Origin of the sequence: Stutzerimonas stutzeri (genome assembly GCF_019090095.1) — a bacterium.
In the GTDB taxonomy this organism is placed as follows: Bacteria; Pseudomonadota; Gammaproteobacteria; order Pseudomonadales; family Pseudomonadaceae; genus Stutzerimonas; species Stutzerimonas stutzeri_AN.
The window spans coordinates 57,672-115,342 of the sequence record NZ_JAGQFP010000001.1 but is presented as its reverse complement, the minus strand read 5'-3'; the positions used below and the strand labels follow the sequence as shown (position 1 = coordinate 115,342).

At 64.6% G+C, this 57,671-nt stretch carries 32 protein-coding genes and 1 pseudogene (2 of these 33 cut by a window edge); 13 read left to right on the top strand and 20 right to left on the bottom strand.

Going from position 1 to position 57,671, the window contains the following annotated elements:
* Both KVO92_RS00390 and KVO92_RS00385 read left to right on the top strand, forming a co-directional pair.
* On the top strand, positions 1 to 754 hold the 3' portion of the coding sequence (locus KVO92_RS00390) for an alpha/beta hydrolase family protein (RefSeq protein WP_217473700.1). The gene continues 212 nt to the left of window position 1, outside the view; the window shows 754 of its 966 coding nt (coding positions 213-966); the start codon falls outside the window, past its left edge; the stop codon is at positions 752 to 754.
* Positions 755 to 817: 63 nt separating this feature from the next.
* The gene (locus tag KVO92_RS00385) at positions 818 to 1,606 is read left to right on the top strand and encodes a hypothetical protein (RefSeq protein WP_217473698.1); all 789 of its coding nucleotides are present in this window, start codon (positions 818 to 820) and stop codon (positions 1,604 to 1,606) included.
* A 27-nt stretch (positions 1,607 to 1,633) separates the two neighbouring features.
* On the opposite strand, the gene prmB is transcribed toward KVO92_RS00385, so the two are convergent.
* Positions 1,634 to 2,557, bottom strand: coding sequence for a 50S ribosomal protein L3 N(5)-glutamine methyltransferase (prmB, locus tag KVO92_RS00380; protein WP_217473696.1), 924 nt, complete (start codon positions 2,555 to 2,557; stop codon positions 1,634 to 1,636).
* Positions 2,558 to 2,746: 189 nt separating this feature from the next.
* On the opposite strand from prmB, the gene KVO92_RS00375 reads away from it, so the two are divergent.
* From KVO92_RS00375 to folE, 4 genes are all read left to right on the top strand, one after another.
* Positions 2,747 to 3,340 (top strand): cysteine hydrolase family protein, encoded by a 594-nt coding sequence (locus KVO92_RS00375; protein WP_217473695.1) that lies wholly within the window; start codon positions 2,747 to 2,749, stop codon positions 3,338 to 3,340.
* 88 nt (positions 3,341 to 3,428) lie between these two features.
* Positions 3,429 to 3,746, top strand: a complete 318-nt coding sequence (locus tag KVO92_RS00370) for a hypothetical protein (protein WP_217473694.1) — start codon at positions 3,429 to 3,431, stop codon at positions 3,744 to 3,746.
* An 82-nt stretch (positions 3,747 to 3,828) separates the two neighbouring features.
* Positions 3,829 to 4,386, top strand: coding sequence for a Smr/MutS family protein (locus KVO92_RS00365; protein WP_217473693.1), 558 nt, complete (start codon positions 3,829 to 3,831; stop codon positions 4,384 to 4,386).
* Positions 4,387 to 4,499: 113 nt separating this feature from the next.
* Positions 4,500 to 5,045 carry a GTP cyclohydrolase I FolE gene (gene folE / locus KVO92_RS00360; RefSeq protein WP_021209878.1) on the top strand — a complete coding sequence of 182 codons (546 nt, stop codon included), beginning with the start codon at positions 4,500 to 4,502 and terminating at the stop codon, positions 5,043 to 5,045.
* Between the two features lie 73 nt (positions 5,046 to 5,118).
* On the opposite strand, the gene KVO92_RS00355 is transcribed toward folE, so the two are convergent.
* A complete protein-coding gene (locus KVO92_RS00355; protein ID WP_217473692.1) occupies positions 5,119 to 5,724 on the bottom strand; it encodes a glutathione S-transferase family protein in 606 nt (201 codons plus the stop codon).
* 36 nt (positions 5,725 to 5,760) lie between these two features.
* On the bottom strand, positions 5,761 to 6,927 hold the full coding sequence (locus KVO92_RS00350) for a PLP-dependent aminotransferase family protein (protein ID WP_217473691.1): 1,167 nt from the start codon (positions 6,925 to 6,927) through the stop codon (positions 5,761 to 5,763).
* 80 nt (positions 6,928 to 7,007) lie between these two features.
* Between KVO92_RS00350 and KVO92_RS00345 the strand changes: the two genes are divergently transcribed.
* A complete protein-coding gene (locus KVO92_RS00345) occupies positions 7,008 to 7,481 on the top strand; it encodes a MarR family winged helix-turn-helix transcriptional regulator (RefSeq protein WP_217475379.1) in 474 nt (157 codons plus the stop codon).
* Between the two features lie 313 nt (positions 7,482 to 7,794).
* Here KVO92_RS00345 and rpsA read toward each other — a convergent pair whose 3' ends face one another.
* The 10 genes and pseudogenes from rpsA to ccoN all read right to left on the bottom strand — a co-directional run bounded on the left by rpsA (position 7,795) and on the right by ccoN (position 22,217).
* Positions 7,795 to 9,480: a 30S ribosomal protein S1 gene (gene rpsA / locus KVO92_RS00340; protein WP_217473689.1), complete on the bottom strand. Its 1,686-nt coding sequence runs from the start codon at positions 9,478 to 9,480 to the stop codon at positions 7,795 to 7,797.
* A gap of 173 nt (positions 9,481 to 9,653) precedes the next feature.
* On the bottom strand, positions 9,654 to 10,340 hold the full coding sequence (gene cmk, locus KVO92_RS00335; protein ID WP_217473688.1) for a (d)CMP kinase: 687 nt from the start codon (positions 10,338 to 10,340) through the stop codon (positions 9,654 to 9,656).
* Positions 10,337 to 12,568 carry a bifunctional prephenate dehydrogenase/3-phosphoshikimate 1-carboxyvinyltransferase gene (locus KVO92_RS00330; RefSeq protein WP_217475378.1) on the bottom strand — a complete coding sequence of 744 codons (2,232 nt, stop codon included), beginning with the start codon at positions 12,566 to 12,568 and terminating at the stop codon, positions 10,337 to 10,339. Before KVO92_RS00330 ends, cmk begins: the two co-directional genes overlap by 4 nt.
* Before the next feature lie 11 nt (positions 12,569 to 12,579).
* Positions 12,580 to 13,689, bottom strand: a complete 1,110-nt coding sequence (gene hisC / locus KVO92_RS00325; protein ID WP_217473687.1) for a histidinol-phosphate transaminase — start codon at positions 13,687 to 13,689, stop codon at positions 12,580 to 12,582.
* A gap of 104 nt (positions 13,690 to 13,793) precedes the next feature.
* Complete coding sequence (pheA, locus tag KVO92_RS00320) at positions 13,794 to 14,891, bottom strand: prephenate dehydratase (RefSeq protein WP_217473686.1); 1,098 nt, start codon at positions 14,889 to 14,891, stop codon at positions 13,794 to 13,796.
* On the bottom strand, positions 14,891 to 15,976 hold the full coding sequence (gene serC / locus KVO92_RS00315; protein ID WP_217473685.1) for a 3-phosphoserine/phosphohydroxythreonine transaminase: 1,086 nt from the start codon (positions 15,974 to 15,976) through the stop codon (positions 14,891 to 14,893). The genes pheA and serC overlap by 1 nt, the downstream gene beginning before the upstream one ends.
* Positions 15,977 to 16,113: 137 nt before the next feature.
* A complete protein-coding gene (gyrA, locus tag KVO92_RS00310; protein ID WP_217473683.1) occupies positions 16,114 to 18,918 on the bottom strand; it encodes a DNA gyrase subunit A in 2,805 nt (934 codons plus the stop codon).
* Positions 18,919 to 19,119: 201 nt separating this feature from the next.
* Positions 19,120 to 20,196, bottom strand: a complete 1,077-nt coding sequence (gene mtnA, locus KVO92_RS00305; protein ID WP_217473682.1) for an S-methyl-5-thioribose-1-phosphate isomerase — start codon at positions 20,194 to 20,196, stop codon at positions 19,120 to 19,122.
* Between the two features lie 216 nt (positions 20,197 to 20,412).
* Positions 20,413 to 20,673: pseudogene (locus KVO92_RS00300) on the bottom strand (peroxidase); the annotation flags it as partial.
* A 107-nt stretch (positions 20,674 to 20,780) separates the two neighbouring features.
* Positions 20,781 to 22,217 (bottom strand): cytochrome-c oxidase, cbb3-type subunit I, encoded by a 1,437-nt coding sequence (gene ccoN, locus KVO92_RS00295; protein WP_217473680.1) that lies wholly within the window; start codon positions 22,215 to 22,217, stop codon positions 20,781 to 20,783.
* Between the two features lie 326 nt (positions 22,218 to 22,543).
* Between ccoN and imuA the strand changes: the two genes are divergently transcribed.
* The 4 genes from imuA to KVO92_RS00275 all read left to right on the top strand — a co-directional run bounded on the left by imuA (position 22,544) and on the right by KVO92_RS00275 (position 29,034).
* A complete protein-coding gene (gene imuA, locus KVO92_RS00290; RefSeq protein ID WP_217473679.1) occupies positions 22,544 to 23,161 on the top strand; it encodes a translesion DNA synthesis-associated protein ImuA in 618 nt (205 codons plus the stop codon).
* 7 nt (positions 23,162 to 23,168) lie between these two features.
* Positions 23,169 to 24,581, top strand: a complete 1,413-nt coding sequence (locus KVO92_RS00285; protein ID WP_217473678.1) for a Y-family DNA polymerase — start codon at positions 23,169 to 23,171, stop codon at positions 24,579 to 24,581.
* A complete protein-coding gene (locus tag KVO92_RS00280) occupies positions 24,578 to 27,655 on the top strand; it encodes an error-prone DNA polymerase (protein ID WP_217473677.1) in 3,078 nt (1,025 codons plus the stop codon). Before KVO92_RS00285 ends, KVO92_RS00280 begins: the two co-directional genes overlap by 4 nt.
* Positions 27,656 to 27,813: 158 nt before the next feature.
* The gene (locus KVO92_RS00275; protein ID WP_217473676.1) at positions 27,814 to 29,034 is read left to right on the top strand and encodes an MFS transporter; all 1,221 of its coding nucleotides are present in this window, start codon (positions 27,814 to 27,816) and stop codon (positions 29,032 to 29,034) included.
* A 33-nt stretch (positions 29,035 to 29,067) separates the two neighbouring features.
* Here the strand turns inward: KVO92_RS00275 and KVO92_RS00270 are convergent, their stop codons facing one another.
* The 7 genes from KVO92_RS00270 to KVO92_RS00240 all read right to left on the bottom strand — a co-directional run bounded on the left by KVO92_RS00270 (position 29,068) and on the right by KVO92_RS00240 (position 56,489).
* Positions 29,068 to 31,218 carry an FAD-dependent oxidoreductase gene (locus KVO92_RS00270; protein WP_217473674.1) on the bottom strand — a complete coding sequence of 717 codons (2,151 nt, stop codon included), beginning with the start codon at positions 31,216 to 31,218 and terminating at the stop codon, positions 29,068 to 29,070.
* A 349-nt stretch (positions 31,219 to 31,567) separates the two neighbouring features.
* Complete coding sequence (locus KVO92_RS00265) at positions 31,568 to 32,497, bottom strand: alpha/beta hydrolase (RefSeq protein ID WP_217473673.1); 930 nt, start codon at positions 32,495 to 32,497, stop codon at positions 31,568 to 31,570.
* A 73-nt stretch (positions 32,498 to 32,570) separates the two neighbouring features.
* Entirely contained in the window at positions 32,571 to 41,687 is a 9,117-nt protein-coding gene (locus tag KVO92_RS00260) for a non-ribosomal peptide synthetase (RefSeq protein ID WP_217473671.1), read from the bottom strand.
* Positions 41,687 to 54,484, bottom strand: a complete 12,798-nt coding sequence (locus KVO92_RS00255) for a non-ribosomal peptide synthase/polyketide synthase (protein ID WP_217473669.1) — start codon at positions 54,482 to 54,484, stop codon at positions 41,687 to 41,689. Before KVO92_RS00255 ends, KVO92_RS00260 begins: the two co-directional genes overlap by 1 nt.
* Before the next feature lie 62 nt (positions 54,485 to 54,546).
* Positions 54,547 to 55,524 (bottom strand): TauD/TfdA family dioxygenase, encoded by a 978-nt coding sequence (locus KVO92_RS00250; protein ID WP_423836217.1) that lies wholly within the window; start codon positions 55,522 to 55,524, stop codon positions 54,547 to 54,549.
* 12 nt (positions 55,525 to 55,536) lie between these two features.
* Entirely contained in the window at positions 55,537 to 56,274 is a 738-nt protein-coding gene (locus tag KVO92_RS00245; RefSeq protein WP_423836216.1) for a thioesterase II family protein, read from the bottom strand.
* Positions 56,271 to 56,489 (bottom strand): MbtH family protein, encoded by a 219-nt coding sequence (locus KVO92_RS00240; RefSeq protein ID WP_217473666.1) that lies wholly within the window; start codon positions 56,487 to 56,489, stop codon positions 56,271 to 56,273. The genes KVO92_RS00245 and KVO92_RS00240 overlap by 4 nt, the downstream gene beginning before the upstream one ends.
* Positions 56,490 to 56,844: 355 nt before the next feature.
* Between KVO92_RS00240 and KVO92_RS00235 the strand changes: the two genes are divergently transcribed.
* Positions 56,845 to 57,381 carry an RNA polymerase factor sigma-70 gene (locus tag KVO92_RS00235; RefSeq protein ID WP_217473665.1) on the top strand — a complete coding sequence of 179 codons (537 nt, stop codon included), beginning with the start codon at positions 56,845 to 56,847 and terminating at the stop codon, positions 57,379 to 57,381.
* A 250-nt stretch (positions 57,382 to 57,631) separates the two neighbouring features.
* Positions 57,632 to 57,671, top strand: partial view of an ATP-binding cassette domain-containing protein gene (locus KVO92_RS00230; RefSeq protein WP_217473664.1) — the 5' end (the start) only. Its footprint extends 728 nt past the window's final position; the window shows 40 of its 768 coding nt (coding positions 1-40); its start codon is at positions 57,632 to 57,634; its stop codon lies beyond the right edge, outside the window.

Genomic DNA, 57,671 nt, shown 5'->3' with positions numbered 1-57,671 from the left:
TAATGACAGTCTCAAGCGGTTGGCGCAGGCGCTTGCCAAGCTCGGGGTCGCCAGCCTGCGGTACGACAAGCGCGGGATCGGTCAAAGCCGCGCCGCAGCGCCAGATGAACGCCAGCTGAGCGTGGACGGCTATGTCACCGACGCCATCGCCTGGGCGCACCTGTTGCAAGCGGACCCGCGCTTTTCCCGGGTGGTATTGGTCGGCCACAGCGAGGGCGCACTGATTGCCAGCCTGGCCGCGCCGAGCGTGGCGCCAGCCGCCTTGATCAGCATCGCCGGCAGCGGGCGTCCCATCGACCTGTTGCTGCGCGAGCAACTCCAGGGCCGTCTGCCGCCGCCCTTGCTGGCGACCGCGTATTACCTGATCGATGAGCTCAAGGCAGGCAGAACGCATGACGAGGTACCGGAACCATTACAGGTGTTGTTTCGCCCGAGCGTACAACCCTATCTGATTTCACTGTTCGATCAGGACCCGGCGAGCGCCTTCGCCAAGACCCGCTCACCGGCCTTGATCATCCAGGGCACACACGACATCCAGGTCGAGCGCGAGGATGCGCAGGCGCTGCAGCGCGCCAGAGCGGATGCGGAGCTGGCCTTGATTCCGGGAATGAATCACGTACTGCGCATCGTGGCGATGAACCGCGACGCGCAGACCGCCTCCTACAACCAGCCCGAGCTGCCGATCGCCCATGCGCTGACGGAGCGGATCAGCCAGTTTCTGCACCGATACGGCATATTGCCACCCTCCAGCTAGCCGCTCGTCGGCCGATACGCTCCTTGCCTACCACCGCCCAACCGGCAGGCCTTGGACGCCAGCATGACCGACAGCCCCGTATCACCTAACGAAAACGAGCCTCAAACGCCCGCCCCTGTGCAGGCGGACCCTTGGGCGACCCTCGCTCCGGATCGATTTCGCTTGCTGCGTCTAGCCCCGCTGGCAACCGATAGAGATACCGGCCCGCGACCGTTACGCTTTGTCGAGCTGGCTCAGGTCGAACGACACACGCCCCAGCGGAGCCTGCTACGACTGTTCATCCGGCTCCCGGGTCAGGTAGTGAGCAAGAAACACAACACATTGGAGATCTGGGCTGACCACCGTGCCAAAGAGCTGCGTTTCGGCCCGGACAGCGGTTTGCATATCGAGCCCGTCAACCGGGGTCTTGGGCGCTTTCTACTGGCGCAAGGCGCGCTCTGGGCACAGAAGCGCTGGGCACACTATCTGGTCGAAGGGGGCGCACTGCCAGCCAAGGACATAACCGGCGAAGAAATGCGCTTGCGGCGCGATCACTGCCTGCTGAGCCAAGGCTTCGATGTGCTGTATCCGGAGCCGCAGCAACTCAAGGCAACCTATAGCGCCGCCCGGGTCAGCGCGTTGCGCGCCGACTGGAATATCGAAAAAGTACAGATCATCGAACTCAAGGACGCCGCCGCGATGCTCGAGCAGGCAGATCGCAATCTGCTCGAACAGGAAAACAGCATCCGTGACATCCAGGAGCGCTTGAGCCGGCTGCGACGTGAAGATGGCATGCTCAGGTTCACCATCGCCTGCCTGATCGCCTTCGCCCTGTTCCAGGCGGGCCTGCTCATCTGGATCGCGACGCGTTGACGGGTCCAGCCCCGCTCCGGCATTAACTCAGGATCGGTTCAGCCGCTCACGGAACAGTGGCTGATGCTCACGGCATTGGTTAGCGGCGAGCAGGAACACCCCGTGCCCACCCTCGCTGAACTCCAGCCAGGTGAAGTCGACTTCGGGATACAGTGCCTCCACGTGTACCTGACTATTACCGACCTCGACGATCAGTACGCCGGTTTCGCTGAGATGATCGGCCGCCTCGGCCAGCATACGCCGCACCAGGTCCAGGCCGTCCTCGCCACACGCCAGCCCCAGGGCCGGCTCATGGTGGTATTCGTCCGGCATGTCAGCGAAATCCTCGGCATCCACGTAGGGCGGGTTGGATACGATCAGGTCGAAGCGTTGCTTCGGCAGCCCATCGAAGCCATCGCTTTGCACCGTATAGACCCGCTCTTCCAGGCCGTGCAGCTCAATGTTGCGATTAGCCACTTCGAGCGCTTCGAAGGACAGATCCGCCAGCACCACCTCCGCCTCGAGGAATTCATAGGCGCAGGCGATCCCGATACACCCGGACCCCGTGCACAGATCGAGAATTCGGCCAGGAGGCTGTGCCAGCCAGGGCTCGAAACGACGCTCGATCAACTGACCGATCGGCGAACGCGGTATCAACACGCGCTCATCGACGATGAACGGCAGTCCGCAAAACCAGGATTGCCCCAGCAGATAGGCAGTGGGGACACGCTGCTCGATGCGTCGACGCAACAGCTGTTGCAAGTGCTCGCATTCATCGTCTTCGAGCCGGCAGTCCAGATAGGCGTCGGCCATTTCCCAGGGCAAGTGCAACGCGCCGAGCACCAGTTGCCGCGCCTCGTCCCAGGCGTTGTCGGTGCCGTGTCCGAAGAACAGCTGCTCGGCTTGGAAGCGGCTGACGGCCCAGCGAATGTAGTCACGCAAGGTGCGCAGGCGGGAAGGCGAAGCGGTCACGGCAGCATCTCCTGTTAAAAGCGCGGCAGTTTAGCCGATGGAGTTCCGACTTTCTCAGCGAAAACGCCTGGCGGTAATGGCTTATTGCCCCATGAGCGCAATTCAGATCGCGAATTCATTACCTTGGGCAGTTCACATATCAGTCATCTGGCGCCACAATCATGCCCCCGTCAAAACAAGGAGTCCGTCATGTCCAAGCCACAGACCATGCTTCAGCTCAGTGGCCGCAGTTATGCACCGGCGACTTTGGCTAACGCGACCCTTGTGGTCATTGACGTTCAGGAAGAGTATCGGACAGGCACCCTTGCACTCCCGAACCTGAACTCGGCGCTCGAGGAAATCAGCAAGGTATTGGCCGCCGCCCGTGCAGCTGGCGCGCCCGTTGTCCACGTGCACCACCTCGGGATCCCAGGAGGGTTGTTCGACCCGCAAGGCCTACGCGGGCAAATCATGCCCGAAGCGGCACCGCTCGCCGGCGAAACCGTGATCGGCAAGACGCTGCCCAATGCATTCGCCGGTACCGAGCTGCACGAGCTGTTGCAGCAGCATGGCCGCCTTGATCTGATCGTTTGTGGTTTCATGACGCATTCCAGCGTGAGTACTACGGTCCGTGCGGCAAAGGACTATGGATATCGCTGCACCCTGGTGGACAAGGCTTGTGCTACCCGCGACCTGCCGATGGGGAATGGTGCAATCGAGGCAGCACAGGTGCATCGCATGGAAATGACCATTTTGGCGGACAATTTCGCCGTCTGCGTGGAAGATGCCGCAGCGCTGGCGTAAGCGCTCGTAGCAGTAGAGCGTTACCTGATACTGAATGAACCTGACCGGACGAACCCCGGTCTCAGCCTGTTCTGACGAGGTAACCGCCATGAAACGAACCGATGGATTCGACGCGCGTCGCCTTCGCCCTCGTCAGACACGAAGCTGGGGGTCGCGACTGGCCTCGGCGCTTGGCCTGCTGCTGATCCTCGCCGGTATTCTGTTGACCGGCTCTGGCGCTGCCGCACTCTTCAGCCACCAGGATTTCGTCGTCAGTATGGCGCTCGATCGTGAAGCGGCCATCACCCTGTTGGTGCTGGGCCTGATTCTGCTGGCGCTGGGCATGTTCATCAGAAGTCGCGTCAAGCGCCGCTTACGTGAGCCGGCCGGGTTGAGCATGTCGCCCCGCCTGAAGGGAAGACGCTGAGTGCAGCGTCGCGCCTCTCACTACGCCAAGAAGCGCCAGCGCAAAGCTTTGGGGTAAAATCGCCGTCTAATGCGGAGGCCCCATGCAAGACGATGATTTTTCGCTGTTCAAAGCAGCCGTGCGCGGCGTCAAACCGATCGAGCACGACCGCGCCGAGACGGGCAAACCCCGCAGCAACAAAGCGCAGATAGCGACGCGGCGAGCCAATGCCGTGATCCGCAACGGCGAAACCCGTATCGATGGTTTGTCCGATCAATTCGTCATCGACGTCGCCGCCGAAGATGAGCTGTACTGGGTACGCGACGGCGTCCAGGACAGCCAGATGCGCAAGTTGAAAGCCGGCCAGATATCCTTCGAAGGCAGCCTGGATCTCCATGGGCTGAGTGTCGAGAAGGCTCGCGAATTGCTCTGGGACTTTATCGCCGAAGCCTGCAAGTTCGAGATTCGCTGCGTACGCGTCACCCATGGTAAGGCAGCACGAATCGATGGCAAGCGGCCGCTGATCAAAAGCCATGTCAACACCTGGTTACGCCAGCACCCCCAGGTGCTCGGCTTCACGTCGTGCCTCCCGAAGCACGGCGGCACCGGCGCTGCTTATGTAATGCTCAAACGAACCATGCTCGAAGGCCGCGACGAGTGAACACATCAGGAGCGACCCGTTCCGCTGATTGTTGTCCCGTGCCGCTTGCAGCCCAGCGGCCGAGCCCCTAACCTTCGCATTCGCGCTATTTCGCAAGCCTGACAGGTAGTCACATGTCCCTGGAAACTCATTACACCGCGATCCTTGGCCAGCTGGGCGAGGACGTCAACCGCGAGGGGCTGCTCGATACGCCCAAGCGCGCGGCCAAAGCCATGCAGTACCTGTGCAAGGGCTATCAGCAGACGCTCGAGGAAGTCACCAACGGCGCGCTATTCAGCTCCGACAACAGCGAAATGGTGCTGGTGAAAAACATCGAGCTGTATTCGCTGTGCGAGCATCACATGCTTCCTTTCATTGGCAAGGCGCACGTCGCCTACCTGCCCAATGGCAAGGTACTGGGGCTATCGAAGGTCGCGCGCATCGTCGAGATGTACGCCCGTCGGCTGCAGATCCAGGAGAACCTCACGCGTGAAATCGCCGAGGCGATTCAGACGGTCACAGGTGCCTGGGGGGTCGCAGTTGTCATCGAAGCCCAGCACATGTGCATGATGATGCGCGGTGTGGAAAAGCAGAACTCCTCCATGGTCACCTCGGTCATGCTGGGGCAGTTCCGCGAAAACGCCGCCACCCGCAGCGAGTTTCTCGGACTGGTCAAGTGATCGAACGGCCGGGGAAGCAGCCCGACGGGTGCTCCCGGCCTCGCTTTGGCCCGCGCGTCACGTCACGCCTGCCTTAGTCGAACATCCCCACATGCCTTGGATGGCTGGCGACACGCAGCAGCCAGGCGCCGATCGCGGGGTAGTCGTTCAATCGAAAGCCACCCTCTTCCGCCACGTGCGTGTAGGCATATAGCGCCACATCTGCAATCGAATACTGATCGCCGACCAGGTAGGGCGTGCGCAACAGTTGCTGCTCCATGACATCCAGCGCGTGATAGCCGTCCAGTTGCTTGGCCGCGTACTCATCCAGGCGATCATCTGGCAAGCCAAGGTAAACCTTGATGAATCGCGCCACGGCTATGAATGGCTCATGGCTGTATTGCTCGAAGAACTGCCACTGCAGTACCTGAGTGCGTAGACGCGGTTCCGATGGCAGGAACGGCGAACCCTCTGCGAGAAAATTGAGGATCGCGTTCGACTCCCACAGACAGGTACCGTCCTCCAACTCGAGAACCGGAATCTTGCCGTTGGGATTCTTTTTGAGAAACGCCTCCTCGCGGCTCTCGCCACGAAGGATATCCACCGGTATCCACTCGTAATCCCGCCCGAGCAGATGCAGCATCAGCTTTATTTTGTAGCAGTTGCCAGAACGGTAATCACCGTAGACCTTGTACGCCATCTCCTCCCCCCTGGGCGCGCTAGCGCCAGTCGCCGTCTACGCCGCTTCGACTACAATGGCGTCACGAACCACGTTAGCCAACCGACGCACACCTTCGTCCAGGCGATCCGGTGCAACATGACTGAAATTGAGCCTTAGATAGCCAGGGTTTCGCTCCGGATCGACAAAAAACGGCTCGCCCGGCATAAAGGCGACGTTTTGCGCCAACGCTGGCTGAAGCAAGGTTCGCGTATCCACTGGCTGTTTCAACCGCAACCAGAAGAACAGCCCTCCCTGCGGAATCTGCCAATCAGCCAGCTCCCCAAAGTGCTCCTGCAAGGCCACCTGCATCGCATCCCGGCGCACACGATAGAACCGGCGCAGCTCGCTCAGGTGTGCGCGGTATTGCTCGCTACCCAACCACTGCAGCGCCTGCCACTGACCGATGCGGTTGGTATGCAGGTCGGCCGACTGCTTGAGCCGCAGCAGATAAGGGTACAAATCAGGCGTCGCGATCAGATAACCGACCCGCAGCCCCGGCAACAACGTCTTGGATACAGTACCGGTGTAGATCCAGCTGGCCTTGCTCATTCGGCTGACGATAGGCTTGGCGCTGCTTTCATCGAAGACCAGATCGCGATAAGGCTCGTCTTCGATCAAGGTCACATCGAACTCATCGAGCAGCGCCGCCACTGCATCGCGCTTCGCCTCGCTATAACGTGTGCCAGACGGGTTCTGGAAAGTAGGAATCAGGTACGCGAAGGCCGGCTTGTGCTGCTCCAGCTGCAGACGCAAGGCCGTAAGCGACGGTCCATCCGCTTCCTGGGGCACGGCGAGGCACTCGGCACCGAACAGCTGAAACGCCTGCAGCGCAGCCAGGTAGGTAGGCGCCTCGAGTAGCACCTCGGTCCCGCGATCGATAAACAACTTGGAAGCCAGATCGAGGGTTTGCTGGGACCCGCTGACGATCAGCACCTGGCTGGCCGAGCAATCGACTCCGAGCGCACGGGCTTCGGCTGCGATGGCTTCGCGCAGCGCCGGCTCCCCCTCGCTCATGCCGTATTGCCCCATGCTGGCGGGCATTTCGGCCCACTCGATCCTTGGCAACATCGACTCGGCTGGCAGCCCGCCTGCGAAGGACATCACCTCGGGCTTCTGCGCAGCGGCGAGGATTTCACGGATCAGTGAGCTTTTGAGGCGGTCGACGCGTTCGGAGAAGGCCATTGGGACACCGGGTGCAATGTAGAGAAAAATGGGTCAAACTTGTTGACCGAAATTACGCCCTCACCCGTGAATACGTCAATATGCATGACCTAAAAAAAAGCACAGTGCAGCGGCAGATCATGGAAAACTTTTTCCACGGCTATCAAGCGTTCACAGCCAAGCCGGACGAAATGCTGGCCCGCCGGGGCCTGTCACGCGTGCACCACCGTATCTTGTTCTTTATCGCCAGCTATCCCGACTTGAGCGTCAAGGAACTGCTCAACCATCTCGGCGTCAGCAAGCAAGCCCTGAATACGCCCCTGCGGCAGCTTATCGAGATGCACCTGGTGGAAAGCCGGACAGCCGAAGACGACAAGCGCAAGCGCATGCTGCGCTTCACGCCCGAAGGCGCCAAGCTGGAGCAGGCACTGCGGCGCGAGCAGGTTCGCCTGCTCGAACGGGCATTCAAGCAGGCCGGCGAGGATGCGGTGGCCGGCTGGCTGGCGGTCAACCATACACTTGCTGAAAGCACGACCCGGGCAACAGCCGAGCAAAACAAACCAGCAGACGATTGAGCGACCGCTCTGCGCCATGCACTGGCGAGCCCCGGGCGACCGGGACGGCAGTTCGAAGCAGCAGCCAATCCAACAGCCGCAACCATGCCGTAGGACGCACAGCCGAAGCGATCATCAGCGCATCGCAAGCCGAAACGGTACGGATAACGAGCAAGAACAGGAGTTGTCATCGAGGAGGGATGCGCGGCGGCAGCCTGGCTGCTTCCCGCGCAGCGTTCGTCGACTGGCGAACAGAGCGTTCGAACCCTACTCAGGACGGGACAGACAATAAAAAAGGGCGACCGAAGTCGCCCTTTTTTCTGGATTGCAGAACTTAGTTCTGGTTTTCCATTTGCGCGCGGATCAGATCACCGATGGTGGTCGGACCAGCAGATGGTTCTACGTCCTGCTTGGTACGCAGTTCCTTCATCGCGTCCTTCTCGTCCTCAACGTCTTTCGACTTGATGGACAGGTTGATGACGCGGCTCTTACGGTCGATGCTGATGATCTTGGCTTCGACTTCTTCACCTTCCTTCAGGACGTTGCGCGCGTCTTCAACGCGGTCACGGCTGATTTCGGAGGCTTTCAGCGTAGCTTCGATGTCGTTGCCCAGATCGATGATGGCGCCCTTGGCGTCAACTTCTTTCACGGTGCCACGAACGATGCTGCCCTTGTCATTGACGGCCGCGTAGTTGGAGAACGGATCGTCTTCCAGCTGCTTGATACCCAGGGAGATGCGCTCGCGCTCCGGATCGACCGACAGGATGACGGTGTCAAGCTCGTCGCCCTTCTTGAAACGACGCACGGCTTCTTCGCCCGGCTCGTTCCAGGAGATGTCGGACAGGTGAACCAGGCCGTCGATGCCGCCGTCCAGACCAATGAAGATACCGAAATCGGTGATCGACTTGATGGTGCCGGAGATGCGGTCGCCCTTGTTGAACTGGCCAGAGAAGTCTTCCCATGGGTTGGACTTGCACTGCTTGATGCCCAGGGAGATACGACGACGCTCTTCGTCGATGTCCAGAACCATGACTTCCACTTCGTCGCCGACCTGTACGACCTTCGACGGGTGAATGTTCTTGTTGGTCCAGTCCATTTCGGAAACGTGTACCAGACCCTCGACGCCTTCTTCCAGCTCGGCGAAGCAGCCGTAGTCGGTGAGGTTGGTGACACGGGCCATGACGCGGGTGTTTTCCGGGTAACGGGCCTTGATGGCAACCCATGGGTCTTCACCCAGCTGCTTCAGACCCAGGGAAACGCGGTTACGCTCGCGGTCGAACTTCAGAACCTTGACATCGATCTCGTCGCCAACATTGACGATTTCCGACGGATGCTTGATGCGCTTCCAAGCCATGTCGGTGATGTGCAGCAGGCCGTCCACGCCGCCCAGGTCGACGAATGCGCCGTAGTCGGTGAGGTTCTTGACGATACCCTTGACCTGCTGGCCTTCCTGCAGCGATTCCAGCAGCGCTTCGCGCTCGGCGCTGTTCTCAGCTTCCAGGACGCTACGACGGGAAACGACAACGTTGTTGCGCTTCTGGTCGAGCTTGATGACCTTGAACTCGAGTTCCTTGCCTTCCAGGTGAGTGGTATCACGCACTGGACGGACATCAACCAGGGAACCAGGCAGGAACGCACGGATGCCGTTAACGTCGACTGTGAAGCCGCCCTTAACCTTACCGTTGATAACGCCCTTGACCACTTCCTCAGCTGCGAAAGCCGCTTCCAGAACAATCCAGCACTCTGCACGCTTGGCTTTTTCGCGGGACAGCTTGGTTTCACCGAAGCCATCTTCAACCGCGTCCAGCGCAACGTGAACTTCGTCACCCACGCTGATGGTCAGCTCGCCCTGCTCGTTGTAGAACTGCTCGACCGGGATGACGCCCTCGGACTTCAGACCGGCATGAACAGTGACCCAGTCACCGTCGATGTCGACCACGATGCCGGTGATGATCGCACCCGGCTGCATGTCGAGGGTTTTCAGGCTTTCTTCAAAAAGTTCTGCAAAGCTTTCGCTCATGTTTATTCCTGCTGTTTTCGGGCGAGGATCCGCCCAATCTCCACATCCCAGATAGAAGTGGGTTCATTCATATAAAAAAAGGCCTGTGGGACTAGATCTGGTCTCCCACATGCCTCCTTGTTAACAGCTCTCGATATCGAGGAACCGTCAGCCCGCCTCTCGGCGGTCGCTCTTCAGGTGAAATCGCGCTTGGCGACTTCACTCAGAATCTGTCCTAGCACCTGCTCGATCGACAGATCGGTGGAATCGAGCTGAACCGCATCGTCTGCCGGCTTCAACGGAGCCACTTCACGCTGGGTATCACGCTCATCGCGCGCCCGTATCTCATCGAGAAGACTCGCGAGATTAACATCATCGCCCTTCCCCTTCAACTGCAGGTAACGTCGGCGCGCCCTTTCTTCGGCGCTGGCAGTCAGGAATATCTTCAGGGGCGCATCGGGAAACACTACCGTTCCCATGTCACGGCCATCGGCCACGAGACCAGGCGATTCGCGAAAGGCTTTTTGCCGTTGCAGCAGTGCGTCCCGCACGGCCGACAGCGCGGCCACCTGGGAAGCGCCAGCGCCGACCTGCTCGTTGCGAATCGCACTGGTGACATCTTCCCCTTCGAGCACGATGCGCATGCCTTGCCCATCTTCCGCGGCGCCGAACTGCACATCGAGATGCGCGGCCAACAACTTCAGCGCCTCCTCATTGGTCAGATCGACGCCATGGTTGCGAGCTGCAAAGGCCAGCAGCCGGTACAGCGCACCGGAATCGAGAAAATTCCATCCCAATTTCGCCGCCAGCAGCGCCGCAACCGTACCCTTGCCGGAGCCACTCGGACCGTCAATGGTGATGACGGGGACATCGCTGATCATGAGTTATCCTCCACACCCACTCGCATTCCGGCGCGCTCGGCCAGCGCAAGGAAGTTCGGGAACGAGGTCGCCACGTTGGCGCAATCATGGATGCGGATCGGGGCGCTGGCACGAAGCGCAGCAACGCTGAAAGACATCGCGATCCGATGGTCGCCATGTGCCCACACCTCACCACCCCCGATGGCCTTGCCGCCCTCGATGATAATCCCATCCGGTGTCGGCGTGGCATTCACGCCCAGTGTCTGGAGACCATCGGCCATTACCTGGATCCGATCGGACTCCTTGACCCGCAGCTCCTCGGCACCTCGCAAGGTCGTACGCCCTTCGGCACAAGCGGCGGCCACGAACAGCACAGGAAATTCGTCGATCGCCAACGGCACCAGGTCTTCCGGGATATCGATCCCCCGGAGCGACGCTGCACGTACACGAATATCGGCGACCGGCTCGCCACCGACCTCACGCTGATTGCTCAACTCGATGTTGGCACCCATCAATTTCAGGATATCGATGACACCGGTGCGCGTCGGATTTACGCCGACATGTTCAAGCGTGATGTCCGAACCCGGCGCGATGCTGGCGGCCACCATGAAGAACGCCGAAGAGGAAATGTCGGCAGGCACTTCGATCTGCGTGGAACGCAGCCTGTGGCCCGATTCGACAGTCGCCGTGTTGCCCTCGACCTGCACCGGATAACCGAAACCCTGCAGCATCCGCTCGGTATGGTCGCGCGTCGGAGCCGGCTCGGTGACCGATGTCTTCTCGGCCGCGTACAAACCTGCCAACAACAGGCAAGACTTGACCTGGGCGCTGGCCATCGGCATTTCGTAATGCATGCCCGACAGCTTCTGACCGCCACGAATGGTCAACGGTGGGCGGCCTTCGGCTGCCGTCTCGATCACGGCGCCCATCACGCGCAGGGGTTTGGCGACACGGTTCATGGGCCGCTTGGACAGCGACGGATCGCCGGTCAGCGTGGTATCGAATGGCTGCGCGGCCAACAGGCCTGCCAACAACCGCATCGAGGTACCCGAGTTGCCGAGATAGATGGGACCTGGCGGGGGCTTGAGGCCATGCAGGCCGACGCCGTGGACAGTGACGCGCCCCTGATTCGGTCCTTCGATGACCACGCCCATGTCGCGGAAAGCCTGGATGGTTGCCAGGGCATCCTCGCCTTCGAGAAACCCCTCCACTTCGGTAGTGCCTTCGGCGAGCGAGCCGAGCATGATCGAACGGTGGGAAATGGACTTGTCGCCGGGTACACGAAGCTGGCCGCTGAGGCTGCCGCCCGGGTTGGCGAGGAAGATAAGGTCTTTGGAATGCATAACGTCCACATAGGCTCTGCGAGCCAGTATTTTGCTGAAATGTTCGCGGGCAGCCTTGGCGCGCGTGAACACGCCCAACAGGGTATGCCCGTCTCCTTCATCGACCGCGGCGCGAAGCGCGTCGAGGTCGGCACGAAAATCGTCCAGGGTCTGCAGCACCGCCTCGCGATTGGCGAGAAAGATGTCATGCCACATCACCGGATCGCTGCCCGCTATGCGGGTGAAATCGCGAAATCCGCCCGCCGCATAACGGAAAATCTCGAGATTCTCGTTGCGTTTGGCCAGCGAGTCCACCAAACCGAACGCCAGCAGGTGCGGCAGATGACTGGTAGCGGCGAGGACCGAATCATGATGCTGAACATCCATGTGCTCGACATCGGCCCCCAGTGCGCGCCACAACCGATCCACCAGCGACAACGCCGCGGGGTCGGTGTCTTCCAGCGGCGTCAGGATGACCTTGTGCCGGCGAAAAAGCGTGCTTTGGGCAGCCGTCACGCCGCTCTGTTCCGAGCCGGCTATCGGATGACCAGGCACGAAACGCGGCGGCATCGCACCGAACAGTTCGCGGCTGCGGCGCACCACATTGCCCTTCGCACTGCCGACATCCGTCAACACGGCTTCGCCAAGGTCAAGTACGGCTAGCTCAGCCAGTAATCGCTCCATCGCCAGAATCGGCACGGCGAGTTGGATCACGCCGGCGTCCCGGCACGCCTCCTCGAGCGTGTCAGCGCAGCGATCCACGACACCAAGCTCGACGGCCAGCTCGCGAGAACGCGGATCCAGGTCGAATCCGACCACCTCGCCGCACGCGCCGACCTCCCGCAAGCCCTTGGCGAAAGACCCGCCAATCAGGCCCAGACCGATGACCGCCAGTCGTTGCACCAGCGGCCCGTCAGGAAGCGGCATCACGTTTCGGCTCAATGTCCGAGCGCCTTGCGCAGGGCATCCAGAAAGCGGGCATTCTCCGCTTGCGTGCCGATCGAAACCCGTAGAAAGGTCGGCATGCCATAGCCGGCCACCGGACGGACGATCACACCGTCGCGTAGCAACGCCTGGTTGACCGGTGCTGCATCACGTCCCATATCCACCGCAATGAAGTTGCCTTTCGACGGAATCCACTCCAGTCCCAACTGCCTGAAGCCCGCTTCGAGCTGAAGCATACCGGCCGCGTTGCAGGCCCGGCTCTCGCACAGGAAACGGTGATCGTCGAGCGCAGCACAGGCCGCCGCGAGCGCAAGGCTGTTGACGTTGAACGGCTGACGCACGCGGTTGAGCACATCGGCGATCTGCGCCGAACTGACCGCATAGCCGACACGCAACGCCGCCAACCCATACGCCTTGGAGAACGTCCGGGACACCAGCAGATTGGGATGCGCCGCCAGAAACGCCATGCCATCGGGCAGTTCGCTACCCTCGGCATATTCGATGTAAGCCTCGTCGAGCACGACCAGAACCTTTTCCGGGACGCTACTCAGAAAGCTGTTGAGCGCATCGGCGCCAAACCAGGTGCCGGTGGGATTATTCGGATTGGCGAGAAACACGACGCGGGTATTCTCGTCGATCGCCGCCAGCATCGCGTTGAGATCGTGCCCCCAGCGCAGGGCCGGGACCGCCTTGGCTTGAGCGCCCACCGCCTGAGTCGCAATGGGATATACCGCGAAGGCATGTTCGCTGAATACCGCGTTCAGGCCGGGCGCGAGGTAGGCGCGCGCGACCAGCTCGAGGATGTCGTTGGAACCGTTGCCGAGCGTTACCTGGTCGATAGCCACGTCATATCGCTCGGCCAGCTTCTGCTTGAGCACGAAACCGTTGCCATCGGGGTAGCGCGTCAGCTCGTCGAGTTGCGCCCTGATGGCCTCGACAGCTTTAGGGCTCGGACCCAGGGGATTTTCATTGCTCGCCAGTTTGACGATCGTTGCGGGATCGAGATCCAGCTCACGTGCCAGTTCATCCACCGGTTTGCCCGGCACGTAAGGCGACAGCTTTTGCACACCTGGCTGAGCCAGGGCGAGGAAATCACAGGACATGTTCAGCTCCGCTGGAGCCGAAAGCCTGAGCCTGAACCTGAAACCTGAAGCACTCGGCGTTGCTCATGGCTTGCAGTTTCCAGCTTCCGGCTTCCAGCTGCTTCTTAAAGTACCGCTTTCGGATAGGACCCCAGCACCTTCAGCGCGACCGCTTCGCGGCCGATCTTCTCCAGCACGTCCTTGATCAACGGATCCTGATGATGACCGATGCAGTCGATGAAGAACACGTAGGTCCATTTACCGCTGCGCGAGGGGCGGGTCTCGATCCGCGTGAGGTCGATGCCATTGGAATGGAACGGCATCAGCAACTCGTGCAGGGCGCCTGGCTTGTTGCGCATGGAAACGATGATCGAGGTCTTGTCGTCGCCGGTGGGCGGTACCTCCTGGTTGCCGATGATCAGGAAGCGCGTGGAGTTGTCCGGGCGGTCCTCGATCTTCTCGGCAATCTTGCTCAGGCCGTAAAGCTGAGCGGCCATGTCGCCGGCGATGGCTGCCGAATTCCACTCGCTCTTGACGCGCTTGGCCGCATCGGCGTTGCTGGAAACCGCGACGCGCTCGACGCTCGGGTAGTGGGCATCCAGCCATTTGCGGCACTGCGCCAGCGACTGCGCATGGGAATAGATGCGCGTGATGCGATCAGTCTTGGTCGTCTCCCCCACCAGCAGGTGATGGTGAATGCGCAGTTCCACTTCACCGCAGATGACGATGTCATGCTCGAGAAAGCTGTCGAGCGTGTGATTGACCGCGCCCTCGGTGGAGTTCTCCACCGGCACCACGCCGAAGTTGACCGCACCGGCCACCACCTCACGAAAGACCTCATCGATCGCGGCCATCGGCTTGCTGATCACGGAATGGCCGAAGTGCTTGAGAGCTGCCGCTTGAGAGAAAGTCCCCTCAGGCCCGAGATAGGCCACACGCAGCGGTTGCTCCAGAGCCAGGCAGGACGACATGATTTCGCGGAACAGACGGGCCATCTCTTCATTGTCCAGCGGCCCTTTGTTCAGCTCCATGATGTGCTTGAGCACCCAGGCTTCGCGTTCGGGGCGGTAGAAAACCGCCTCTTCGCCCTCGGCCAGCGAAGCCGTCTTGACCCGCGCCACATCCTGGGCACAACGCGCGCGCTCACTGATCAGCTCGAGGATTTTCTCGTCGAGGCTATCGATGCGTACACGCAGCGCCTTGAGCCTGTCGGCATCACTCATCAGCCGTGCTCCTTCTCGAACTCGCGCATATAGGCAACCAGGGCCTCGACTGCATCCAGCCCCACCGCGTTATAGATGGAGGCACGCATGCCACCGACCGACCGATGGCCTTTCAAGTTGAGCAGGCCGCGCGCGTCAGCTCCAGCCAGGAACGCCTTGTCCAGCTGCTCGTCGGCGAGGCGGAACGGCACGTTCATCCACGAGCGCGCATTGCTGGCGATCGGGTTGGAGTAGAAGTCGCTGGAATCGATCACACCGTAGAGCAGGTCTTTCTTGGCGCGGTTGATACGCTCCATCGCCTCGACGCCGCCCTGCTCCTTCAGCCACTCGAAGACCAGTCCGGAGAGGTACCAGGAGAAGGTGGCAGGGGTGTTGTACATGGAGCCGTTGTCAGCTGCGATCTTATAGTTGAGCATCGTCGGGCAGCTTGAGCGGGCGCGCCCCAGCAGGTCTTCACGAACGATCACGACGACAAGCCCAGAGGGGCCGATGTTCTTCTGCGCACCCGCGTAGATCAGGCCGAACCGCGACACGTCCAACGGGCGCGAAAGGATGTCCGACGACATGTCGACGACCAGCGGCGTGTCGCCGAGCTCGGGAATCCAGTCGAACTGCAGCCCGCCGATGGTTTCGTTGCTGGCGTAGTGCACATAGGCCGCATCAGCGCGCAGGTTCCACTCGTTCTGCCCTGGGATGGCGAAGTAATCGTAGGGTTTGGCGCTGGCGGCCACGTTGATATGCCCGAAGCGCTTGGCTTCTTCGATGCTCTTGCGCGACCAGATACCGGTGTCGATGTAATCGGCCACACCGTCTTCGGGCAGCAGATTCAACGGAATTTCGGCGAATTGCTGGCTAGCGCCGCCCTGGAGGAACAGCACCTTGTAGTTCGACGGAATGCTCAGCAGGTCACGCAGGTCCTGCTCGGCCTTCTCGGCGATCGCCGTGTACTCGTCGCTGCGGTGACTCATTTCCATCACCGACAGACCACGGCCTTGCCAGTCGAGGAGTTCGGCCTGGGCGCGCTGCAGCACGGCCTCAGGGAGCGCGGCGGGACCTGCGCAGAAGTTAAAGGCGCGTTTGCTCATCTTCGTACTCTCAAAAACGGTCGATACCTTGCTCGCTCCGCCCGTCGCCGAGGCGCTCAGGTCCAGCGCTTGCAATCCTTACCACAGCGGCTTCCGATCGAACCGACGTGCGAGACCAGGTCTCGCACGTCACCGGATCAATCGTCGTCGGTGGGCACCACGTCCGGCGGCACATCGCCGCCTCCGCCGAGCAGCTCATCTTCACTGGGCTCTGTGCTGACCACAGGCATTTCCTTGTCCAGCGCCTCGTCATCGAGGACGGCCTCGATATCGTCCAGCACGTCCTCCTCGGAGGGCTCCTGGACTCGTTCCAGGCCAACCAGATGCTCGTTCTTGCCCAGTTTTATCAGCGTCACGCCTTGGGTGTTACGGCCCAGCGAGGACACTTCGTCAACGCGGGTACGAACCAGCGTGCCCTGATCGGAAATCAGCATGATCTCCTCGCCCTGCTGCACCTGAACGGCGCCGACCAGTGGGCCGTTTCGCTCGTTGGTCACCATGGCGATCACGCCCTGGCCGCCACGCCCGCGACGCGGGAACTCGTCGATCACGGTGCGCTTGCCGTAGCCATTGAGGCTGGCGGTGAGAATCTGCGCATCGGGCTCGGGAATCAGCATGGAGATCAGGCGTTGGCCTTCCGGCAGGCGCATGCCGCGAACGCCACGGGCGGTACGGCCCATGGTGCGAACATGCTTCTCCTTGAAGCGGATCACCTTGCCGCCATCGGAGAACAGCATGACCTCACGCGCACCGTCGGTGACTGCCGCAGCGATCAGGGTGTCGCCCTCTTCCAGACCGAGCGCAATCAGACCGACACTGCGCGGACGGCTGAACTGGGAAAGCGGGGTTTTCTTCACGGTGCCCTTGGCGGTCGCCATGAAGATGTAGGTACCGGTCGGCTCGTCTACCGACTCGTCGGACTCGTCGCCCTCGAGCGGCTCTTCCGCCTCTTCGGCCTCACTGATGATTTCGGCATCTTCGACATCGTCATCGCCGTTGAGCTGCTGCTGACGCGCGGCCTCGATATCGACCTGCAGCATCGCGGTGATGTGCTCACCTTCGGACAACGGCAGCAGGTTGACCAGCGGCCGCCCGCGCGAGGTACGCGATGCCTCGGGAATCTCGTAGGTCTTGAGCCAGTACACCTTGCCTTTGCTGGAGAACAACAGCAGCGTGGTGTGGCTGTTGGCGACCAGAAGGTGCTCGACGTAATCCTCTTCCTTGACGCCGGTAGCCGCCTTGCCACGGCCACCGCGACGCTGCGCCTGATAGGCGGCCAGCGGTTGGGACTTGGCATAGCCACCATGGGAAATAGTGACGACGCGCTCTTCTTCGGTGATCAGGTCGGCCAGCGTCAGATCCAGACGCGCCTCGAGGATCTCGGTACGGCGCGCATCGCCGAAGTCGCGCTTGACGCCTTCGAGCTCCTCACGGATGACCTCCATCAGGCGCACCGGATCGGTGAGGATACGGATCAGCTCACCGATCTGGGTCAGGATCTCCTGGTACTCGCTGAGCAGCTTCTCGTGTTCGAGGCCGGTCAGGCGATGCAGACGCAGGTCAAGAATGGCCTGAGCCTGTTCCGGCGACAGGTAGTACTTGCCGTCGCGCAGGCCATACTGCGGATCCAGGCCTTCAGGACGGCAGGAATCGGCACCGGCGCGCTCGACCATCGACTCGACGGCGCTGGACTCCCAGGCTTCGGCAATCAGCGCTTCTTTGGCTTCGGCCGGGGTTGGCGACGCCTTGATCAGCGCGATAACCGGATCGATGTTCGACAGTGCAACCGCCTGCCCTTCGAGGATATGCCCACGCTCGCGCGCCTTGCGCAGCTCGTAGACGGTCCGACGGGTCACGACTTCACGACGATGGCGAACGAAGGCTTCCAGCAGCTCTTTCAGGTTGAGCGTACGTGGCTGGCCATCGATGAGCGCGACCACGTTTATGCCAAACACGCTTTGCAGCTGGGTCTGGGCATACAGATTATTGAGGATGACCTCCGGCACTTCACCGCGGCGCAGCTCGATGACCACGCGCATGCCGTCCTTGTCCGACTCATCGCGCAGCTCGGTGATGCCTTCCAGCTTCTTCTCTTTTACCAGTTCGGCGATCTTCTCGATCAGCCGCGCCTTGTTCAGCTGATACGGCAGTTCGGTAATGACGATCTGCTGACGACCACCGACCTTGTCGATGTCTTCGATGACCGAGCGCGCCCGCATATAGATGCGGCCGCGACCAGTGCGGTAGGCCTCGACGATACCCGCACGGCCATTGATGATGCCCGCCGTGGGGAAGTCGGGGCCCGGAATGAACTGCATGAGCTCATCGATGCTGATATCCGGATTTTCGATCAGCGCCAGGCAGCCATCGATCACTTCGCCCAGGTTGTGCGGCGGGATATTGGTCGCCATGCCCACGGCGATACCGCTGGAACCGTTGACCAGCAGGTTCGGAATCTTGGTCGGCATGACTGCCGGAATCTGCTCGGTACCATCGTAGTTGGGCACCCAATCGACGGTTTCCTTGTCCAGATCGGCCAGCAGCTCGTGCGCCAGCTTGGCCATCCGCACTTCGGTGTATCGCATGGCCGCGGCGTTGTCGCCGTCCACCGAGCCGAAGTTGCCCTGGCCGTCGACCAGCATGTAGCGCAATGAGAATGGCTGCGCCATTCGTACGATGGTGTCGTAAACCGCCGAATCACCGTGAGGGTGGTATTTACCGATCACGTCACCGACCACACGGGCGGATTTCTTGTACGGCTTGTTCCAGTCGTTACCCAGCTCGCTCATGGCATAGAGCACACGGCGATGCACAGGCTTCAATCCGTCGCGCGCATCCGGCAGCGCTCGCCCGACGATTACGCTCATGGCGTAGTCGAGGTAGGACTGCTTGAGTTCGTCTTCGATATTGACCGGGAGGATTTCTTTGGCCAGTTCGCCCATGGAAGCCTGGTTCCTTATAGTCAGCAGGGTCCTGCGATTAAGCGCGGAATAGTATCACAAGGAGGCAAGCCGCTGGAGGCTGCAGGCTTAACGAACAACGCGCCGCGAGCCCGAGCCGCTCGGTGGCTCGCAGAAAGGGCACAAGGCTTGACCGCGACTCAATGCCGCCTGGCCTCCAGCGCCCTCCACGCGCCCATTTCGTCAATGAAGGCGCTTGCGGCTCATCAAGGCGGCGAGTTTGGCGGTGTTCGGCCGTTCCACCACACCTTTCTCGGTCACGATGGCATCGATGAGATCCGCTGGGGTCACATCGAACACCGGATTGAACGCATCGACCTGCGCCGCAAACCGCTGACCGTTGACTTCCAGCAACTCGCTACCGGCCCGTTCTTCGATGGGGATGTCCTCGCCGGTTTCCAGCTCCATGTCGATGGTCGAGCTCGGCGCTACGACCATGAATCGTACGCCGTGGTGCATGGCCAGGACGGCCAGCTGGTAGGTGCCGATCTTGTTGGCGACGTCGCCATTGGCGGTAATCCGGTCGGCCCCCACGATGACCCAGGTAATGCCACGGCTCTTCATCAGATGCGCCGCGGCCGAGTCGGCATTGAGCGTGACCGGCACGCCCTCGCCTGCCAGCTCCCACGCCGTCAAGCGTGAGCCCTGCAACCAGGGACGGGTCTCATCGGCGTAAACGCACTCGACGAGCCCTTCCAGGTGCGCCGCGCGGATCACGCCCAGAGCGGTGCCGAAGCCGCCGGTCGCCAAAGCGCCGGTATTGCAATGCGTGAGCAGGTTCTGCGGGCTGCCCTGATGCTTGCGAATCAGGTCGACACCGAACTGCGCCATGGTCAGGTTCGCTTCCCGATCACTGGCATGAATGGAAGCGGCCTGGGCTTCGGCCGCTGCCAGCGGATCTTCGCCCGGTTTCAACCGCTCGAGCCGTTCGCGCATCTGGTTCAGTGCCCAGAACAGGTTGACGGCAGTCGGGCGTGAGTCGGCGAGCACCGCGAAGTCGGCTTCCAGTGCCGCACGCCAATCGCCGCCTTCGGCAAGCCGAGCCCGGAGCCCCATGACCAGCCCGTACGCGGCACTGATGCCGATCGCCGGAGCGCCACGCACGACCATGTCGCGAATGGCCGTAGCCACCGACGCCGCGGAATCATAGGTATGCCATATCGTCTCCAGCGGCAGTTTGCGCTGGTCGAGCAAGCGCAACAGCCCGTCCTGCCACTCGATAGCCTTCACTTTTTCCGCGGCCAACAAGCGTTCGCGCATGACATTCCTCTCTTCACTGGCGCCCCTGCATCAGGAGCGGGACCGGTACGAACCGGGACATGAAAAAGCCCGGCCGTCTCCGTACCGGGCTACAACATTCGACTGGGTCATGCGCAGTGCTCGACATTCACGCATCCATACCCGGGCGCGAATCCTAATCGACTGATTTTTCCAGCACAAGCAAAGGCCTCCCCGACTCGGACCAGAGGGCCATGGCTACTCACGATTCGGCTGCGGCGTGAGACGCAGATAGGGTTTGACCGCACAATAGCCTTTCGGGAAGCGTTGTCTGAGCGCCTCCTCGTCCGGCAACGACGGTACGATGCCCTCACATCGCCATCCTGCCAGTTGGCAGGTGTCGCCACCTGATAGTTGTCGGTCAGCTGCAGGGAATCGATCACCCGCAGGATTTCATTGATTGCGTCCAGTGCTGGCCGGGTAGGTAATGATCAGCCGTACCTGCTTGTTCGGATCAACAGCGCCCCAGCGGAGACCTGTCCGAAACCGGGGCGAGGTCAGCGAGACGGATGCTCATGGCTTCGGCCCTCCAGCCAGGTGCTCGACCAGCCCCTATCAGCAGCGCGTCAGGCGATCTGCATGGCGGTCGAGCCAACTATGCGCCGATCGGCCTCACGCAGGGTGCGCCAGGTGTTATAGGCCATCAGCAGCATGCCCAATACGAAGGTACCGCCGCCAATCAGCCGCACCACATAGCCGGGATGACTGGCTTCCAGCGCTTCGACGAAGGAGTAGGTCAAGGTGCCGTCCTCGTTGATCGCACGCCACATCAGGCCCTGGGTGATGCCGTTGACCCACATCGAGGCGATGTAGAGCACGGTGCCGATGGTGGCGAGCCAGAAGTGCGCATTGATCAGCCCGACGCTGTACATCTGCTCACGTCCCCAGAGCCTGGGAATCATGTGGTAGAGCGTGCCGATGGAGATCATCGCGACCCAGCCGAGGGCGCCGGCGTGCACGTGGCCGATGGTCCAGTCGGTGTAGTGGGACAGCGCGTTGACGGTCTTGATGGCCATCATCGGGCCTTCGAAGGTCGACATGCCGTAGAACGCCAGGGATACCACCAGGAAGCGCAGGATCGGGTCGGTGCGCAGCTTATGCCAGGCGCCGGACAGGGTCATCATGCCGTTGATCATGCCGCCCCAGCTCGGCGCCAGCAGCACCACGGACATCACCATACCGAGGCTCTGCGCCCAGTCCGGCAGTGCGGTGTAGTGCAGGTGGTGCGGACCGGCCCAGATGTACAGGCTGATGATGGCCCAGAAATGCACGATGGACAGGCGATAGGAGTAGACCGGCCGTTCGGCCTGCTTCGGGACGAAGTAATACATCATGCCGAGAAACCCCACCGAAAGAATGAAGCCCACCACGCTGTGCCCGTACCACCACTGGATCATGGCATCCGTGGCGCCGGAATAAGCCGAATAGGATTTGAGCAAGGTCACCGGAACAGCGATGTGGTTGATCACATGGACCATCGCCGTCACGAGGATAAAGGCGCCGTAAAACCAGTTGGCCACATAGATGTGCTGCGTCCGCCGCCGTGCGATGGTACCGATGAACAGATAGGCATAGGCCACCCAGACCAGGGTCACCCAAAGGGCGATCGGCCATTCCATTTCGGCGTATTCCTTCGAAGAGGTAATGCCCAGCGGATAGCTGATCAGCATCGCCACGATCGCCGCTTGCCAGCCCCAGAATACGAAGTTGGCCAGCCCGTCGGAGATCAGCCGCACCTTGCAGGTCCGTTGCACGACATAGAAGGAGGTGGCGAACAGCGCCCCGCCGCCGAACGCGAAAATCACCAGATTGGTATGAACCGGCCGCAGGCGCCCGAACGTGGTCCAGGGCAATCCCAGATTCAACGCTGGCCAGACCAGCTGGGCGGCGATGACCGCGCCCATGCCCATGCCGAGCACGCCCCAGAACAGGGTCATCAAGGTGAAGCGACGGACGACAGCGTAGTTGTAGTCGGGTGTATCGAGCACTGCAGCATCAGCCATGACATTTCCTGAAAACTGTGGGTAAGGCTCGCCACCAACGGTGCGCGGGCGCCGCTAAAGCGAGCACTAAACAGTCTGTCGCATGACTTTAAATAGTTCTAACGAATACTGATGGTCATTGAATTCATTATTTTTAATATAAAAGCTACTGGGCGTATCAAAACACCTATCTTTATCTGGCTCTCCCGTCTCGGCTTTATCCTCGCCAAACTCTTCCAGCCATGGCCGCTGATACCGCCGCCACGCTTTTCATCGCCGCAACTTGACCGCCATTTCAGGAACCCAAATACTGTATCCATATACAGTATTTGGAAGTATCTACCTTCATGGCCGCCGTGGTCGCTCTCAATCAACTGCTCGATGCGCGCCGGCTGTGGCGCGGCCAGTCCAGCCTCGTCTCGACCCGTAACCAGCCGACCGGGCATGCGGCCCTGGATGCTGCCCTGCCTGGCGGCGGCTGGCCGGAATCGGCACTGAGCGAGCTGCTGATCGCCACGACCGGTATCGGCGAACTGCGCCTGCTCTGGCCAACCCTGGCGCGGCTGACTGCAGCCGGTGAACGCGTGGCGCTGGTGGCGCCCCCGCATGTGCCCTACCCCCATGCCTGGCTCGCAGCCGGCGTGGACTTGCAGCAGTTGTCGATCATCCATGCGGAAGGCCGCGAGGCCTTGTGGGCTGCCGAACAATGCCTGCGCTCGGGCAGCTGCGGCGCGGTGCTGTGTTGGCCGCAAGAGGCCGATGACCGTGCCTTGCGGCGCCTGCAGGTCGCTGCCGAGACTGGCCAGACCCTGGCCTTTGCCTATCGCCCCCTGCGTGAAGCAGTCAATCCCTCACCCGCGGCGCTGCGCCTGGCTGTCGAGACTCAGCCAGCCCAATTGCGGATACTCAAATGCCGGGGCGGCCTGGCTCCGGCACGGCCGATTCCTGACGCGGCGTGGCATTGAGATGGTCATGCTCTGGGTTTGCGTTCTACTGCCGCAACTGGCCATGGATGGTGTATTGCGCAACCGCACCGATGCCGACGCACCGCTGGCCCTGTTGAGCGGGACGCCGCAACGCCGAATCCTGCAGGCAGTCAATCCGGCGGCGCGAGCGCTGGGGCTCAAACCGGGGCAGTCGCTGATCGCCGCCCAGGCCGTGACCCGCGGCTTCACCACGGCTGAATATGATCTGGCGTTGATCGAGCGCTGGCAGCAATTTCTTGCCGCCTGGGCTTACGGCTTCAGTTCGCAGGTCAGCCTGCATTACCCGCGCTGCCTGCTGCTGGAAGTCCATGCCAGCCTGGCCCTGTTCGGCCCCTGGCCGCGTCTGGAGGCGCGGCTGCGCGAAGAGTTGCGCACACTGGGCTTTGCCCATCGCATCACCCTGGCGCCGAACCCGGCCGCCGCGCGGGTACTGGCCAACGTGCATGACGGCTTGGCCGTGACGGATGGCGATTCGCTGTACCGCGTCCTTGAAGCATTACCGGTAGAACGCCTCGGGCTGCCACGAGAAGTGGCCTCCGCGTTTACCCGAATGGGCCTGCGAACGCTCAAACAGGTACTCGCCCTGCCCCGTGATGGCCTGGCTCGGCGCTTTAGCGCAGACACCCTGAGGCATCTCGATACCCTGCTCGGGCAGCGCCCCTTGGCGCTTGATTTCTATCGCCCTCCAGACCACTTCGAGGCGCGCATCGAGCTGAACTTCGAGGTTGAGTCGCATCAGGCTCTACTCTTCCCGCTACGCCGTCTGACCGCCGATCTGGCTGCCTATCTGGCTGGTCGCGACAGTGGAGTTCAACGCTTCGTCCTGCACCTGGAGCATCGCCACCTGGACGACAGCCTGGTGACGGTCGGTCTGCTCAGTGCCGAGCGTGATCCGGCCAGGCTGTTCGAACTGACCCGCGGGCGTCTGGATCACCTGCAACTGCCCGCGCCCGTGCTGGCGGTGCGTCTGATCGCGCGTGAACTGCCCACCTTCGTCCCCGAGCACCGCGAACTGTTCGACGAACGCCCGCAGCAGTCGCTGGCCTGGGAGCAGCTGCGTGAGCGCCTCCGGGCCCGGCTGGGCGACGACGCCGTGCAGGGCCTCGCCGCGCGTGCCGACCATCGTCCCGAGTGCGCCTGGCAATCGCAGCCGCTCGTTGGCCATGACTTGCCACCGGACATCGCCCCCCGCCCCGGCTGGCTACTGGCCGAACCGAAGCCCCTGCACGAAGCCTCTCTACGGATCCTCGCCGGACCTGAGCGCATCGAGTCCGGCTGGTGGGATGGCGGCGATGTGCGCCGCGACTATTACCTGGTAGAGACCCGCACCGGCCAGCGGGGCTGGGCCTTCCGCTCGCCCGAGGGAGGGCCGTTGCTGCTGCACGGCTGGTTCGCATGATGGCCGGTTACGCCGAACTGCATTGCCTGTCCAACTTCAGCTTCCAGCGCGGCGCCTCCAGTGCCCGCGAACTTTTCGAGCGCGCCGCACGCCTGGGCTATCAGGCATTGGCCATCACCGACGAATGCACCCTGGCCGGTATCGTACGGGCCTGGCAGGCGGCGAAGGACATCGGCATGCCCTTGATCATCGGCAGCGAGGTGCAAATCGAGGACGGGCCAAAGCTGGTCCTGCTGGTGGAGAACCTGACCGGTTATCAAACCCTCTGCCGGTTGATCACCCGCGCCCGCCGGCGCGCCGAGAAAGGTCGCTATCGCTTTCTGGCCGATGACCTGAGCGAGCCGCTGGAGGGGTTGTTGGCCATCTGGATCGCCCGCCAGCCCGAGGCCGATCTCGAAGGCCACTGGCTGCGTGAACGCTTTGCGGATCGCCTCTGGCTGGGCATCGAACTGCACCGAGGGCCCGATGACGCCCTGCGCCTGCGCCAATGGCAGGCACTGGCCAGCCGTCTGAGCCTGCCTGCAGTGGCCTGCGGCGATGTGCACATGCACGCCCGTGGCCGCCGCGCCTTGCAGGACTGCATGACCGCGATCCGCCATCACCTGCCGGTGGCGCAGGCCGGCCACTGTTTATTCCCTAATGGCGAACGGCATCTGCGCCGGTATGACGAACTGCTTCAGCTGTATCCAGCCGAGCTGCTTGCCGAAACGTTACGCATCGCCGAGCGCTGCCAGTTCGACCTCGACCAACTGGAGTACCGATACCCCCACGAGCTGGTGCCTGCCGGCCATAACGCCACCTCCTGGCTGCGCAAACTGGTTGAAGAGGGCGTGCGCTGGCGCTGGCCGGACGGCGTGGCGACGAAGACGCGCGCCCAGATCGAGCATGAGCTGCAGCTGATCGCCGAGCTGAAGTACGAGAGCTACTTCCTCACCGTGCACGATCTGGTGCGCTTCGCCCGTGAGCAGCACATCCTTTGCCAGGGGCGCGGCTCGGCGGCCAATTCCACCGTGTGCTTCGCGCTGGGCATCACTGAGCTCGACCCGTCACGGAGCAAATTGCTGTTCGAGCGTTTCCTCTCCCGCGAGCGCAAGGAACCGCCGGACATTGACGTCGACTTCGAGCACGAGCGCCGCGAAGAAGTCATCCAATATGTATTCCGCCGCTATGGCCGCGAACGGGCCGCACTCACGGCCGTTGTCAGCACCTACCACGCCACCGGCGCCTTGCGTGACGTCGCCAAGGCGCTCAGCCTGCCGCCCGACCAGATTAATGCCTTGGCCGACTGCTGCGGGCGTTGGAGCGACCGGATTCCGGATGACGAACGCTTGCGCGAGGCAGGCTTCGATCCGAGCAGCCCGGTGCTGCATCGGGTGTTGGTGCTGACTGGCGAGTTGATCGGGTTTCCCCGCCACCTGTCACAGCATCCCGGAGGGTTCGTCATTTCCGAGCACGCACTGGCGACCCTGGTGCCGGTGGAAAATGCCAGCATGGCCGAGCGCACGGTGATTCAGTGGGACAAGGACGATCTCGATCTGGTCGGGCTGCTCAAGGTCGATGTGCTCGCGCTCGGCATGCTCAGCGCACTGCGCCGTTGTTTCAACCTGATCGAGCACTACCGCGGCACGCGCTGGACCATCGCCACCCTGCCCCAGGAAGACCCGGCGACCTACGCCATGATCAGCCGCGCCGATACCGTTGGCGTGTTCCAGATCGAATCGCGGGCGCAGATGGCCATGCTGCCGAGGTTGCGCCCAAAGACCTTTTACGACCTGGTGATCCAAGTTGCCATCGTCCGTCCCGGGCCGATTCAGGGTGACATGGTCCACCCCTACCTGCGCCGGCGTAACAATGAGGAAGAAGTGAAGTACCCGTCCGATGAACTGAGACCGGTCTTCGAGCGCACCCTTGGTGTGCCCCTGTTTCAGGAGCAGGTGATGGAGCTGGCGATCGTCGCCGCCGACTACACGCCCGGCGAAGCCGACGAGCTGCGTCGCTCCATGGCCGCCTGGAAGCGGCATGGCGGCCTGGAACATCACCGCCAGCGCCTGACCGAGCGCATGCTCGCCAAGGGTTACCAGGCGGACTTCATTGCCCGCATCTTCGAGCAGATCAAAGGGTTCGGCAGCTACGGCTTTCCCGAATCACACGCGGCCAGCTTCGCATTGCTCACCTATGCCAGCTGCTGGCTTAAATGCCATGAGCCGGCCGCCTATGCCTGTGCCTTGATCAACAGCTGGCCAATGGGTTTCTACAACCCCGACCAGATCTTGCAGGACGCTCGCCGCCACGGCCTGGAGATTCGTCCCGTGGATGTTCAGCACAGTGACTGGGATTGCAGCCTCGAACCAGACGCCAACCCGCAACCGGCCATCCGCCTGGGCCTACGCCTGGTGCGCGGCTTTCGCGAAGAGGATGCACGGCGCATCGAAGCCGCACGCCAGAAGCAACCCTTCGTGAGCATCGATGACCTGTGTCTTCGCGCCAGGCTGGATGCCGGCGCTCGCGAGCGCCTGGCCGACGCCGGCGCCCTGCAACGCCTGGCCGGACACCGCTACCAGGCGCGCTGGGCCGTCGCCGGGGTCGAGCCGCAGTTGCCGCTGTTCGCCAACCACAGCGCCGCGCCGGAAGCGCCTGTACCGCTGCCGCAGCCCAGCGTCGGGGAGGATCTGCTGACCGACTACGCGACCCTGGGTACCACGCTCGGCCCTCACCCGCTGAGCCTGCTGCGCGAGCCACTCAGGAGCCGGCGCTGCCGCAGTTCGCGGGAGCTGGCCGATATCGAACACGGCCGTCTGGTCAGCGTCGCCGGCCTGGTGATCGGACGCCAGCGACCACAGACGGCCAGCGGCGTGATCTTCGTTACCCTGGAAGATGAATTCGGCATGATCAATGTCGTGGTCTGGCGTGATCTGGCTGAACGTCAGCGGCGAGTGCTGCTTCAGTCGCAGCTGTTGCGCGTCGACGGCCATCTGGAATCGGCAAGCGGTGTGCGCCATGTCATCGCCGGACGCTTGAGTGATCTGTCGGGGCTACTGACCGGGCTGGACGTTCGCAGCCGGGACTTTCAGTAACCAGCGATAACGACGCCATTCGCCCCGTTTGATGCAGGCTGATGCCGACCGACCCTTGCTCCAACCCACGCCCACTCGGCTACAGTACCTGCCAGCTCTGTGATCGAACGAGCGATCAGCCGAGCGCCGCGCCCATCGCCTCAACACAGGAACCTTCAATGACCATGCCTAGCGCCCAGGCCGGCGCATCACTGTCTGACCAACCAAGCGCCAGCCCACTGGTGATGGGCATCCTCTTCTCCTGTGCCCTCGCCCACCTGATCAACGACCTGATCCAGGCCGTTCTGCCGGCCATCTACCCGATGATCAAAGCCGAATACGGCCTGACCTTTACCCAGGTAGGCCTGATCACCCTGACCTTTCAGGCAACCGCCTCACTGCTGCAACCCTGGATCGGCCTCTACACCGACCGCCACCCGAAGCCCTTCCTGTTGCCCGCCGGTGCGGTCTGTACCTCGATCGGCATCCTGATGCTCGGTGTCGCCAGCAGTTTCCCGGCGATTCTCATGGCGGCGGCCCTGATCGGCATCGGCTCCTCGACCTTTCACCCTGAAACGTCGCGTGTGGCCCGCCTGGCTTCAGGCGGTCGCTTTGGCTTGGCCCAGTCCACGTTTCAGGTTGGCGGAAACGCCGGCACGGCAATCGGCCCGCTGCTGGCCGCCGCCATCATCATCCCCTTCGGCCAGCTCAACATCCTGTGGTTCGGCCTGTTCGGGCTGTTTGCCATCGGCGTGCAATACCGGCTGAGCCGCTGGTATCGCGGGCATCTGAACACCTACAAGAAAAAGGCCGGTCCCCATCCGAGCCTCGGGCTTGGCCGTCGTCAGGTCATCACGGCGCTGGTCGTTCTGGCCCTGCTGGTATTGTCCAAATACATCTACATGGCCAGCATCACCAACTACTTCACGTTCTACCTGATCGAGAAGTTCGGGCTCTCCGTCGCCAGCTCCCAGTTGCACCTGTTCCTGTTTCTCGGGGCTGTCGCGGCGGGCACTTTCTTCGGTGGGCCCATCGGCGACCGGATCGGGCGCAAGGCCGTGATCTGGTTCTCGATCCTCGGTGCGGCCCCTTTCACCTTGGCCATGCCCTATCTGAATCTGTTCTGGACCAGCCTGTTCAGCGTCATCATCGGCTTCATTCTGGCCTCTGCCTTCTCGGCCATCGTGGTTTACGCACAGGAACTGGTGCCCGGCAATGTCGGCATGATCGCTGGGGTGTTCTTTGGCCTGATGTTCGGGTTCAGTGGGATTGCCGCGGCGGCACTTGGCTCCGTGGCAGACCTGCGCGGCATCGAATACGTCTACCGGCTGTGTTCGTTCATGCCCTTGCTGGGTGTGCTGACGATATTGCTGCCTGCAACCGGCGCTAAACGCAGCTAACTACGCGTCGTTCATAACCAGGATGGCAGGCGTTCAGCTCCGCTGGCCACCGAGTCGCCAGCGGTGCAACCGCTCGGACCAGCCGATGGCGCGCGCCGGCCGGCGCTGCTGTCGCCAGGCCGTGGCGACCACTCGGCTGGCTTCCCCCAGGGTCGCCCCGAGCTGTACGGTGTTGGCGAGCTTGTTCAGACCGAGCTTGTGCTTCATCGCCAGGACGAAGCCGGCAAGCGTCTCGCTGGCCTGATCGCCGACGATGGTCACCCCGAGAATGCGATCCTTGCCACGCTCGGTGAGTACTTTGACGAAGCCATCTTCAGCCCCCTCGGCAACCGCCCCGGCGATGGCTCCGAGGCTCAGGCGCGTCACGTCGAACTCTACACCCAGCGCCTGTGCCTTGGCCTCGGTAAGCCCGACCGAAGCCACCTCTGGCGAGGTGAACACGGCATGGGGTATCGCCCGCTCACTGACCACGAAGCGCTTGAAACCACCGAACAGCGAATTGAACGCGGCATACCAGGCCTGGTGCTCGGCCACGTGCGGCGCGCCATAGGGCCCGGCCACGCTGCCCACGGCATAGATGTTGGGGAACCGAGTCGCCAGGTATTCATCGACTTCGAGGCTGCCATCGTCTGCACAACACAGCCCCAGCGTTTCCGTGCCCAGGCCCTCGATATCGGCACTCTGTCCAAGCGCCAGCAAGACGCGATCGAACGGCAGTCTCTCCTCGCCTTCGTCATCGACGGCGCAGACCATCTGACGCTCGCCATCGACCTCTTCGACCCGCAGCGCCGAAACGCCAAGCCGTACCCGAACCCCATCGGCAGCCAACGCAGCGGTGACCGCCCGGGCTGCATCTTCATCCTCTTCCTCGAGCAGTCCCTCACGCTTGCAGACCAGCGTGACCTGGCAGCCCAGGCGTTGGAACGCCTGGGCGAACTCGCAGGCGCCAGCCTCACCGCCGAGTATCAGCAGCCGCTCGGGGCGCTCTTGCAGGTTCCAGAGGTTATCGCAGGTCAGCGGATCGGCCGCCTCCAGACCCGGAATAGGCGGAATCCACGGCCGGCTACCGGTGGCGATGACGACCGCCCGGGTGGCCAGGGTGCGACCGTTCACCTCCACCTCCCAAGGCGATTTCAGCCGGCCCTCGCCCATAATCACCTCAACACCCAGCTCGGCGTAGTGCTCGGGCGAGGCATCCTCCACCGCTTTGTCGACCAGCCGCTTTACCTGCGTCATGACGCCGGCAAAATCCACCTCGTCCGCCGACTGACTGCCCGCGGTGCGCGGATCATGACGCAGCGCATGCACGAGCCCCGCAGAACTGCTAAGGGCCCTGGCCGGTACACTGCCCTCGTGCACGGCCACCCCGCCAAGACGCTGGCGCTCGATCAGGCTCACCCGCGCCTTCAACGAAGCCGCGATCCGCGCGGTCGCCATGCCGCCGGTGCCGCCCCCGATCACCACCAGGTTGCGCTCGAAGCGCTTGGGCTTGTGCCAGCCGCGGTAAGCCTTGCGGGCCTTGTAGAGGGTCAGCATTCGCGTCGCCACAATCGGAAACACCGCCAGCAACACCAGCGTGCCGATCATGCTCGGCGAAAGGATGCCGGACAGCGATTGCAGGCGGACCAGCTGCTGCCCGGCATTCACATAGATGGCATGCCCCGGCAGCATGCCCAGCTGGGTAGTCCACCAGAACGTCCAGATACTCACCCGCGTCAGGCCCAGCGCCGGATTCAGCAGCACGAACGGCACCAGCGGAATCAACCTCAGCGACACGAGATAAAAGGTGCCGTCGCGCGCCAGGCCTTTGTTGATACCGGTTATCTGCTTGCCGAAGCGCTTCTGCACCCAATCGCGCAGCATGAAGCGGCTGATCAGCATGGCCATCACGGCGCCGACGTTCGAGGCAATCGACACCAGCAGCGTGCCTTCCAACAGGCCGAACAGCGCGCCGGCCAACAAGGTCAGCACCACGGTACCGGGGAAAGACAACGCGGTGAGCGCGGCGTAGCCCAGGAAGAACACCCCGCGCGCCCACCAGGGATGGGCTTGCACCTGTGCATGCAAAGCGCCGCTTCGCGCCTTGATCGACTCGAGCGTCAGATACTCGCCAAGATCGAAAATAAAGAAGCAGGCAACCGCTGCGATGAGCAGGGCCAAAATGATGAGTCGGCTGGCCTTCATTCGTGCGCAAACCTCTTCGGCGCACGCACAGACAGTGGCAGGACGGGACGAACAATTGGGTTGACGCGGTAGGAATGCATTGAGGAAGCGCTCTCGTGCGGCTCAACCCTTGGAGCCTGGAAGCGCGCGGTCGTTCCGGAGCCGCTCATTCGTGAGCCGCTCAGCATGCGACACAGTGTCAGTCAGCAGCCTGCCTCGGCGGGGCACGGTGGGCAGAGGTGTGACCCGGCCCGCCCGACCGGGTCCCCGTTACGGAGCGGCGCGCCACAGCAAATCCCTCAGCGACCGACAGGGTCGTCGTTATCACTGCACGTGCATGCGCGGCACCGTCGATGCCCTGCCGAAGGCTTCAATGCCGATGCAGAAACCGAGCGATCCGCTGGAAATAGCCGGCCACGTCGGCGATGGTTCCCATGCGCAGGAAGTCGTGCGTCATGCCGCGACAGACCACCGCCTCGACCTCCACGCCCTGAGCCTGCAAGGCTTCGCCATAGGCCAGGCCTTCATCCACCAACGGATCGAAATCGGCGATCAGCAATAACGCCGGCGCGCTGCCCCGCAACCGTTGCTCGGCATACAGCGGCGAACAGCGCCAATCACGTCGCTGCGAAGCGTGCGGCGCGTATTGCTGGTAAAACCAGTCCAGCGTGGCGCTCTCCAGCAGGTAGCCATCGGCGAATAACTCACGCGATTCGCTTCCGCCCTGGGCATCCACCGCCGGATAGAACAGCAGCTGAGCACAGGGCGTTGGACCGCCTTCCGCCGCCAGTTGCGCAGCCAGGACCGTGGCCAGCGTGGCGCCAGCACTGTCGCCAGCCACCGCTACCCGGCTCGGGTCGAGGCCGAGCGCTTCGCCATGCGCCTGCAACCATTCCCAAGCCGCACGTGCATCGTCCGGTGCCGCGGGAAAGGGATGCTCCGGCGCCAGCCGGTAGCCAACCGCAAGTACGGCGCAGCCGCAGGCATCGGCCAAGGTGCGGCACAAACCATCATGAGAGTCCAGGCTACCGACCACGTAGCCGCCGCCGTGGAAATACAGCATCAGCGGCGCCGAACCTTGCACCGTCGGGCGATACAGCCGGGCTGGCAGCGTTCGTCCCGGCAGCGCGAGCGTCAACGGCTCCACCGACAACCGAGGGGCACCGGCCTTCAGGGCTTCGGATGCGGCCTCGAAGTCTTCACGCGCGCGACTCACCGGCAACTCGTGCAGCGCCGGGCGCCCGCTCTGGCGGCCTTCGTCGACCATATCGAGAAAAGCGGACAGTTCCTGATGCAGCATTGCAACCTCACTCAAGGGATCGCCGGCCCGGCATGTCGCCGGACCAGCCCTGGATAGTTGATTGATGAATGGTTCATGCGGGCAGGCACGCCTGTTCCTGGCGTTCACCGTGCGTCGCGCAGCAATGCTCGATCACCGCCTGCAGCTCTTCCTGCAGCCCGGCCATCAGCCGCTCGATGGTCGAACGGCGATAGAGGCGCCGGCTGAACACACAGCGCAGGCTCAATCGCCCCTCATAGACCTGGCCAACGATCTCCAGCCAGGCATTCAGCGGCGCGCTGGCGGCGTAGGCATCGCCGGCGCTTTCCTGCACCGGCGCGAACAGCGCCTGGTCGTCGAAGCCCTGATCGAACTGCCCCAGATAGTTGAAGATGACCTGCGGCTGCGCCCGCTCCGCCAGGCGTCGACGTGTCGACTCGTCACCCAGATAACGCAGCACGCCGTAGCCGATGCCCCTCTGCGGCAAGGCGCGCAGCTGATCACGGACCGCCGGAATCGCCTCGGCGTAACCGCCCTCGCCCGGTGTCAGGCGCAGCGGGAACAGGCTGGTGAACCAACCCAGGGTGCGGCTGTGATCCAGATCATCGAACAGGTCCTCACGACCATGACCTTCCATGCCGACCAGCACCGAGGCGCTGTCGCTCCAGCGGCACAGCGTGCGGCCCAGGGCGGTCAGCAGCAGATCGTTGATCTGCGTCCGATAGGCCTCCGGTGCGACCTTCAGCAGTCGCTCGGTCTGCTCCGGCGCAAGGCTCCACTGCACCTGCTCGCGGTACGCCACCCGGGCGTGACCACGCGGGTTGTCACGCGGCAGATCGACCAATCCAGCCGGCTCGGTCTGTGCCAGCCAGTAAGGCAGTTCCGCCGCCAGGCGGGGATGCCCGGCATAGCCGCGCAAGCCATCGGCCCACGCCTGGTAGCTGCAGCTTGGTGCAGGAAAGCTCGCTGCCTGCCCTTCGCACAGGCGCCGGTAGGTCTGTTGCAGCTCCTCCAGCAGGATGCGCCAGGACACCCCGTCAACGCCCAGGTGATGCGCGACCAGCAGCAGGCGCCGGCTGCCGTCGGCCCGTTCGCTATAGACCGCCCGCAACAGGCGCCCATCGGCGAGGGACAGGCTGCGCTGGGCCTGATTGGCGATGGCCACCATCGCCGCGGAGTCGGCCGCCGGCCGAACCCACAGCAGCGGATCCTCATCCAGCCGGAGCGCGTCCATGTTCTGCTGACGCTGGCGCCACTGACCGTCCGCGCCCCGCTGGAACGCCAGACGCAAGCTGCCGTGCTCACTCAGGACCGCGCGCAGCGCCGCTTCGAGCCGCGCGCAGTCCAGCGGCTGCCGGCACGCCAGCAGCACCGACTGGTTGAAGTGGTCAGGCTCTTGCAGGCCCTGTTCGAACAGCCATTGCTGGATCGGCAGCAGGCCGAAGCTGTCGCCATCCTGTACCGCCGATGCAGCGAATTGTTCGGCCGCGAGGGCGGGCTGTGCGTCGCGGCGTTCCAGCAGCGCGGCGATGGTCTGGTACTGGAGGAGATCACGCAGGCGAATGTCCAGCGCCGGATCGCCGCCCTGGCGCACCTGGGACACCACCTGCAGGCTGAGGATCGAGTCACCGCCCAGGTCGAAGAAGTTATCGTGGATACCGACCCGCTCGACCTGCAGCACCTGCGCCCAGATCGCCGCCAGCATCCGTTCGGCGTCGTTGCGCGGCGCAACATAGCCGGTGCCTTCCCAGCTCGGTTCGGGTAGCGCCTTGCGGTCGACTTTGCCGGCCGGAGACAACGGCAGGCACTGCAACGCCAGGATCTGCGCCGGCACCATGTAATCCGGCAGCTGCGTGCGCAGATAGCTGCGCAAGGTGTCGCCATCGACGTCACCAACCACGTAGCCGATCAGCTGCTTGCCGCTCGCTCCATCACGGGCGACCACCACGGCCTCCCGCACCTGCGGATGGGCTTGCAGGCGGGCTTCGATCTCGCCCAGCTCGATACGGAAGCCGCGGATCTTCACCTGATGATCGATACGCCCGACATACTCGACGACCCCGTCGGAGCGACCGCGCACGAGGTCACCGGTGCGGTACATGCGGCCACCCGGCTCGCCGAATGGATCGGCGACGAAACGCTCGGCAGTCAGCGCCGCACGCTGGTGGTAGCCACGCGCCAGGCCACCGCCGCCGATATACAGCTCGCCAGCCACACCCAGGGGCACCGGGCGCAGTTCTTCGTCGAGGATGTACAGCCGTCGCGAGCCGACCGCCGTGCCGATCGGGGCGTAGGTCGCCTCGCAGCGGGTCGTAGCGTCGGCCTTCCAGAGCAAGGGCGTGACCACGGTTTCGGTCGGCCCATAGCCGTTGATCAGGTGCTCGGCACGCAGGTTGTGACGGGCCAGTTCGAAGGCGGCTTCGGCCACCGCATCGCCGCCGAAGCAGTAGATCCGCATGCTCGGCGCATGCCCGCCTCGCGCCGCCTGATCGGCCAACTGCTGAAGGTAGACCGGCGGAAACGCGGCGACGGTCACCGCATGCTCGCGCAACTGCTCCAGGGTTTGATCAGGCGCCCACAGCGCATCGCCGCGGATCAGCAGGCTACCGCCGTGGCTGAGCGCGGTCAGCCAGCGTTCATGGGCACCGTCGAAGGCGAACGACATGAAGATCAGCTCGCGGTCGCTCGGCCCCATCCCATAGCGCTCGCCAATGGCACGGCAATGCATGGCGATCTCGCCATGGGCCACCGCCACGCCCTTGGGCTGGCCGGTGGAGCCGGAGGTGTAGATGAGGTAGGCCAGGTTGCCCGGCTGCAACGACACCTGTGGCAGTTCGGCGCGCTCGCCAGACAACTCGAGCCCGTCCAGTTCCAGGCAAGCGACGCCCTCGGGCAGGGGCAAACGGTCGCGCAGACGGCTGTCGGTAAGCAACAGGGCGATACCGGCATCCTGCATCTGGAAGGCCAGGCGCTCGCGTGGGTAGTCGGCATCCAGCGGCACATAGGCGCCACCGGCCTTGAGCACTGCCAGCAGCGCCAAGGGCAGCTCGACGCCGCGTGGCAGGGCCACACCGACACGCACCTCGGGGCCGACGCCAAGCGCCATCAGGCGCCGCGCCAGGCGGTTGGAGCCTTCCTCCAGTGCCTTGCGATCGAGGCGCACGCCTTCGCTGATGAGCACGCACGCGTCCGGTCGCTCGCGGTTATGCCGGGCAATCGCAAGGTGCACCGGCTCGAAGCTCTCGACGGCCGGCGCCTGGCCGTGCAAGCGCGCCTGGGCGTCCAGCTCGGCCACACTCAAGCAAGCCAGATCGGCGATGCACCGGTCGCCGCCCTCCAGCATCGAGGCGAGGATCTGTTCCAGATTGGCGCGAATACGCAACGCCGCCTCGTCCGTGAAGTGGCTGCGCAGGTACTGGTACTCGATTTCCAGGCCATCACCGAGCCGTATCGCCAGGTCCATCGGCACGCTGGTGACATCCTTGGATACCAGCTCGCCGAAGCGCGGGCCTGTGCCGCCGCCTTGCTTGAGCGCCTCGTCGACCGGATAGTTCTCGAACACGATGATGCTGTCGAACAGCGCCTGGCCACTGTGCCCGGCCCAGCGCTGAATGTCGTACAGCGGTGTGTACTCGTACTCGCGGACTTCGACGTTGTATGCCTGCAGCTCGCGCAGCCAGTCGCCGAGTTCGGCCTGCGCCGCCGGCGCCTGGACCACCGGCAGGGTGTTGATGAACAGCCCCAGCAACCCCTCGGCACCGGGCAGATTCGTCGGCCGGCCGGCGACCGTGGCGCCGAAAGCCACTCGGCGCTTGCCGGTGTAGCGCTGTAGCAGCAGTAGCCAGGCCGCCTGCAACAGCGTGTTGAGTGTCACTCGCTCGCGGCGGGCGAAAGCCCGCAGGCGTTCGGTGGCGGCCGTGTCGTAATGGCTGTAGGTGACGCCGTGGCCGCTGCCCTCGGCCGGACGGGGCAAGCAGTCTGCGAGCAAGGTTGGCTCATCCAGCCCAGCCAGTTGCTCACGCCAGAAGGCCTCGGCGGCGACCCCATCTTGGCGCTGTAGCCAGGCGATGTAATCGGCGTAGCGGGCAATCGGTGACGGCAAGGACTCGCCGGCATAGACCTGCAGAACCTCCTTGATCAGCTGCGCTCCGCTCCAACCGTCCGTCAGCAGGTGATGCATGGTCCAGATCAGTTGCCAGCGGCCATCGCCCAACGCCAGCAGGCTCATGCGCTGCAAGGGTGGCTGGGCGAGATCGAAGCCTTCGGCACGGTCGCGTTCGGCAAAGGCGACGACGTCCGTTTCGCCCTCGATCACCCGTATTTCGGCCGGCACCTGGCGGTGTACCACTTGCAGCGGCTGGCGCAGACCGCCCTGCCAGAGCAAGCCGCTGCGCAGGGTTTCGTGGCGTGCTACCACCTGAGCCCAGGCGGCTTGCAGGCGCGACGGGTCGAGATGCTCCACCACCACGCTGATCTGGTTCACGTAGAGCCCCGAACCCGGGTTGTCGAGGGCATGGAACAGCATGCCTTGCTGCATCGGCGACAGCGGATAGAGGTCCTCGATCTGTACTGCTGGCAACTCGAGCCCATCGAGTTGCGCCTGGTCGATGCCGGCCAGCGGGAAGTCCGACGGCGTCACCCCGCCCGCCTCGCCGTCGAGGCAATGCGCGATCAATGCGCGCAGCTCGTCGAGATAGCGGCGGGCCAATTGCTCGATCGTCGCGACCTCGAACATCTCTCGGCTGAAGGTGAAGCGCAGGCCCAGGCGGGCATCGAATACCTGCCCGTCGACACTCAGCCAGTTGCCCAGCGGCGCCTCGCCATCGCGGTTCGGCCCGGCGCTTTCGCTGGCCGGACGCAGCAGCGCGTCGTCGCCGAAACTGGCATCGAACTGGCCGAGGTAGTTGAAGGTCACCCGCGGCTCGTGCAGATCGTCCAGCCCTTCGCCGAGGTGACGCAGCAAACCGTAGCCGAGACCACGACGCGGCACCGCGCGCAGCTGCTCCTTGACCGACTTGATCGCCGCAGCCGGCTCGCCAGCGGCATGCAAACGCACCGGATAGAGGCTGGTGAACCAACCCACCGTGCGGCTCAGGTCGATGTCCTCGGACAGGGTTTCGCGGCCGTGTCCTTCCAGCAACAGCGAGGCGCTGTCGGCTCCGGTCCAGGCGCACAAGGCACGGGCCAGAGCCGTCAGCAGCAGGTCGTTGACCTGGGTGCGGTAGGCCGCGGGGGCTTGTTGCAGTAATGCGCGGGTATTGGCTTCGTCCAGCTCCAGACGCAGCGTATGCGCCTCCCGCTCGACCAGGCGGGCGTCAGTGCGGGCATCGGGCAGCGTCGCAACGGTGCCATCCAGTTGAGCACGCCAGTAAGCCCGTTCCGCCGCCAGTTCCTCGCTGCCGGCCCGTTCACCCAGGTGCTGCGCCCAGCGCTTGAACGAACTGCTGCGCGGCGCCAGGGGTTGGTTCCGGTAGAGCGCCTGCAGATCTTCCAGCAGGATGCGCCAGGACACGCCATCAACCACCAGATGATGGATCGCCAGCAACAGCCGTTGGCTGCCGTCGGCCATGCCCACCAGCACGACGCGCAGCAACGGGCCACGCGCCAGGTCGAGGCTGGTCTGAGCGGCGTGACAGTGGCTTTGCAGCTCGCTGGCGTCCGCCGCCTCACGCAGCCAGAGCAGGTCGGCATCGGGCTGCTCGGCGTGCACGGCGTGACGACCATCGGCGGCGAAACGCAGGCGCAGGGCATCGTGATGAGCGACCAGTGCTGTCAAGGCTTCGGCCAACCGTCGAGGATCGAGCGTTTCGCGGGGCTCCAGCAGCAGCGCCTGGTTCCAATGAGCGCGGCGCGGCATCGGCGTGGCGAGGAATGCCCTCTGAATCGGCAGGAGCGGCGTTTCACCCTGCTCCGACCCCTGCACGTCTTGCACCGCGGCGTCCCGCACAACCGCCGCCAGCGCGCGCAGGGTCTGATGCTGGAACATGTCCTTGGGGCTGAGTTGCAATCCTGCCTGGCGGGCGCGACTGACCACCTGGATGGAGACGATGGAGTCACCGCCCAGCTCGAAGAAGTTGTCTTCGCGGCCGACCCGCTGCACGCCCAGCACGCTCTGCCAGATCTCCGCCAACAAGGCTTCGCGCGCCGTCGCCGGGGCCTGGTAATCGGCCTGCGGCTGGGTGAGATCGGGTTCCGGCAGCGCCTTGCGGTCCAGCTTGCCGTTGGGTGACAGCGGCATGGCCTCCAGCACCAGAATGCGCGTCGGCACCATGTAGTCCGGCAACTGCTCGGCCAGGGCCTGGCGCAGCAGGTCGCCGTCGCAGCTGGCCACGGCGTAGCCCACCAGTTGCTTGCCCTGCGGCGTGTCTCGCGCCACCACCACCGCTTCTTCCACCTGCGGATGGGCCTGCAAGCGGGCCTCGATCTCGCCCAGTTCGATGCGCAGCCCGCGGATCTTCACCTGATGGTCGATACGGCCGACGTATTCGATGGCGCCATCCTCGCGCCAGCGCGCCAGGTCGCCGGTGCGATAGAGCCGCCCGCCTTCGCCGAACGGATCAGCGACGAAGCGCTCGGCGGTCAGCCCCGGCCGGGCGTGATAGCCCCGCGCCAAGCCCACGCCGCCGATGTACAGCTCACCGGCTACACCTTGCGGCACTGGCTCCAGCCAGGCGTCGAGGATGTACAGCCGCAGGTTGTCGATGGGCCGGCCAATCGGAACGATGTGCCGCGGGTTTTCCTCGTCGCAAGCCCAGTAGCTGACGTCGATGGCCGCCTCGGTCGGGCCGTAGAGGTTGTGCAGCTTGGCCGGATGACGCTGGCGGAACTGCTGTTGCAGCTCGTAGGGCAACGCCTCGCCGCTGCACATCACCTGCTTGAGCGATGGGCACAGCTCCAGCTCGCCGGAGGCGACGAAGGCTTGCAGCATCGACGGTACGAAGTGGAGCACGCTGACCTCGCCCGCGTTGATCACTTCACGCAGCGCCAAGGGATCGCGATGCGCCCCGGGTTCGGCCACCACCAGCGCCGCACCGGTCAGCAACGGCCAGAAGAACTCCCACACCGAGACGTCGAAGCTGAACGGGGTCTTTTGCAGGACCCGATCAGCCGATGTCAGGCCGTACTCCTTCTGCATCCAGTGCAGACGGTTGATCAGCGCCGCGCGGCTGTTGCCGGCGCCTTTCGGCTTGCCGGTGGAACCGGAGGTGTAGATCAGATAGGCCAGGTTCTGCGGCGTGCCGAGGGTCGGCAGGTCGCTGTCGTCCAGCGCCTCTACGTCCGACCAGTCGCGATCCAGGCAGAACGTTCGGGCATTCGAGGCCGGCAGCGTGTCGCGCAGATGTGCCTGGGTCAGCAGCAGCGTCACGCCGCTGTCGGCGAGCATGTGTTCCAGACGTTCGCGCGGGTAATCCGGGTCCATCGGCACGTAGGCGCCGCCGGCCTTGACGATGGCCAGGAGCGCCACCACCAGTTCGACGGAGCGCTCGGCGGCCACGCCGACCAGCACATCCGGCCCCACGCCTTGCCCGCGCAGCCAGCGTGCCAGACGGTTGGCGCGGCTGTGCAGCGCGCGGTAGCTCAGGCGCTGTGCGCCGAATTGCAAGGCCAGGGCATCCAGGCTACGCGAGGCCTGTTGTTCCAGCAGCGTTTGCAATTGAACGGCATCGGGGAACGCTGCCTCGGTGGCATTCCAGCCCTGCAGCAGCTGCGTGCGCTCAGCTTCTGCCAGCATCGGTAGCTGCCCCACCGACTGCTGCGGATCGGCCACCAACGCGTGCATCAGGTTGAGAAAGTGTCCACAGAGACGCTCGATGGTCGTGGCATCGAACAGGTCGGTGGCGTACACGAGCTGACCGCGCACCTGCCCGTCACGGCCCTCCTCGGTCTGCAACATCAGGTCGAACTTGGCGATGCCGGCGTCCAGCGTCAGGCTCTCCAGCGTCAGCCGATCGCCTCCGACACCGGGCAACTCGCGCAGCGCGTCGCGAGCGCTCGGCAGATGGTTGCAGGCCACCTGAAACAAGGGGTTGTGGCTCAGGCTGCGCTCCGGTTGTAGCGCGTCCACCAGCCGCTCGAAGGGCAGCTCCTGATGCGCCTGGGCATCCAGCACGGCCTGGCGCACCTCGCCGAGCAACTGGGCGAACGAGGCGCGCTCGTCGATTTCGCTGCACAGGACCTGGGTATTGACGAAGAAGCCCACCAGCCGCTCGCACTCGGCGCGGCCGCGGTTGGCCACCGGCACGCCGACGCGCAGCTCGCGCTGGCCGCTGTAACGCATCAGCAGCACGTCAAAGGCCGCTAGCAGCACCATGAACAGGCTCGCCCCCTGGCTGCGTGCCAGGCTGCGCAAGCCGTTCACCAGCGGCGCCGGTAGCTCGAAGTTCTGCGCGGCGCCCCGGTAGCTTTGCACGGGTGGACGTGGGCGATCGCTGGGCAGGGTCAACAGCAACGCCGGATCGCCGATGCGCCGGGTCCAGTAGTCGAGCTGGCGTTGCTCCTCGCCCGCGGCCATCCACAAACGCTGCCAGCGGGCATGGTCGGCGTACTGGATCGGCAGCGGAGCGAGATCGGCCTCGCGGCCCTCGGCAAATGCGCTGTAAAGGCTGGCGAACTCGTCGATCAGCACGCCCATGGACCAACCGTCGGAGATGATGTGGTGCAGGGTCAGCAGCAGGAGGTGATGGTCGGTGTCCAGACGCAGCAGGTCGAGCCGTAGCAACGGGCCTTCGGCAAGATCGAACGGCTGCCGAGCGGACTGTGCCAGGCGCTCACCGGCGCTGGCCTCACGCTGCGCAAGTGGCAGCGCCGACAGGTCCTGCTCGACCAGCGCCAACGGCAGCGTGGGCAGGATCACCTGGACCGGCTCACCGCCCTCGTCGCGAAACAGCGTGCGCAGGCTCTCATGCCGCGCCACCAGCGCCTCGAACGCACGGCGCAGGGCCGCTCTGTCCAGTGCGCCGCGCAGGCGCACCGCCGCCGGGATGTTGTAGGCGGCGCTGTCCGGCTCCATCTGCCAGAGGAACCACAGACGGCTCTGCGCCGGCGACAACGGCGCGCGATCACAGGGTTGGCGGCCGATGGGCAAGCGCTCCAGGCTCACCCCCTTTTCCCGCAACTGACGCAGGAAGGTCAGCTGTCGCTCTTCCGGGAGCGCACTCAGGCGCTCGGCAATTGTGCGCAGTTGTGCGGTTTGCGCGTCCAGCATCGTCATCAGAAGTTCTCCAGCTCGCCCAGCAACTCATCCATCAGGTCCAGTTCGGCGTTCTCCGGCGGCGCACTGTCCTGTTGCGCCTGCAGATGGGCGGCCAGCGCCTGGATGGAATTCAATTCGAACAGGCGGTGCAACGGCAGCGTGACGCCCAGGCGGTTGCGCAGCGTCATGCCGACCTGGGTCAGCAGCAACGAATGCCCACCGAGCGCGAAGAAGTCGTCGGTGATCCCGACCCGCTCGACCTGCAGCACCTGTGCCCAGATCGCCGCCAGCTCACGCTCCAGATCGTTGCGTGGGGCGACGTAGCCCGCTGCCGTGGAGCCGAACTCCGGCTCCGGCAGCGCCTTGCGGTCCAGCTTGCCGTTGGGCGACAGCGGCATGGCCTCCAGCACCAGAATGCGCGTCGGCACCATGTAGTCCGGCAACTGCTCGGCCAGTGCCTGGCGCAGCAGGTCGCCGTCGCAGCTGGCCACGGCATAGCCCACCAGTTGCTTGCCCTGCGGCGTGTCAGACGCCACTACTACCGCTTCTTCGACGTGCGGATGGGCCTGCAAGCAGGCCTCGATCTCGCCCAGTTCGATGCGCAGTCCGCGGATCTTCACCTGATGGTCGATGCGCCCGACGTACTCGATAGCGCCGTCCTCGCGCCAGCGCGCCAGGTCGCCGCTGCGATAGAGCCGCCCGCCTTCGCCGAATGGATCCGCGACGAAACGCTCGGCGGTCAGCCCCGGCCGGGCGTGATAACCCCGCGCCAGGCCCACGCCGCCGATGTACAGCTCACCGGCTACACCTTGCGGCACTGGCTCCAGCCAGGCGTCGAGGATGTACAGCTTGAGGTTGTCGATGGGCCGGCCAATCGGAACGATGTGCCGCGGGTTTTCCTCGTCGCAAGCCCAGTAGCTGACGTCGATGGCCGCCTCGGTCGGGCCGTAGAGGTTGTGCAGCTTGGCCGGATGACGCTGGCGGAACTGCTGTTGCAGTTCGTAGGGCAGCGCCTCGCCGCTGCACATCACCTGCTTGAGCGACGGGCACTGATCCAGCTCGCCGGAGGCGACGAAGGCCTGCAGCATCGACGGTACGAAGTGCAGCACGCTGACCTCGCCCGCATTGATCACCTGGCGCAGGGCCAGGGGATCGCGATGCGCACCGGGTTCCGCCACCACCAGCGCCGCACCGGTCAGCAACGGCCAGAAGAATTCCCAGACCGAGACGTCGAAGCTGAACGGAGTCTTTTGCAGGACTCGATCAGCCGAAGTCAGGCCGTACTCCTTCTGCATCCAGTGCAGGCGGTTGATCAGCGCCGCGTGGCTGTTGCCGGCGCCTTTCGGCTTGCCGGTCGAACCCGAGGTGTAGATCAGGTAGGCCAGGTTTTGCGGCGTGCCGAGGGGTGGCAGGTCGCTGTCATCCAGCGTTTCCACCTGCGGCCAGTCGCGGTCGAGGCAGAACAGTCGAGCACTCGACTCAGGCAACGCCTCGCACAGATGCGCCTGGGTCAGCAGCAGCGTCACGCCGCTGTCGGCCAGCATGTGTTCCAGGCGCTCTCGCGGGTAATCCGGGTCCATCGGCACGTAAGCGCCGCCGGCCTTGACGATGGCCAAGAGCGCCACCACCAGTTCGACGGAGCGCTCGGCGGCTACGCCGACCAGGACATCCGGCCCCACGCCCTGTCCGCGCAGCCAGCGGGCCAGACGGTTGGCGCGGCTGTGCAGCGCGCGGTAGCTCAGGCGCTGTGCGCCGAATTGCAAGGCCAGGGCATCCGGCTGGCGCGCGGCCTGTTGTTCCAGCAGCGTTTGCAATTGGACGGCATCAGGGAACGCTGCCTCGGTGGCATTCCAACCGTGCAGCAACTGCTCGCACTCGGGCGCTGCCAGCATCGGTAGCTCGGCCAAACAGCGGCCCGCGTCGTCGACCAGAGCCAGCAGCAAGCGCTCGAAGTGCTCGCGCACGCGCTCCACCTGGCTCGCCGCCAGGCGGTCTGCCCGGTAGGCGTAGCGCACATCCAGACACTCGCCGGCGCTGGCCACCAGGGCCAGGGCGAAGTGGGTGCTTTCCAGCGGTTTCTGGTTCAGCACGGTCAGATCATCGCCACCGCCCGCCAGGACGGCGTCCATCGGGAAGTTCTCGAACACCAGGATGCTGTCGAACAACGCCTGCCCCGGCTTGCCGGCCCAACGCTGTATGTCGTGCAGCGGGCTGTGTTCGAACTCGCGTGCATCCAGGTTCAGCGCTTGCAGGTCGCGCAGCCAGTCGCCAACACCCTGCTCCGGCTCGACCGGATGGACGATGGGCAAGGTGTTGATGAACAGCCCGAGCAGGCTTTCCGCCGTCGGCAATCCGGCCGGGCGGCCAGCGACGGTGGCACCGAAACAGGGTCGCGTCTGCCCGGTGTAGCGCTGCAAAAGCAGCAGCCAGGCACCTTGCAGCAACGTATTGAGCGTCACGCGCTGGGCCTGGGCGAACTGTTGCAAGCGACGGGTCGCGTCGGCATCCAGGCGGCTGCTGACCTCACGCGCGGGCTCTTCGGCTCCCTGACTCAGCGCGCCGGCCAGCAGGGTCGGCTCCTCGAAGCCGGCCAGCCGCTCGCGCCAGAAGCGCTCGCCGGCGGCAGCATCCTGGGCCTGCAGCCAGGCGATGTAGTCGCGGTACTGGCCGGCCTGCGCCGGCAGCGATTCGCCCCGGTAGAGCGCCAGCACCTCGCCGATCTGCCGCGCGCTGCTCCAGCCGTCGGCGATCAGGTGGTGGCAGGTCCAGATCAGGTGGTAGCGGCGCTCGCCCAATCGCACCAGGGCCACACGCTGTAGCGGCGGCGCGGCCAGGTCGAAGCCCTCGGCGCGCTCGGCTTCGGCCAGGGCATCTGCTGCCGCCGGATCGAAGCCGCGCTCGCGCCAGTCATGTTCGCGTACCGACAGCTCGGCCTGGCGCAGCACGAACTGCAAGGGTGCGCCGCCCTCGGTCATCAGGAAACCGGTGCGCAGCGCGGCGTGACGGGCAACCACGCGTTGCCAGGCAGCGATGAAGCGCGACGCATCGAGCCCGTCCAGATCCACGCGCAGCTGGTTGACGTAAAGCCCCGTGCCCGGCACATCGAGGGCATGGAACAGCAGCCCTTGCTGCATCGGCGACAGCGGATAGAGATCATCCAGATTGGCTACGGGCAGCGCGAGGCCGTCCAGCGCGGCCTGGTCCAGCCCGGCCAACGGCACGTCGCTTGGCGAAAGACGCGGCGCCGCCTCCCGCACGTGAGTCAACAGCCCGAGGAGTGATTGCTCCAGGCCCTGGACCAGCGCGTCGATGGCCTCGCCAGTGAACATGGCGCGGCTGTAGGTCAGCTCCAGCTCCAGACGACCCCCGATTACGCGGCCGTTGATCACCAGCCAGTTGCCCAGGGGCGCATTGTCCGGCTGGCTGCGACCGGCGGACTCGCTGGCCGGACGTAGTGTCGCCTCGGCGCCGAACTGCTGGTCGAACTGGCCGAGGTAGTTGAAGGTGACACGGGGCTGGCCCGCGGCTTTCAGCACCTGCGCATGGCCACTCAGGTAGCGCAGCACGCCATAGCCGATACCGCCGCGCGGTACCGCACGCAGCGCTTCTTTCACCGCACGCAGCACCGCACCGGGCTCGCCGCTCGGGCGCAAGCGCAAGGGGTAGAGACAGGTGAACCAACCGACCGCAGCCGACAAATCCAGTGGCTCGCTGTCGTCGAAGGCATCGCGGCCATGGCCTTCCACTTCCAGCAGCGCCTCGTCGGCGCCGGTCCAGTCGCACAGCGCGCGACCCACAGCGGTCAACAGCAGGTCGTTGATGCGCAGGCGCTGAGCGGCCAGGACCGGACCGAGCAGCTCGGCGGTGGTGGAAGCGTCCAGGCTCAGGCGACGCTGCTGCGCTTCGCGCCAGGTGGCCGGTGCATCGGGCACGGCTTGCGGGATGCGCGGAGCGTCGGCCAGTTGCGCCTGCCAATATGGCAATTCGGCGGCCAGTGCCGGGCTCGTCGCCAGCGCCTGCTGACGGGCGGCCCAGGCGGCATGGCTGTCGCCTTCGACTGGCAATGCAATGGGCTGGCCGGCACGGGCGGCGCGATAAGCGCGGTGCAGGTCATCCAGCAGGATCCGCCAGGACACCCCATCCACGGCCAGGTGGTGAATCACCAGCAGCAGGCGTTCGCCGCCCTGCTCCAGCCTGACGTGCATGGCGCGCAGCAGCGGACCCTGGCGCAGATCGAGGCTACGCTGGGCCTCGTCGCACAAGCGTTCGAGCGTCTGCTGGTCGGCAGCACGACGGCGCCAGAGCAAGGTCAAGTCGAGCGCGCCGAGCTCGGCGATGCGCAGGCGCGGGCTGTCGCCGTCCTGCCGCAAACGCAGTGCCGGATGACGCTCCAGCAATGCGTGAAGGGCGCGGTCGAGGGCATCGAGATCGAGCGGCTCAAGGGGCTCCAGCAGCACCGCCTGGTTCCAGTGATTGCGCAGCGCGGTCGGCACCCGCTCGAAGAAGCGTGCCTGCACCGGCGCCAGCGGCGCTTCGCTGCTGAAGGGTGCGACGGCCGGCGTCGCAACGGCCGTCGGCACGGCACGGGCCTCCAGCCATTGCGCCAGCTGACGCACGGTCTGCCGCTCGAACAGCTGTTTGGGACTGAGCTTGAAGCCCAGTTTGCGGATACGCGCGATGATCTGCAGGCTGAGGATCGAGTCGCCACCCAGCTCGAAGAAGTTGTCCTCGGCGCCCACCCGCTCGACCTTGAGCACGGCCTGCCAGATCGCTGCCAGTTGCCCTTCCAGCTCGCTCAGCGGTTGCTCGTCATGAGGGGTAGCAACAGCACCCGGGCGCGGCAGCGCCTGGCGGTCGACCTTGCCATTGGCGGTCAGCGGCAGCGCCGGCAGCAGCATCAGGTGCGCCGGCAGCAGGTATTCGGGTACCTCGGCGGCCAAGGCCTGGCGCAGCGTTTCGGCATCGCCGTCGGCCACACACCAGGCCAGCAGGCGCATCGGGCCGTCGCCCTCACGTTCGGCCAACACCTGTGCATCACGCACGCCCGGCAAACGCTTGAGGACCTGGGCCAGCTCCGCAGGCTCGACCCGGTATCCGCGGATCTTCACTTGCTCGTCGAGACGACCGAGAAATTCGATTTCGCCGTCGGCGCGCAGCCGGACGCGGTCACCGCTGCGGTAGTGGCGTTCGCCGTCCAGCTCGACGAAGCGCTCGGCCGTCAGCGCCGGCTGACCGAGATAACCCTCGGCCAGCCCGGCACCGGCAATCAGCAATTCGCCCGGCACGCCCAGCGGCACGCTGGCGAGCTGCGCATCGACAACCCGCACTTGGACATTGGGCAGCGGCCGGCCGATCGCCAGGCTGCCGTCCGGCAGTGCATCACCGGCACGCCATTCGCGGGTCAGCACGCCGACCGTGGTTTCGCTCGGGCCGTAGTGGTTGACCAGCCGCAGCGCCGGTGACAGCTCACGCAGACGGGCCAACAGGGGCGCGCTGGTGGCCTCGCCACCGACGATCAGCAAGCGACGCGGCAATACGCTGGCCGGTTGCGGCGCGGCGGCCAGCAGGCCGGCAAGATGGCTCGGGACAATTTTCAGTACGTCCACCGCGCGCCCTTGCATGAAGGCGGCGAAACGCTCGGCATCGGCCACTTCGTCGGCACTCGCCAGGCACAGCCGCCCGCCGCTGCACAGGGCACCGAACAGGCTGGTATGGCCGAGATCGGCCGCGACCGACGACACCAGCGCCCAGCCCTCGCCGGGCTGGCCGTCCAGGCGCGTCAGCACTCCCTGCACGTAATTGGCCAGGGCTGCATGGCTGACTACCACGCCCTTGGGCTGGCCGGTGGAGCCGGAAGTGAAGATCACGTAGGCCGGGCTGGCCGGGGCGATGGTCACGGCCGGCGCATCGGCCGGGGCATCGGCCAGGAAGTCCTGCGGCCCCTCGGCATCCACCCGCCGCGCGGCATTTCCGAAGATCGCAGCGACCTCGGCATCGCCCACCAGCACCCGCCGCGCCCCGCTCTCGGCAAGCAATCCTTGCAGCCGCGCGGCCGGCAGCGCCGGATCCAGCGGTACGTAGGCGGCGCCGCTCTTGAGGATGCCCAACAGCATCAGCACCCAACGCGCGCCACGGACCTGGCAGAGCGCGACCCGTTCGCCAGGCCCCAGTCCCTCGGCCCGCAGCGCTTGGGCCAGGCGGTTGGCAGCGGCGTCCAGCTCGGCATAACGGTAGCGACCATCCCAGGCCTCGACCGCTACCGCATCCGGGTGCGTAGCGCGGTGGCGAGCAAAGAGTTGCAGGACGTCGGCCGCGGGCCACGGATGACGTTCGCCGGCCAGCTGCGAACGGGCCCCCGCCGGCGCCGGGGCCAGGCGTGCCAGCGGTTCGAACGGCCGGGCACAGAGTTGCTCGAGTTGCCAGGCGAAGACTGTCGCGATGCGCGCCACAGTGCTGGCATCGAACAGATCGCGGGCAAATACGAAACTGCCGCGCAGACGGCCGTCATCACTGGCTTCGGCCATGTCCAGGGCAAGATCGAAGCGCGCGCCGTACTGCTCCTCGCTGAACAGTTCCAGGCGTAGCGCACCGGCGGCCGGCAAGGTGCTGACGTCGAAACCGAAGTTGAACTTGACCTGCGCCAGCGGGTTCCAGGCCAGGCTGCGCTCGGGTTGCAGCGCCTCGACCAGTTGCTCGAACGGCAGATCCTGATGCGCCTGGGCACCGAGGGCCAGGGGTTTGAGGCTGGCCAGCAGATCGGCGAAAGATCCCTGCGGGTCGATCCGGCAGGGATAAACCTGCGTGTTGACGAAGAAACCGATCAGCCCTTCGGTTTCCAGTTGCTGACGGTTGGCGACCGGCACGGCAACGCGCAGGTCGTCCTGGCCGCTCCAACTGCGCAGCAGCACGCCGTAGGCGCTCAGCAACAGCATGAACAGCGTGACGTCCTGGCTCCGTGCCAGGGTTCTGAGGCGTTCGCTGAGCTCGGCATCCAGCTCGAAGCCGAGGCTGCCACCGCGGTAGCTCTGCTGGGCCGGACGCGGGCGGTCGGTAGCAAGGGCCAGCACCGGGTTGTCGCGGCCGAGTTGCTTCACCCACCAGGTCAACTGCCGCTCGCCTTCGCCACCGGCGAGCAGGGCTCGCTGCCACTGCGCGTAGTCGGCGTATTGCACCGGCAGCGCGGGCAATGGTGCGTCGACACCGTCGAGGGCGGCACGGTAGAGCGCCGCGAATTCATCCATGAGTACACGGATCGACCAGCCGTCGGAGACGATGTGATGCAGGGTCAACAGCAGCACATGGTCGTCGTCGGCCAGGCGCAGCAAGGTCAGGCGCAGCAGTGGGCCGTCGCGCAGATCGAACGGGCGTGCGGCCTCCTCCTCGGCCAGGCGGCGCGCCTGGGCCTCGGCGTCTTGTCGAGTCGACAGGTCCAGGCGTGCCAGGGGCAGTTCCAAATGGGGATGGATGATCTGGCACGGCTCGCCGTCGCGCTCGTCGAAGGTAGTGCGCAGGGTTTCGTGGCGCTCCACCAGCGCAGCGAAGGCCTGGCGCAATGCAGCTTCATCCAGCGGGCCACGCAGGCGCAGTGCGCCCGGCACGTTGTAGGCGGCACTCTGCGGCTCCATTTGCCAGAAGAACCACAGGCGGCTCTGCGCCGGCGACAGCGGCAAGGCGCCGTTGCGCGGCAGCGCACGCAGCGGCGGCCGACCAGCGCGGCCATCGAGGGCCGCGACACGGGCGGCGAAGGCATCCAGCCGTGACGCCTCGAAGATCACCTGCAGCGGGCAATCCAGGTCGAGGTCGCGACGAATCCGCGACACCAGTCGGGTCGCCAACAGCGAATGGCCACCGAGCTCGAAGAAATCGTCTTCGCGGCTGACCCGTGGCACCTCCAACAAACCGGCCCACAAGTCAGCGAGCTGATGCTCCAGCCCATCGCGTGGAGCGACATAGTGGTCGGCTGCAACCTCCGCGACCTCGGGCAGCGCCTTGCGGTCGATCTTGCCGTTGGCGTTCAGCGGCAGGCGCTCCAGGCCGAGGATCTGCGCCGGCACCATGTACTCCGGCAACTGCTCACGCAGCGCCGCCTTCAGCGTATCGATCGGCTGCACCGGCGCCACGTAGGCCACCAGCCGGCGGCCGCCCGCGCCGTCGCGGCAGACCACCGCCGCCTCGCGCACGCCGTCCAGCGCGCGCAGGCGCGCTTCGATCTCGCCCGGCTCGATACGAAAGCCACGGATCTTCACCTGCTGGTCGACCCGGCCGAGGTAGTCCATCACCCCGTCTTCACGCCAACGCACCCGGTCGCCGGTGCGGTAGAGACGGCCACCGGCCGCGCCGAACGGATCGGCGACGAAGCGCTCGGCAGTCATCCCGGGCCGCCGGTGATAACCGCGCGCCAGCAACTCGCCGCCGATGTACAGCTCGCCGGCCACGCCGCGCGGCAGCGGTTGCATGTGTTCGTCGAGCACGTACAGCGCACGGGCGCCGACCGCCTCGCCGATGGGTGCATAGGCTGCGCCGCAGCGAGCGCTGGTATCGGCTTTCCACAACAGTGGCGTGACCACCGTCTCGGTCGGCCCGTAGCCATTGATCAGATGCTCGGCCTTGAGACTGCGTCGTGCCAGCTCGAAGGCCGCTTCAGGCACGGCATCCCCGCCGAAGCAGTAGATGCGCATGCCCGGCGCATGGCCGAGGCGCGCCGCCTGCTCGGCCAGTTGCTGCAGGTAGGCCGGTGGCAGAGCGGTGACCGTGACCTGATGGCGCTTGAGGCGTTCGAGGGTTTCTTCCGGCGTCCACAGCGCCTCGCCGCGCACCAGCAGGCTGGCGCCATGAGACAACGCGGTGAGCCAGCGCTCGTGAGCACCGTCGAAGGCGAACGACATGAAGATCAGCTCGCGATCGGCTGGGCTCATGGCATAGCGCTGGCCGATGGCACGGCAATGCGCGGCGATCTCGCCATGGGCCACCGCCACGCCCTTGGGCTGGCCGGTGGAGCCGGAGGTGTAGATCAGGTAGGCCAGGTTGGCCGGATGCACCCGCGAGGGTGGGCAAGCGCTTGGCCAGGCGGACCAATCGAGACAGTCGAGGTCCAGGCGTTGCACATTTTCGGTTGTGGGCAGGCGCTCGGCCAGGGTGCTGAGACTGATCAGCCAGCCGATGCCGGCGTCCTGCATCAGCCAGCTCAGGCGCTCGTGCGGGTAGTCCAGGTCCAGCGGCACATAGGCGCCGCCGGCCTTCATCACGGCCAGCAGTGCCAACGGGATATCCACTCCACGCGACAGGGCCACACCGACGCGCGCTTCCGGACCGACGCCTGCCGCCACAAGCGCCTGGGCCAGGCGGTTGGCCCGTGCATCCAGCTCGGCGAAGCTCAGCTCGCGGTCGTCATCCAGCACCGCCACGGCTTGAGGACGCTCGGCAGCCTGGGCGGCAATACACGCGGCCAGGGGTTCGAAGGCGACCTTCTGGGCCGGCGCATCGGCACGCCACAGCGTGGCATCGAGCCAGGCGCTGGCCTCCAACGACGCGTCGGCGGGCTGGGTTGGCAAGGCGCGCAGCAGCGCAAGGAACTGCTCGACCATGCGCGCCACACCCTCACTGGCATAGCGTTCGGCGGCGTAGCAGACGCTCAGCTCGATGCCATCGCGGCTCTCGCGAACGCGCAGGACCAGGTCGAAAGGGGTTTCCAGGTCGATCTGCCGCAGGCTTTCCACGGCCAGGCCCGGCAGGCTGGGATCGGTGCGCACCTGGTAGTCATAGGCCACCTGGCACAACGGATGCCGGCCATGGCTACGCTCGGGCTGCAAGGCTTCGACCAGTTGCTCGAACGGCAGGCCCTGGTGCGCCTGGGCCTCGAGCAAGCCGTCCCGTACCTGGCGCAGCAGCCCGGCCAGGCTCGGGTTGGCCGACAGGTCACTGCGCATCACCAGCAGGTTGACGAAGAAGCCCACCAGCCGCTCGCTGGCAAGCCCGTCGCGGCCGGCCTGGGTGAGCCCGACGCGCAGGTCGTGCTGGCCGGTGAAGCGCTGCAGCAGCAGGTTGAAGGCGGCCAGCAGGAGCATGGCCAGGGTGACGCCATGACGCTGGGCAAGGCCGCGCAGCTCGGCAGCGAGGCGGTCATCGAGGCGCTGTTGGACGAAACCGGCGCTGCGCCCCGCCTTGTGAGTACTGGCCAAGGCGTAAGGCAGCTCCAGCGGTGAATGCTCGTCGCCCAGATGCGCACGCCACCAATCCAGCAGACGTGCGCCCTCCCCGGCGTCCAGGGCCTGCTGTTGAGCGGCGGCGATGTCGAGGTACTGGACCTCGAGTGCCGGCAGCGTGGCGAAGCGGTCTTGCAGGCGCGCCGCATAGCAGGCGGCGAACTCCTCCAGCAGCAGATTCAGCGAGGCCCCGTCCGCGACGATGTGGTGCACGCATAGCAGCAGCGTCTGTCGACCTTCACCCAGGCGTTGCAAACGCAGGCGCAGTAGCGGGCCGCTGGCCAGATCGAAGGGCTCGGCGGCGAAACCGGCCGCATCGGCCTCGGCGGTATCCGGCTGGGCGCTCAGGTCGATATCGCTGAAGGGCACCGCGCCAGGCTCGGCGAGTCGCAGCTGGACCTCACCGTCGGCGCTTTCGATGAAGCGGCTGCGCAGGGTTTCGTGGCGCACGAGCAGATCGGCGAATGCCTGTCGCAACGCGGGGCGATCCAGCTCGCCACACAGGGTCAGGCTGCCGGCGATGTGATAGAGCGGGCTGTGCGGCTCCAGCTTCCAGAGAAACCACAGACGGCGCTGGGCCGGTGACAGGGGCAACAGATCCGCCCGCGCCAGGCGGGGCACGTTGCGCGGTGCTCCAGCGGATGCCGTGTGGTTGGCCAGGGCCGCGACGAACGTGCCCAGTTCGGGCGCTTCGAACAACAGCCGCATGTCCACCGCATGTCCCTGGCGTTCCCGTAGGCGAGCCAGCAGTTGGGTGGCGCGGATCGAGTCGCCGCCGAGGGCGAAGAAGTGGTCGTCGCGAGCGACCTGCGGCACCTGCAGCACCTCGCACCAGAGCGCGGCCATGGCCTGCTCGGCCTCATTCAGCGGTGCCACGGTGGCAGTCGCCGGATCAGCGACCGAAGACTCCCCGGCGCGCTGTACGGCATAGGCATCGAGGGTACCGTCGGCCAATTTGTGTCGGCAGGCGGAGCGCTGCAACTTGCCGCTGGAGGTCTTCGGCAATGCGCCCGGCTCCAGCAACGCCACCACCAGCGGCGCTTCCTGGAAGGTTTCCGCCAGGGCGGCGCTGATCGCCTTGATCAGCGTGGCGGCTGGCACCAGCTTGCGCACGCTGCGACCGACCTCGGCGGCGATGCCGATGCCTTCACGACCATTGTGCTCAACGGCGAAGGCCGACACGCGACCCTTGCGCACCACGTCCACCTCCTCTTCCACGCAGCGCTCAATATCCTGCGGGTAAAGGTTCTGGCCGCGGACGATGATCATGTCCTTGAGCCGGCCGGTCACGTACAGCTCATCGTTGTACAGGAAGCCCAGATCGCCGGTGCGCAGCCAGGTGCGGCCGTCGCGTTCGATGAACACCTGTGCGCTGGCCTCGGGGTTGCGCCAGTAGCCCAGCGCCACACTCGGACCGCTGCTCCAGATTTCACCGACGCCACCCGGCGCCACCGTCTCACCGCTGACCGGGTCGACCAGCTGCACGTCGTGGCCCGGTTGCGGACGCCCGCAACTGACCAGGGTGGTGCCCTGGCCGGGACGGCCTTGATTGGCGGCCAGCGCCGTCGGATCCACGGCCATCAGACGGATGCCCTTGCCGCGCAGGCCGCCGGCGACGAACAGCGTCGCTTCGGCGAGGCCGTAGGACGCGTAGAGCGCGTTCGGATCGAACCCCACCGGGGCCAAGGTGCTGGCGAAACGCTCCAGGGTATCGGGGCGGATCGGTTCGGAACCGGAGAACGCCAGCCGCCAGCTGCTCAGGTCGAGGCCGTCCATCGCCGACTCACGGATGCGCTCGCAGCACAGCCGGAAGGCGAAGTCCGGGCCGCCGCTCACCGTGCCGCCATAGCGCGAAATCGCTTCCAGCCAGCGCCGCGGACGCTCGAGGAAGTAGCGCGGTGACATCAGTACACAGGGAATACCGCTGTAGATCGGCTGCAGCAGGCCGCCGATCAGGCCCATGTCATGAAACAGCGGCAGCCAGCTGACCATCACGTCGTCGGCCCGCATGTCCAGCCCATGGCGGATCAACCGCTCGTTGGCCAGCAGGTTGCCATGGCTGACCTGTACGCCCTTGGGCGTCGAGGTCGAGCCGGAGGTGTATTGCAGGAAGGCGATGTGCGTATCGCTCAGTTCCGGCATCCCCCATTCCGGCGCGAGGCCGGTGGGCGTCTGGTCGACCGCGAGCAGCTGCGGCGAGGCACCGGCAGTGCGCTGGCAAGCCGGACGCAGGCCATCGAGAAGGCTGGAGTCGGTGAGGACCAGGCTGGGCTCGGCGTCGTCGAGGATCGCCCGCAAACGCGCCAGGTGCTGGGGGCGCACCGATTCCGGCGGATAGGCCGGCACCGCGATGATGCCGGCATAGAGGCAGGCGAAGAAGGCCGTCACGTATTCCGTGCTGCTGTGCAACAGCAACACGGCGCGGTCGCCGGGCCGGCCATGTTGCAGCAACCAGACGGCCATCTCCCGGGCGCGCTCGTCCAGTGCGCGATACGTCAGCGGTTCGTCGACCCCTTCGGCAATGAAGCGCAGGGCGATATCGTGTGGCGTTTCGGCGGCGCGCTGGCACAGCACCTCGACCAGGTTGGCGGCAGCGTCGTAACGATCGTTCATGGCATCACCTTGAAACGCGGCGGGTGTCTGGCACCCACCGAGAAATTGGAAAATCGCGGCCCTCAGGCCTTGGGATGGTCAAGTCCGTGGCCTTGCGCCATGGCAACGATGACCTTGCGCGGCCCACTGAACGGCGCACGGGCGTGGGCGGTGAGCATGTTGTCGAGCATCAGCACGTCGCCGCTGTACCAGGGAAAGCTCACCGTGGCCTCGGCCAGCACGCCGCGGATGTCGTCGAGCAGGGATTCCTCGATGGGGCTGCCGTCGCCGTAGTAGACGTTGCGCGGCAGATCTTCCTCATCGACGATCTCCAGCAGACTCTCGCGCACCTCCTCCGGCAGGTTGGAGACATGGAACAGGTGCGCCTGGTTGAACCACACCCACTCACCGGTGCGCGGATGGCGCGCAACCGCCTGGCAGCGTTGGCGGGTACGCAGCTCGCCGTCGTCCTTCCACTCGCACTCGATGCGGTGGGCGCGGCAATAGGCCTCGACCACGGCGCGGTCGTCGCTGTTGAACACCTGTTCCCAGGCCACATCCAGGCCATTGCCGAAGTTGCGCACGTACATCAGCCCGCGCTCGGCGAAGCGCTGGCGGATCGCCTCGCCGACCTGGCGGTAGATCACCCGACTGTCGGCGATAGGCGTCTCGCCACCGCTCTGCGCGGCTTGCACGCAGTAGAACCAGATACGCATCGGCCATTCGCGGGTGTAGGCCTGCTCGTTGTGCAGAGGAATATGCTGGTGCGGTGGGTACTCGGTGGAGGTGTAGACGCCAGCGGTAACGTTGCTGCGCGGCGTCGAGCCGAACTCGTAGTTGAGCAATGGATCGCCAAAGCCGGCGGCGAAAGCGCGGAAGCGTTCCGCCTCGCCAACGCGAAAACCGCGCAGCAGTACACCGCCGCAGCGTTCGAGATGTTCATCGGTCAGCCCACGCAATGCAGCCTGGGCGTCCAGCAGGTCGACCTCGCCCTCGGCCTGGACCAACAGCGGCAGCCCATCAGGTGCTTCGGCCAGGGGTTGGATGGAAAACAGTGCCATCGAGCTCTCCATTCAGGCCCAGAGGGCCTGGAGATCGCGCCCGCGCTGACGCAGCTTGCCGAGCATCAGTTCGAGCAGGCGCGCCTCGCAGGCATTGATGAAGAAGTGATCGCCCTCGAGCATCTCCAACGAGAAGCCTTCGGCGGTTTCGTCCTGCCAGGCAGCCAGCGCGTCCACCGAGACCCGATCGGCCTTGCCACCGAATACATGGGTCGGACAGGCCAGCAGTGCACGGCGGTAATAGCGGTAACGGCCACACAGCAGGAAGTCGGCGCGCAGCACCGGGAGGGTCAGACGCAGCATTTCCTCGTCAGCGAATACCGCCTCGGGCGTGCCGCCAAGGCTGCGCAGGCGCTGCAGCAGCTGGGCATCGCTCTGCTCCACCGCCAGCTCGATATGGTTTTCGCGGCGCGACGGCGCCGGTGCAGCCGAGACGAACAACGCCTGCGGTGCCGGCAGGCCGCGCTGGCGGAATGCGTGCGCCAATTCGAAGACCAGCAGGCCGCCGAGGCTATGGCCGAACAGCGCATAAGGCAGGTCCAGCCGCTCTTCCAGCTCGCCGGCGAGTTGGTCGGCCAGGCCGAGCAGGTCGGTCTGCAGCGGCTCGTTGAAGCGCCGGCCACGGCCAGGCAGCTCCAGTGGAACCACCTCGACCCACTCCGGCAGGGACCGGCGCCAACGTGCATAGACCATCGCACTGGCGCCGGAATACGGCAGGCAGAACAGACGCAGGCGAGCGACCATCGTCACTGCCCCGCCGCTTGTTCGTCCATTGCCTGGCGCAGGCTCAGCGGCCGCATGTCGGTCCACTCACGATCGACGTAGGCCAGGCACTCCGCCTTGCTGCCGCGTTGGCCGGTCTCCCGCCAGCCGGCCGGAACCGCTTTGTAGTCCGGCCAGAGGGAGTACTGCTCTTCGTGGTTGACCAGGACTTTGAACAGCGCGTCTTCGCGATCGAATGCCATCTCTACTCTCCTTCGCCCCGCGGGGCGGTTGATCGGGCGGCACGGTGACCGAGCACCTGTTGGCCGCTTTCCGATGAAGACGAAGGAGTGAGCTGAATAGTTAGACTTCGCGTATGCGATTTATTCTCATTTCAACGGAACATGTGGTTGATACGAGAGTCCGACGAGCGCCTCCATTGAGCAGAAAGCTGCAAACGTCGCACCGAACGAATTGATAAGTATTATCATTTGGACTAGATTGACTCGCCTTCGAGCCAGTACAGGTGGGCCAGGCTGAGCGGGTAGCACGCTCGGCTGCCCCAGGACAGTCCAAGCCATATGGACGTCCGCCTTCGCGTCGTACAGGAAAACTCACATGCCTAAAACAATTTCAGCAGAGCAGCACCCGGCCCTGAATGACATGTTCGTCACGAACAGGCAGACCTTCATCAATGCCGCCGCGCGCATTCTCGGGTGTCGCAGCCATGCCGAAGACGTGGTGCACGATGCGTATCTGAAGCTGCGTGGGACTGCTGCGATTCCCGGCCCAACCTCGCAGATCAGTTATCTGCTGCGCGTGGTGCGCAACCTGGCCATTGACCGCTATCGCCGACAGGCGCTGGAAAAGCGCTATTCGGGCAGCGAGGAAGAAGGACTCTACGTCTGTGCCTCAGGGGCCTCTCCGGAGGGCCTCCACGAAAGCAGGCAGACGCTGGAAGCACTCTCCGAAGCCCTCGCGCAGCTGCCGGAACGCACCCGCTACGCCTTCGAGATGTACCGCTTGCAAGGGAAAACGCAGAGTGCGATCGCGGCTGAACTGGGGGTCTCGCCAACGCTGGTCAACTTCATGGTGCGCGACACGCTGATCCATTGCCGGCAAGCCCTTCAGAAGCTCGAGCGAAAGGACCGCTAAGGCCAACCGCAAAGGCGACGGTCGAAGCCGAGCGGATGCGGGCTCGCGGTCGCACGCCGCTTGACGGAACGGCATCGACCACTCTTCGCGGTCAAGACCGCTCCCACGGGCATCGTGCAATTCAGATCGTCTTATCCACTTTCTTGGCGGTGTCTTATCGGGAAACTCCGATAGCAGCTGCAAAATTGATAACCATTACCATTTGAATTAGGCTTTACGGCTTCCCGAAAATTTCCGGCGGATGGACCCCATGTTCGAACTGGACAGCGTCAGCTTCAGCATTCCCGAGC

Coding starts and splice junctions, on each gene's coding strand:
- hisC (WP_217473687.1), bottom strand. CDS start 13,689: ATGTCCTGTGATTTCCTCGCCCTGGCTCAGCCAGGTGTGCAAAAGCTG.
- KVO92_RS00370 (WP_217473694.1), top strand. CDS start 3,429: ATGAAACGAACCGATGGATTCGACGCGCGTCGCCTTCGCCCTCGTCAG.
- KVO92_RS00385 (WP_217473698.1), top strand. CDS start 818: ATGACCGACAGCCCCGTATCACCTAACGAAAACGAGCCTCAAACGCCC.
- folE (WP_021209878.1), top strand. CDS start 4,500: ATGTCCCTGGAAACTCATTACACCGCGATCCTTGGCCAGCTGGGCGAG.
- cmk (WP_217473688.1), bottom strand. CDS start 10,340: ATGATCAGCGATGTCCCCGTCATCACCATTGACGGTCCGAGTGGCTCC.
- KVO92_RS00240 (WP_217473666.1), bottom strand. CDS start 56,489: ATGGCATTCGATCGCGAAGACGCGCTGTTCAAAGTCCTGGTCAACCAC.
- KVO92_RS00355 (WP_217473692.1), bottom strand. CDS start 5,724: ATGGCGTACAAGGTCTACGGTGATTACCGTTCTGGCAACTGCTACAAA.
- KVO92_RS00280 (WP_217473677.1), top strand. CDS start 24,578: ATGATGGCCGGTTACGCCGAACTGCATTGCCTGTCCAACTTCAGCTTC.
- KVO92_RS00365 (WP_217473693.1), top strand. CDS start 3,829: ATGCAAGACGATGATTTTTCGCTGTTCAAAGCAGCCGTGCGCGGCGTC.
- pheA (WP_217473686.1), bottom strand. CDS start 14,891: ATGAGTGATGCCGACAGGCTCAAGGCGCTGCGTGTACGCATCGATAGC.
- rpsA (WP_217473689.1), bottom strand. CDS start 9,480: ATGAGCGAAAGCTTTGCAGAACTTTTTGAAGAAAGCCTGAAAACCCTC.
- KVO92_RS00255 (WP_217473669.1), bottom strand. CDS start 54,484: ATGAACGATCGTTACGACGCTGCCGCCAACCTGGTCGAGGTGCTGTGC.
- KVO92_RS00350 (WP_217473691.1), bottom strand. CDS start 6,927: ATGGCCTTCTCCGAACGCGTCGACCGCCTCAAAAGCTCACTGATCCGT.
- ccoN (WP_217473680.1), bottom strand. CDS start 22,217: ATGGCTGATGCTGCAGTGCTCGATACACCCGACTACAACTACGCTGTC.
- KVO92_RS00345 (WP_217475379.1), top strand. CDS start 7,008: ATGCATGACCTAAAAAAAAGCACAGTGCAGCGGCAGATCATGGAAAAC.
- serC (WP_217473685.1), bottom strand. CDS start 15,976: ATGAGCAAACGCGCCTTTAACTTCTGCGCAGGTCCCGCCGCGCTCCCT.
- KVO92_RS00235 (WP_217473665.1), top strand. CDS start 56,845: ATGCCTAAAACAATTTCAGCAGAGCAGCACCCGGCCCTGAATGACATG.
- KVO92_RS00330 (WP_217475378.1), bottom strand. CDS start 12,568: ATGCCGCTTCCTGACGGGCCGCTGGTGCAACGACTGGCGGTCATCGGT.
- mtnA (WP_217473682.1), bottom strand. CDS start 20,196: ATGCGCGAACGCTTGTTGGCCGCGGAAAAAGTGAAGGCTATCGAGTGG.
- KVO92_RS00260 (WP_217473671.1), bottom strand. CDS start 41,687: ATGACGATGCTGGACGCGCAAACCGCACAACTGCGCACAATTGCCGAG.
- KVO92_RS00285 (WP_217473678.1), top strand. CDS start 23,169: ATGCTCTGGGTTTGCGTTCTACTGCCGCAACTGGCCATGGATGGTGTA.
- KVO92_RS00250 (WP_423836217.1), bottom strand. CDS start 55,524: ATGGCACTGTTTTCCATCCAACCCCTGGCCGAAGCACCTGATGGGCTG.
- KVO92_RS00275 (WP_217473676.1), top strand. CDS start 27,814: ATGACCATGCCTAGCGCCCAGGCCGGCGCATCACTGTCTGACCAACCA.
- KVO92_RS00265 (WP_217473673.1), bottom strand. CDS start 32,497: ATGCTGCATCAGGAACTGTCCGCTTTTCTCGATATGGTCGACGAAGGC.
- KVO92_RS00270 (WP_217473674.1), bottom strand. CDS start 31,218: ATGAAGGCCAGCCGACTCATCATTTTGGCCCTGCTCATCGCAGCGGTT.
- KVO92_RS00375 (WP_217473695.1), top strand. CDS start 2,747: ATGTCCAAGCCACAGACCATGCTTCAGCTCAGTGGCCGCAGTTATGCA.
- gyrA (WP_217473683.1), bottom strand. CDS start 18,918: ATGGGCGAACTGGCCAAAGAAATCCTCCCGGTCAATATCGAAGACGAA.
- imuA (WP_217473679.1), top strand. CDS start 22,544: ATGGCCGCCGTGGTCGCTCTCAATCAACTGCTCGATGCGCGCCGGCTG.